The following is a 56753-nucleotide window of genomic DNA, read 5'->3' as shown; positions in this document are numbered from 1 at the left end:
CCTGTGCCACCTGCGACGGATTCTTCTACAAGAAACAGAAAGTCGCGGTGATCGGCGGTGGCAACACTGCGGTTGAAGAAGCCCTTTACCTCTCCAACATTGCTGACGAAGTCACGCTGGTGCATCGTCGCGACAGCCTGCGCGCCGAGAAAATTCTGCAGGACAAACTGTTCGAGAAAGCGGAAAACGGCAACGTCAACATTATCTGGGACCACACCCTCGACGAAGTGCTGGGCGATGGCACAGGCGTGACCGGCATGCGCATCAAAAGCCTGAAGGACAGTTCCACGCAGGATCTTGACCTGGCCGGCGTCTTCATTGCCATCGGCCACAAGCCGAACACCGATCTGTTCACCGGCCAGCTGGACATGGAGAACGGCTACATCAAAATCCGCTCCGGCCTCGAAGGCATGGCAACCCAAAGCAGCATCCCGGGTGTTTTCGCTGCCGGCGACGTGGCCGACCACGTATACCGCCAGGCCGTGACCTCCGCAGGATTCGGGTGCATGGCCGCGCTGGATGCGGAGAAATTTCTGGATCAACAGGACTGAATCCCACTGAGGACAACCACTCAAGAGTTCGACGAGGGCTTCGGGTGCAAGCTGCTGAAACTGTGCGGAGCCAAGCGTACACGGACGTATCCACAGCGTGTTTCAGCAGCTTGTGCCCGAAGGCCGATCCCCCGGAATCCGGTTTGCACGTAACTGAAAGCAGCGGACCCGAATGACTTCACTACCCTGGATAGACCCCGACCATCTCTGGTTCCCCCCCGCCGAGGAAGCCCTTGACGAACCCGATGGCCTGCTGGCCCTGGGCGGAGACCTGTCTACCGAACGCCTGATCCTCGCCTACCGCAACGGCATCTTTCCCTGGTACAGCGACGACCAGCCCATCCTGTGGTGGTCCCCCGACCCACGGTGCGTGTTATTCCCCGACGAAATCCACATCTCCCGCAGCCTGAGACGCACCCTGAACAGCGGCCGATTCCGGGTGACCGCCGACCAGGACTTTGCCAGCGTTATCCGCCTGTGTGCCGACACCCGCGATGAGGGCACCTGGATCACCGATGACATGACCCGTAGCTATACCCGGTTACACCATCAGGGAGTCGCCCACTCCATCGAAGTGTGGAACCCGGCCGGTGATCTGGTGGGCGGCATGTACGGACTGGCCATCGGCGAGTGCTTTTTCGGTGAATCCATGTTCTCACTGGAAACCAACGCCTCCAAGGTGCTGATGGTTCACCTCGCGTGCCAGCTGGCTCTCTGGGGATACCGGATCATGGATTGCCAGGTCGAAAGCAGTCACCTGCTGAAAATGGGGGCCAGAAGCATTCCCAGAAGCGAGTTTTTATCTATACTCAGAGCAGGTGTTGACCGCTCCCCGAGCCACGGTTCCTGGCAGATCCAGTGGCGTTGGCCCGGGGCCGGAGGAGTGCATGAGTAACCTCAGGACCCTGGTGTTCTTTGCGACACCACCACATGACTGCAGCTACCTGCCAGACCGGGAGGCCACGACCATGTTCGTGGACCCACGGGCCAACATTGACAAAAAGCTCTACAGCCAGCTCACGGCCCTCGGTTTCCGCCGCAGCGGGTCCCACTATTACCGCCCCCACTGCGAAGCCTGCAATGCCTGCATTCCCGTTCGCCTGCGGGTGGACGATTTCTGCCCCGATCGCAGCCAGCGCCGGGTGCTTGAGCGGAACTCCGACCTCACCTGCGAGCTGGTGCCCGCCTGCTTTACCGAGCGTTATTACCGGCTTTATGCACACTACATCGAACATCGGCACGCCGACGGTGACATGTACCCGCCCTCGCGGGAGCAGTTCAGGTCTTTTCTGGTTGAAGGCGCAACCGACTCGTGGTTTGTGGAGATCCGCCTCAATGACGAGCTGATCGGCCTGGCCGCAGTGGACATGCTGGATGACGGACTGTCCGCCATTTACACCGTCTTTGATCCTGCCTTTGAGCATCGCAGCATCGGTACCTTTGCTATTCTCTGGCAGATCGAGACGGCACGGGCGCGGGATTTACCACATTTGTACCTGGGGTACTGGATCCGCGAGTGCCGGAAAATGAACTACAAGACCCGCTTCAAGCCAATCGAGGCCCTGCGGGAAGGGCACTGGCAGGTACTGACACGCAACTGATTTTGCTAAATGGCGACAAATCAGGCAGAATTGCGCAATTTAAAATCCAGGTAAGTTAATTCCAAACGAGGTTTCTACTGAATGGCGAAATCAGATGTCATTGAAATGGAAGGCGTAATTGTTGATACGCTTCCGAATACCATGTTCCGTGTCGAGCTGAGCAACGGCCACGTTGTGACAGCTCACATCTCGGGCAAGATGCGCAAGAACTACATCCGCATCCTGACCGGAGACAAGGTGAAAGTTGAGCTGACTCCCTACGACCTCAGCAAGGGCCGCATCGTTTACCGCGCCCGTTAATCACCGACGTGACATCTGAAAGCCCCGGGGTTCCGGGGCTTTTTCATTTCTGTCGCGCCTATTCCCTGTCTTCAGCGCTGCACTCACCCGCACCCGGGTTGGTATAGCACCTGACTTTCCGCAATATGGTCATCATGTTGTCGTCATAGACGCCAGCGGCAAGCATTCCGCTGCTTTCCGCGGACTGTTGCATGTCGATACGCACGCTGCGCAGCATTTCCTGATAACCGGCAATGGCCTGTGGTGAAATATCCACCCAGCGATCCGCCGGTATCGAGTTCTCATATTGACGAATGACCCGGATGGCTTCCGGATAGAGTCTTGAAACGGTCTTGCGTGACTGGCGCACAAAGCGGTCATCGAACTCGCCGTTTCTGGCGACCAGTTGAATGGTCACCTGCCCCACCGGGTATTTGACGATACCGCCGCGGTCGCCCATGCCACGAAACATCTCCAGAATCTCATAAGCCGCAGCCGGCGCGTAGCTGATATCCGCCTCGCCGTTGTTGAACAGGCGTGCGAAGTTCGAGATCTTCGCGTCCACCGGGACCGCGCCCACGTACTCCACCATGTGACGGGCATCGTGGTGGCCCTCAAACACAGTGATGCGCTTGCCCTTGAGCGCGTCCACATGATCAATGTTGCGGTCATTCACAAACAGATAGGCGGCACCCATCGGAGCCACACCCACAATCTCATAACCGTCCTGGGCCAGGTGCTCGTCCACCCGCGGGCTGGACAGAATGTGCATCAGCACCCGCAAATCTTCGTAATAAGGCACCGCACCGATAGCACTGATGGAGCCGGTAAAATCGTTGAAGTGGCGAACCCCCATATCGGTCAGGGCAACAATGTCACAGAGCCCGGCGCGAAAATCGTCAACCGCCTGATCTTCATCGGTGTAGGGCTTCATCGACAGCTTGACGCCGGTCTTGATCATCTTTCGCTGATATTCCTGCAGCGTTTTATAAACAAAGCCGGCGGCACCGGCCACATCGAAGACGCAGAACTGTTTTTCCACAGCAGCTACAGAGGGGGTCCAGACAGACAGACTTATAACGCCTGCCAACAGTGCAGCACATACCTTCATTCGTCCTGATTCCTTGTCATTATTGTTTGTAAGGGGTCACACAGCCGAAATCGGCATCAGCCCCGATTGGGACACCCAAATTGACAGAAATCAGAATGGAATGGATTGACGGCACTGTCGGCCGGGCAGCTGAAAAGCGGCCAATTTGATGAAGTGTGCACATAAAAAAACCGCGCCCATCGGAGCGCGGTTTTCGAAAGTGGCAGAGCCGCGGGTATCAGACTGCCTCGGCTGGCTCGTCCTCGTAGTCGAACACCAGCTCATCGTCACGCAGGTGGATGTGCACGTCGCCTCCCTTCTCTGACAACCGGCCAAACAGAATCTGCTCGGCCAGCGGCCGCTTGATCTTGTCCTGAATCAGGCGGGACATGGGTCGTGCACCCATGGTGACGTCGTACCCTTTCTCTGCAAGCCACTGCTTTGCCGGTTCGTCCACGTGCAGAACCACGTGTTTCTCATCCAGCTGTGCCTGCAACTCGGTCAGGAACTTGTCCACCACGTGGGTGATGGTGTGCTTCTGAAGGTCGGCGAACTGAATGATGCCATCCAGGCGGTTACGGAACTCAGGCGTGAACGTTTTGCTGATGATTTCCATACCGTCCGAACTGTGATCCTGCTCATTGAAGCCTATTGACCGACGGGCCATGCTCTCGGCACCGGCGTTGGTGGTCATCACCAGGATTACGTGGCGGAAATCCGCCTTGCGACCATTGTTATCAGTCAGCGTGCCGTGGTCCATCACCTGCAACAGCAGGTTGAACACTTCCGGGTGCGCCTTCTCGATCTCGTCCAGCAACAGCACACAATGGGGGTGTTTGTTCACCGATTCGGTGAGCAAACCGCCCTGGTCATAGCCCACATAGCCCGGAGGAGCACCGATCAAACGGGAAACGGTATGACGCTCCATGTACTCGGACATATCAAAGCGCACCAGCTCGATGCCCAGCACCTTGGCCAGCTGTTTGGTCACTTCCGTCTTACCGACACCGGTCGGGCCGGCAAACAGGAATGCGCCTTCGGGCTTCTCGGGCGCCTTCAGACCGGCCCGCGCCAGTTTGATGGCTGTGGACAGCGACTCGATGGCCGGATCCTGTCCGAACACCACCATTTTGAGATCGCGCTCCAGATTACGGAGCAGATCCTTATCGCTGGTGGACACGTTCTTCGGCGGGATACGCGCAATGTTGGCGACCACGTCTTCAATGTCCGGCACATCCACCGTTTTCTTACGCTTGCCCTCAGGCATCAAACGCTGACGGGCACCGGCTTCATCGATCACATCGATTGCCTTGTCCGGCAGATGGCGATCGGTGATGTAGCGGTCCGCCAATTCGGCAGCCACGCGCAGCGCTTTGTCGGTGTATTTGAGGTCGTGGTGCTTCTCGAAGTTCGGCTTCAGGCCTTTGAGGATCTGGTAGGTATCCTCAACACTCGGCTCATTCACATCGATCTTCTGAAAGCGTCGCGCCAGGGCGCTGTCTTTCTCGAAGATGCCCCGGAATTCCTGGAATGTGGTGGAACCGATGCAGCGAATCTCACCAGAGCCCAGCATCGGCTTGAGCAGATTCGATGCATCCATGACACCGCCCGACGCTGAACCCGCTCCGATGATGGTGTGGATTTCGTCGATGAACAAAATGGCATGCTTCTCTTTCTTGAGCTCCGCCAGCAGGCCTTTCAGACGCTTCTCGAAATCACCCCGGTACTTCGTGCCGGCCAGCAACGCTCCAAGATCAAGGGAGTAGACCACGGCATCGGAGATAATATCCGGCACCTGTCCGTCCACAATGCGCTTGGCCAGACCCTCGGCAATGGCGGTCTTGCCGACACCAGCCTCACCCACCAGCAGCGGATTGTTCTTGCGGCGGCGCACCAGAATCTGCACCACTCGCTCCACTTCGTGTTCGCGGCCGATCAGCGGGTCAATGCGGCCCTGGCGCGCCTGCTCGTTCAGGTTGGTCGCGTAGCTTTCCAGAGGCCGGGATGAACCACCCTCCTCGGCCGCTTCCTCGTGGGAGGCCTGGTCATTGCCATCCTGATCCTCAGCTCCCTGGACACGGGAAATGCCGTGGGAGACAAAATTCACCACGTCGATACGGGCAATGCTCTGCTTCTTGAGCACGTACACAGCCTGACTTTCCTGCTCACTGAAGATGGCCACCAGCACATTGGCACCGGTCACCTCTTTTTTGCCGGACGACTGCACATGAAACACAGCGCGCTGCAACACTCTCTGGAAACCGAGGGTCGGCTGGGTCTCGCGCTCACTGTCGCTGCTTGGAATCAATGGCGTTGTGGAATCGACAAATTCGACGAGTTCATCCTGAAGCTGTTTCAGGTCTGCCCCGCAGGCTTTGAGAACGCCCACCGCCGATTCATTATCCAGCAGCGCCAGCAAAAGATGCTCCACTGTCATGAACTCATGGCGCTTGTCACGGGCATTTTTGAAGGCCGTATTCAGCGTAATTTCAAGATCTTTGCTCAGCATGGGCCACCCCTGGGTCTATCAGTCCGCACGTTCAATCTCGCAAAGGAGCGGATGCTCGCATTCCGAAGAATACTGGTTCACCTGTGCCGCCTTTGTCTCCGCGATGTCACGGGTATATACCCCACATACGGCTTTTCCTTGCGTATGGACGAGCAGCATCACCTGCGTCGCCTTTTCTTCGTTCATACCGAAGAACTTCATTAACACCTCAACCACAAAATCCATGGGGGTGTAATCGTCGTTCAGAAGCATCACCCGAAAGCGCGCAGGGCGTTTGAGAGCGGGCTTCTCGGGGGCAACGCTCAAATCATCCTGGTGTCCCGGATGGCCTGGCTGTTGTTCATCGTCCCCCTGATTCAATACTAGTAGAGAATTCTGGATAGTCCTCATGATTCTTTACCGGAAATCGGTGCCCTTGCTTGTAAGGTGGTTGTGAGTCGTCCGGTTTTCAAGCCAACAGGCTGAACGGACGTGCGCTGGTTATCAATACGCGCATGATAACGCTTCAGCCCCCTCTTCAACCATACATTCCCGCAATGACTGCTATTGACTACCGGTCAATATTGGTCAACAGTACAGGAGCTATGTAAAATAATGTAAACCGGCGTCATGTTATGTATCTGAAAAGGCATCCGTATCAGGTAACCCGGTGTCACCCGTGCAAGGCATAACGCACGGAAATAATGCTAATAACAGTGATTGACAGCGAAAGAACAGGGGAGTTCATCATGCCACAGGGCAAAGTAAAGTGGTTCAACAATGCCAAGGGTTATGGTTTCATTATCGAGGAAGGTTGTAGCGATGATCTGTTCGCTCATTTCTCCTCGGTTCAAATGGACGGCTACAAAACCCTCAAGGCCGGTCAAACAGTAACCTTTGACAAGAAGCCCAGTGACAAGGGCGTTCATGCTGTGAATATTGTGCCGGAAGAGCAGGCACAGAAAAGCGCGCAATCAGGCGCGGAGGAATCCCCGGAAAAGAAGTCCGAAGCGGCTGCTGAGAGCAACCGCGACGATAACGACTTCCGGAGTGAACCGCGGGTCGTTAACGCCTGAATCGCGAACGACGCACTAGATCGCTGGCCTGACCGGAGCAAAGGGTCACCATGGCCGGGCAACCGGCCACGGTGCTGCCCTGCGGTCACAACAGTCACAAGGACCTGATGGCGAGAGGCCCTCGCTGTCGAGCGTGCCGGCAACCCGATTTCTGCTTTTCCTCACCGACCGCTTCCGCTACGCTCTTGCCATGGCATCTCTCATACTTTTCAACAAGCCCTTCCAGGTGATGAGTCAGTTCACTGACAGCACCCCCGATGGGCAAGCCAGAGCCACGCTCGCGAACTGGATCAAGACTCCTGATGTCTACCCGGCCGGCCGCCTTGATTACGACTCAGAAGGCCTGCTCCTGCTCACCGATGATGGACAGGTTCAGAACCGTATCGCCTCACCCCGGCAGAAAATGCCAAAAACCTACTGGGTTCAGGTTGAAGGTCAGATTACCAACGAGGCTCTGGCACACTTGCGCACAGGCGTCGTGCTGAAGGATGGAAAAACAAAGCCGGCTCTGGCTGAAGACATGCCCGAACCAGTCATCTGGCCGCGGCAGCCCCCCATTCGCCACCGGCCATCTGTTCCCACCTCCTGGCTCGAACTCACGATTACGGAAGGCAAAAACCGGCAAGTGCGACGGATGACCGCCGCCGTGGGCTTTCCGACCCTGAGGCTGATACGTTATCGCATCGGCGATTGGAGCCTGGACAACCTGGCGCCCGGAGAATTCCGCACGCTGACGATTCACCCGCCCGCTGCACCGGCAGGTGTTCGTCGGCAGGGTAAAACGCGAAAGAACAGCACGAATAAGAGACGGAGGCACGCCAAATCATGACCTGGACACCCCACGCCACCGTTGCCGTCATCGTAGAAGACGATGATGGCCGATTTCTGCTGGTCGAGGAAATCAGCAGTGGGCTTGTGGTTTTCAACCAGCCGGCCGGGCACATCGAGGAAGACGAAGCGATTCTGGATGCGGTGCGCCGCGAGACCCTCGAAGAGACCGGCTGGCAGGTAGAGCCCACCCACTTTCTGGGCCTGTATACATACAAGGCACCGGCAAACGGCGTCACCTACTACCGCTTCTGCTATTCAGCCAGAGCCGTGAAAAAAGTCTCGGAGAGACTGGACGACGGCATCATTGCTGCCCACTGGCTTACGGTTGACGAGGTGGGCAGCCTCGGCGACAAGCTTCGCAGTCCACTGGTGCTGAAGTGCATAGAAGATTACCGAAACGGGCGCCGCTTCCCACTCGATGTCGTCGTGGACGCTGAGACGTAACCGGCCAACAATGGTAAACTGCGGCGCTCTTTACAGTGGGCAGCACGGTTAACTATGACACACGTTCCTGAAAATACCCGCGTGATCGTTGGCATGTCCGGCGGCGTCGACTCATCTGTAGCCGCCTGGCTCCTGAAAGACCAGGGCTATCAGGTGGAAGGCCTGTTCATGAAGAACTGGGACGAGGACGACGGCACCGAATACTGCACTGCGATGACCGACCTTGCCGACGCGCAGGCGGTAGCGGAAACCATCGGCATTCAGCTCCACACTGCCAGCTTTGCGGCCGAATACTGGGATCGGGTTTTCGAGCACTTCCTGTCGGAGTACCGTGCCGGACGCACCCCCAACCCGGACATCCTCTGTAACAAGGAGGTAAAGTTCCGGGCGTTTCTCGATTACGCTGTCACGCTGGGCGCCGATTTCATTGCCACCGGCCACTACACCCGCCAGCGCCCGCTCAACGATGGCTCCCACCAGGCCCTGCTGCTGAAAGGACTCGATCCCAACAAGGATCAGAGCTACTTCTTGCACGCCGTCTCCGGCGACCGCATCGCCCGCACCCTGTTCCCCGTGGGTGAGCTGGAGAAACCGGAAGTGCGGCGCATCGCCGAAGCACAGGGCTTCGTGACACACGACAAGAAAGATTCTACCGGCATCTGTTTCATCGGCGAACGTAAATTCAGCGATTTCCTGAAGCAGTATCTGCCTGCCCAACCCGGCAACATCGAAACACCGGACGGCCAGATCATCGGGCGTCATCAAGGGCTGATGTACCACACCATCGGACAACGCCAGGGCCTTGGCATTGGCGGCCTGAGCGACTTCGGTGACGAGCCCTGGTATGTGGCAGAAAAAGATCTGACCCGCAATGTGTTGATCGCGGTTCAGGGCAAGCAACATCCGCTACTGTATTCCCGCGGCCTGGTTAGCGGTCAGATCGACTGGGTAGCGGGAGCAGCCCCGGCCACCACGTTCCGCTGTAAAGCCAAAACCCGCTACCGCCAGCCCGATCAGGACTGCGTGGTCACCCTCAGCGACGGCGGTGTCACGGTGGTCTTCGATGACGCCCAGCGGGCGGTAACCCCTGGTCAGTCCGTGGTTTTTTATCAGGAAGACGTCTGCCTCGGCGGCGGTGTCATCGAGCACACCTGGCGTGACGGCGAAGCGCGCCCCGAACGGGCCGTAGCCGACGGAGAAACGGCATGAGTCGATCCCTCCACGACCAGACACTGGCGCTGGCCGGCGTGTTCCAGGCCGCGGCCCAGGTCCAGCAAGTGGCTCACACCGGCCGGTGCGCCGACTCCAGCTTTGAAACGTCCGTGCGATCGCTGTTTGCAACCAGCCCGGACACCACGCTGGATGTCTACGGTGGCGAACTCAAGGACCTGCGTGAGGGCCTCAACACGCTGGCGAACGTCATGAGCCAGCAAAGCAAACAACAGGACATCGAGGTGCTGCGCTACGCCCTCAACCTGATTCACCTCGAATCCAAGCTCAACCGCGACAAAGACATGATGGCGGTCATCGGAAGCCGCATTGATCAGGCGCGCCACACCGCCAGTCATTTTGGTTACCTCCACGGCAACCTGGTGGCCAACCTGGCGTCCGTGTACGCCGATACCATCAGCACCTTCCGTATGCGTATTCAGGTCACCGGTGACCCCGCCACGCTGCAGCGGGAGGAGAATGCCGCCAGGGTGCGGGCGCTGCTGCTGGCCGGCATCCGTTCCGCTGTGCTGTGGCGCCAGAGCGGTGGGCGTCGCTGGCAGCTGGTTTTTTCCCGGCGCAAGGTCATTGCCACCGCGAGGGAACTGGCCGAGAAAGCCAACCGGGCGGTTTACGACTGATTCGCACACAGCGCTGGTGTATCATAGGCGCCAATCCTTTTTTGACCCATTCCCAGATGATTTGAGAGGTTTTCGATGGAACTCACCGCCCTGACCGCCATTTCCCCGGTCGACGGACGCTATGGTAGTAAAGTCAGCGTTTTCCGTGACATTTTCAGTGAATATGGCCTTATCCGGAACCGGGTGACCGTCGAAATCCGCTGGCTGCAAAAGCTGGCCGCACACCCCGAAATCACCGAAGTACCCGCGTTTTCTCCGGAAGCGACCACGTTCCTGGATCGCATGGTCGGCGAATTCAGTCTTGAGGATGCAGAGCGCATCAAGGACATCGAGCGCACCACCAATCACGACGTCAAAGCGGTCGAGTATTTCATCAAGGAAAAAATCGCAGATGTGGCGGAACTGCATGCCGTGACGGAATTCGTCCACTTCGCCTGCACCTCCGAGGACATCAACAACCTGTCTCACGCACTGATGCTGCGGGAGGGTCTGGACCACGGCCTGCTGCCGGCCATGGACCGGGTTGTGGACAAACTGGCACAGCTGGCCCATGACCACGCCGAGCAGCCGATGCTGTCGCGCACCCACGGCCAGACCGCCTCACCGTCCACCGTGGGCAAAGAGCTCGCCAACGTTGTTCACCGCTTGCGGCGCCAACTCAAGCAGATTCGCGCGACCGAACTGCTGGGTAAAATCAACGGTGCGGTCGGCAACTACAACGCACACCTGTCGGCTTACCCGACCATTAACTGGGCGCAGAACGCCAAGGACTTCATCGAGAGCCTGGGGCTGGACTGGAACCCCTACACCACCCAGATCGAGCCCCACGATTACATCGCTGAGCTGTATGACGCCATCGCCCGCTTCAACACCATCCTGATCGACCTGGACCGGGACGTCTGGGGCTACATCTCCCTGGGTTACTTCAAGCAGAAAACGGTCGAGGGCGAAGTGGGTTCCTCCACCATGCCCCACAAAGTGAATCCGATCGATTTCGAGAATTCCGAGGGCAACCTGGGCATCGCCAATGCGCTGTTCAGCCACCTGTCTGCCAAACTTCCGATCTCCCGCTGGCAGCGTGACCTCACCGACTCCACCGTGCTGCGCAACCTGGGCGTGGGTTTTGCCCACAGTCTGATTGCCTACGAGGCTACCCTGAAAGGCCTTGGCAAGCTGGAAATCAATCCGGCACGACTGAACGACGATCTCGACCACGCCTGGGAGGTTCTGGCAGAACCGATCCAGACCGTTATGCGTCGGTACAACATCGAGAAGCCCTACGAAAAACTCAAGGCGTTGACCCGCGGCAAGGCAATGACACCGGAAGTGATCCAGAATTTCGTGGAGTCTCTGGACATTCCCGAGGCCGCCAAAGCCGAACTGATGGCACTGACCCCTGGCTCCTACATCGGCAACGCCGTCGATCAGGCGCAAAACATCTGATAGTGGAAAACGCGTTATGGACATGCTCGGCGGAATCTCAGCAGCGCAATTCCTGAACCAGTACTGGCAGAAAAAACCGCTGGTCATCCGCCAGGCGTTTCCGGACTTTCAATGCCCGGTGTCTGCCGATGAACTGGCGGGACTTGCCTGCGAAGAGGGCGTGGAATCACGCCTGGTGATCGAGAACGACGATGGCAAGCCCTGGCAGCTTCACAACGGTCCCTTCAGCCCGGACCGCTTCAGCAGCCTGCCGCAGCATGACTGGACGTTGCTGGTCCAGGGACTCGATCACTGGGTCCCTGACATCGCGGACCTGCTGGAGCACTTCCGTTTTGTACCCAACTGGCGCCTGGACGACATTATGGCCAGCTACGCGCCCAAAGGCGGCAGTGTAGGCCCTCATTTCGACCAGTATGACGTCTTTCTGTTGCAGGCCCAGGGACACCGTCGCTGGACCTTTGGTGGCCATTGTGACCACACCTCCCCTCGGGTAGACGGCACGCCCCTGCGCATTCTCAGTAGCTGGACCGGCGAGGAGACGGTGACCCTGGCCCCCGGTGACATGCTCTATCTGCCCCCCGGCATTGGCCATTACGGCGTGGCGGAAGACGATTGCATCACGCTCTCGGTCGGCTTTCGCGCCCCCACCGTCGACGATATTCTCACCGGCTTCACCGACTTCCTCTGCGCTCAGTCCGATGCGGCCGACCATCTGACCGATCCGGACCTTGAGGTGCAGCACAACCCCGGGACCATTGCGCCGGAGGTGATCGACCGAGTTGCTGACGTCATCCACCACAAGCTCAACGACCGGCGCCAACTCTCCCTGTGGTTCGGGCAATACACCACGGCGCCCAAGAGCATGGAGATAGTGGTGCCTCCGGACGAGCCCATCACGCCGGAGGTTCTGTGCGAGCAGGTTCAGGATGGTGCCCGACTGCGCTGGAACGAAGGCTCACGGTTTGCGTATCACGACCTTGGCGAGGAAATCGCCCTGTTTGTGGACGGCGAGCAATACCTGCTGAAAGGCGATGCCAGGCCGCTCGCGCCGCTGCTCTGCGCTGGCGCCCGCATCGACACGAGCAGACTGGCCACGCTGGTTGAGGATCCCGCCATCGGTGGCCTGCTCAGCCACCTCTGCAACCAGGGATCTGTGTATTTCGAATGACACCGATACGTATCCGCAAATACAGCTGGCAACTGGCGCCGGGGCACATTCGCGATATACGGCAGCGGGTCTTCGTTGACGAACAGCGGGTGCCGCCACACCTGGAATGGGACGCCACCGATGAAATCGCAGACCACTACCTGGCGGTGACGACAAACAATGAACCGGTCGCCGTAGCGCGTCTGTTTTCCACGCTGGACGAGACCGCGCACATCGGCCGCATGGCCGTGCTGCCGCCATGGCGGGGTCAAGGCGTCGGTGAAGCCCTGCTTCGCCAACTGATCCGGGACGCCGGGGAGCAGTTCAATGAACTGCGGCTCTCCGCCCAGCGACACGCGGTCGCCTTTTATCAGCGCGCTGGCTTTCATGTCTGTTCGGACCTGTATGACGACGCCGGCATCCCCCACGTGGATATGCGCTGCCTTGCACCGGGGCTGATCGCCTCCGAGTCCGGCGAACGTAGCTGCCCGCTGTTGTTGGGCGAGGACCGGCCTTCCTGGCTGTTTTCCGCGGAACACCACATGATTACCCTGCTGGACACCCTGGCCGGCCAGGCATGCCAGCGGCTCTGGCTGTATGATCGGCTGCTGGATCACGACATTTATGATCGCCACCAGTTCCGGGAGCTGCTGTCAGCTCTGGCCCGCCGCCATCGACTGAGTGAAATCCGCCTGCTGATCCATGACGACAAGCCGTTGATCAAGCGTCGCCACCAGATTGTAGAACTGATGAGACGACTACCGAGCCGGATCGAGCTGCGCCTGGTGAATCCCGACTATCCAGTGACCGACCAGCCTTTCATGCTTGTGGATCGCGAGGGCGTGCTGTACCGCCACGACTTTTACAAACCGGAGGGCTTTGCCAGTTTCGCCAACGGCGGCAGGGTCAAGCTGCTCGGGGAAACCTTCGTGCGCATGTGGGAGGCCGGACGCCGCTCGCTGGAACTCAGGGATCTACCGCTCTGACCGATGGGGCCCCGGAATGTCGGCAGACTCGAACTGCGCACCGAATGGTGCAAACTCCGCATCGACCTCCTCCGCCACTTCGGCAATCAGTTTTCGCAGCCATTGATGGTCGGCGTTGTGTTGCAGCAACGGGCTCCAGGCCATCTTGAGCTCAAACGGCGGGATATCGAAAGGCGGCACTTTCACCACCAGGTTGGCGTTGTCTTTCTGAAGCCACGCCGCCCGGGATGGCAGCGTGGCAATCAGGTCGTGCTGTTCGGCCAACAGCATCGCCACCTGGTAATGCCGGGTAAACACAGATATCTGGCGCTTCCGACCGATCAGTGACAAGGCTTCATCGACCCATCCCAACCGTTGCACATCTTTCGGATTAACCCCCACCCCAACACCAAAACCGGTTTTGCTCACCCAGATATGGCTGGCATCGAGGTAGGTGTCCAGCGTAAATGGCTCCCTGAGAATCGGATTACGCGCATTCATCAGGCAGGCGAAGTATTCGGTCCACAGGGTTTTCTGGTGAAACGACTGTGGGATCTTGTCGAACCGGTTGATCGCCATATCCAGACGCCCCTGCTCCACGTCCAGAAAGCTGACGTCACTGGGGGTCAGAACATCCAGGGTGACGTGGGGTGCCTCCTGACGGATCCGCCGAAGCACTCGCGGCATCAGGCAGGATTCGGCGTAGTCACTGGCCATGATGCGGAATACCCGCTGGCTTTCCATCGCCGAAAATGGCGTTTTCTCCTGCACCGCCTGCTCGATATCCGCCAGTATGCTCCGCACCAGCGGCTGCAACTCCCGCGCACGTTCGGTGGCCGACATACCCTCGCTGGTGCGCACCAGCAGCGGGTCGCCGAACAGATCCCTCAGTCGCCGCAGGCCATTACTCATGGCCGGCTGGGTGATACCCAGATGATTCGCGGCCTTGGTAACATTGCGCTCCCGGAGCAGCACGTCCAGGTACACCAGAAGATTGAGATCCACCCGGGAGATATCCATTACACCACTCCAGCACGCGCCATTTCGCCGGGGCCAAGCCTCAGCATTCACTGCAACAATGTACAGGATCGCGCCAATTCACGAAATCAATAAAACGCGTGAATCTTTCACATTAGAAAACGGATTCATTCCGGATTTTCTGCTAATCTTTCGGTTACTTGCGGAGAAACCGGAATTCGTGAAACCGGATGCGCCGTTACCCGAACTGATGCGGAGTCGTTAGCAATCTCATGGATACCACTACGATCGTCCTGATACTCGCCGCTCTTGTCACTGCTTCGATCATTATCATTGTGGCGATCCAGATGCGGGAACGGTCGAAAATTGAACGGGCCCGGCGAACCGCTTCTCAGGAAGACCAGTACAACCGCGCCAACCGCCTGCTCAACGAGATCCCTGGCCAGTACCTCACCCCGGACCTGAAACTGCTGCTGATCAAGCGTATGGAGGAAGCCTGTAACGAGTTGCTGGCACTGAAATCCGCGCGGCCGGTCAACGACTGGCTTGCCGCCGCCCAGCAACTCAGAACACAGGTACTGGAAAATAACGACAGTCGCTCACCGGTGAAAATCGACTCCCCGGAGAAGTCCAACTATGTTAAAGAGTTACTGCAAAATCTTTTCAAAATGATTGAAGGCCTGCACAAGGCCGGGAAAATCGACAACGCCACCGCCAAGAAAAACCTGAAGTACGTATTGTTTTTGGTGCATAAAACACACGCCGACCTCCACGTCTTTCAGGCTCGCGACCACGTGCGGCAAAATCAGATTCGCAAGGCGATTCATTCCTATCACCTGGCCAGCACCGAAATGGGCAAGTCTCAGGATAACCCGCTTGCGATGAAGGCGGTCAAAAGCTTCCGCACCCGGATAAAGGAATTGGAGGCTATAAGTACTGACGACCAGAAAGCCGCTGAAGGTAACGATGGCCCATCCAAACTTGACCAGGATTGGGATACCTTTCTCCATGATGACGAGTGGAAGAAAAAAGCCGATTACGATGATTGACCGGATTCTGACCGCTCGCGACTGAACCGCCTCCAGACAGGGATTGTGTAAACTGGTGACTAGGCTATTCCGTAAACGCCTTTCTTTTCGCCTCACCCGCGACACCGTGTTGCTAGCCATGGCGCTGGGCCTGATTCTGAACATTGTGCAGGTTACCCTGGACTTTTTCAGCGCCCGCGAATCCATGGAAGAAGAGATCCGCGCGCTGATCGAGATCAGTCACAGCCCGGCCTCCCAGATTGCCTACAACATCGATGTCCGCCTGGCGGAAGAGCTCCTTGATGGCTTGTTGCGTCATCCTGCAACCATTGATGCCCGCATCATTGATAACGACGGCCACACCATGGCAGCGGCCAGTCAGAGCAGCCCGGTGTCGCCCTACCGCTGGATCAGCGATGCCCTGTTCGGTGCAAACCGGACCTTCAGCGACGAGCTGCGGGTGCGCCAGCTTGCGGACCTGCCTCTGGGCACACTGACGGTAACCATCGATACCTTTCACTATGGCCTGATCTTTATGCAGCGGGCCGGTTACACCCTGCTCAGCGGTTTCTTCAAGAGCTTGATCCTGTCAGCCGCACTGCTGGCTATTTTCTATCTCGTACTTACTCGTCCGATGATGAACGTCATCAATGCGCTGAGCCGGGTGCAGGCGGAAACACCCGAGAAGGTCCGCCTGCCTATTCCGCTAAACCACCAGGAAGACGAAATCGGTGCAATGGTCGGGATCATCAACCAGCACCTGCAAACCATCGACTCCAGCCTTGCCCAACTGCGGCGTGCCGAGAGCGCCATGAAAAACTACTCGGCGCAACTGGAGCGGGAGGTGGATGACCGCACCCGCGAAATCTCGGAGAAGAACGCAGCCTTGCAGCGGGGCAATCGGGCGCTGGTGAAGGCCAAGGAGGATGCCGTGCGGCGGGCGCGCTCACGGGCCAATTTCCTGGCCAGTATGAGCCACGAAATCCGCACCCCGCTCAACGGGGTACTGGGTATGCTGGGGCTTGCGCTGGAAGGGGATCTTGATCCGGAACAGCGTAACCGGCTGGAGATCGCGCTGAACGCCGGGCAGAGCCTGTTGGGGCTGCTGAACGACATCCTCGATATATCGAAGGTCGAAGCGGGCAAGCTGAGCCTGGAAAACATTCCGTTCAGCGTCCGCAACCTGATCGAGGAATGTGCCGTTCTCCATACCCAGCAGGCCCGCAGAAAACACATCGAGTTGTTGGCAGACATCGACCGTGGCCTGCCCGAGATGTTTCTCGGTGACCCCACGCGCACCCGCCAGATCCTCAACAACCTGCTCAGCAATGCCATCAAGTTTACCGATGATGGCAGCGTGAAAGTTGGGGTTTCGCGGGTTGGCGGTAACGTCAAGATCGACGTGATCGACACCGGTATCGGCATGTCCAAAGAGGGACTGCACCGCATATTCTCGCCGTTCTCCCAGGCGGACACCGACACCACTCGCCTCTATGGCGGAACCGGCCTCGGTCTGACGCTCTGCCGACAACTGATCGAGCGCATGCACGGACAGATTCTGGTGGATTCAGAAGTGGGACGCGGCACCCATTTCACCGTGACGCTGCCACTGCCGGTCTACGAAACCGCGCTCACCGAGCCGGAGCCCGCGGCCACACGCGAAAACAATGCGGCGGCGGGCTCAGCCGCCCTTGCCATCCTGCTGGTGGAAGACAACCAGGTCAATCAGCTGGTGGCCAGCAGCCTGTTGCGCAAGCTCGGGCACACCGTTGATCTGGCGGAGAACGGCAAGCGGGCGCTTCAGGCGATGGAGAACAGGACGTACGACATGGTTCTGATGGATTGCCAGATGCCAGTCATGGACGGCTATGAAGCGACTCGGCAGATCCGGGAGAACCCTGCCTGGAAAACCTTGCCGGTGATCGCGGTGACCGCCAACGTCATGCAGGGGGACCGGGAGAATTGCCTGGCTTCCGGTATGAACGACTACATTACCAAGCCTTACAACCGCAACGATCTGAAAGCCGTTATCGAACGCTGGGCGCCTGACGCTCCAGCTCGGCAAGAACCGACCTGAGCTCGTCCCGCAGCGCCATCAATCGCTCCGGTGCCACCCCGGTAGCGCATAGCAGACGTTCCGGCACAGAACAGGCCTGCGCACGCAAGTCGTAGCCCGCTCGCGTCACAGCTACCGTCACCACCCGCTCATCGTCTTCGCCGCGAGCACGATTAACCAGCCCGCGCAACTCCAGGCGCTTCAGCAGTGGCGTCAGGGTGCCGGAATCCAGCCGCAGACGGTCACCCACCTCTGACACCTTCAAGCGGTGATCGCCCGCCGCAGCCTCCCACAGCACCAGCATCACCAGGTACTGCGGATAAGTCAGGCCCAGCTCGGCCAGCAACGGCCGGTAACGCGCAACCACCGCGCGGTTGGCGGTGTACAGAGCAAAGCAGACCTGGCTGTCCAGGGCCAGGCCATCCTCCGGTGCGGTCATAAACTACAGCAGCTTTTCGATGTCGGCACGGATCGCTTCCGGCTTACTGGTCGGCGGATAACGGCGAACCACCTGCCCGTCCCTGTTCACCAGAAACTTCGTGAAGTTCCACTTGACCTTCTCCGAGCCCATCAGACCTTTGGCTTGCTGTTTCAGAAAGCGGTACAGCGGGTGCGCCTCGGGGCCGTTGACCTCGATCTTGGCAAACATCGGAAAATCCACGCCATAGTTCAGGCTGCAGAACTGGCTGATGGCGCCATTGTCTGCGGGGTCCTGATTGAGAAACTGATTGCAGGGAAACCCCAGCACGTCGAGGCCGCGTTCGCCAAGATCCTTGTGCAGCGCCTGCAGACCCTCGAACTGGGGGGTGAACCCACACTTGCTGGCAGTGTTAACGATCAGCAGCACTTTGCCCCGATACTCCGCCATGTCGTGGTCGTTACCCTTGATATCCTGAACGCTAAAATCGTAAATACTTTCGCTCACACGCCCTCTCCTTTAATTGCCATCAATTGAATTGTGCACAATACATCATCCGAAGAACAAAGTCCTCTTTCGCCATAATTCATCACAATTGCCCTGTTGCCCGGCGGTCATGCTCCGCTAGAATACGAGATTGATGTTATTATAATTTTTTCTGATATCGGGTTAAGGGAACCACAGTCTTATGCAGAACTTCCACAAGTCCGCCAAGCTGGATAACGTGTGTTACGAAATACGTGGCGTGGTTCTGCGTGAGGCCCGTCGGCTCGAAGAAGAAGGGCATCGGGTGCTGAAGCTGAACATCGGCAATCCGGCCGCGTTCGAGCTGGATGTACCCGAGGAAATTCAGCAGGATGTGATCTACAACATGCCCCTGGCCCAGGGCTATGTGGAATCCAAGGGGCTGTTCTCTGCCCGCAAGGCGGTCATGCACTACTGCCAGCAGCGGGGCATCGACAAAGTCGATATCGACGACATTTTCCTTGGCAACGGCGTCAGTGAGCTCATCGTCATGTCCATGCAGGCCATGCTCAACACCGGCGACGAAGTGCTGATTCCGGCTCCGGATTACCCGTTGTGGACGGCGGCCGTGACGCTCTCCAGTGGCAAGCCGGTGCATTATCACTGTGATGAAGCCCAGGACTGGTTTCCCGACATTGACGATATTCGCAAGAAGATCACCAAGCGCACCCGCGCGATCGTGCTGATCAACCCCAACAACCCGACCGGGGCGGTTTACTCAACGGAGCTGCTGGAGCAGGTCATCGAGCTGGCCCGACAGCACAACCTGATCATTCTGTCTGACGAGATCTACGACAAGATTCTGTACGACGGCACCCGGCACGTGTCCACGGCTTCATTGGCCGACGACGTGCTGTTCTTCACCTACAACGGTCTGTCCAAGAATTACCGGGCCGCAGGCTACCGCTCCGGCTGGATGATCATCAGTGGCGCCAAGCACCGCGCGCGGGACCTCATCGAAGGTATCGAGATGCTGTCCAATATGCGGCTGTGCGCCAACGTGCCCGCCCAGTTGGCCATCCAGACCGCACTCGGCGGCTACCAGTCTATCGATGATCTGGTGGCCCCCGGTGGCCGATTGTTCGAGCAACGGGAAACCGCATGGCGACTGCTGAATGACATTCCCGGGGTGAGTTGTGTCAAGCCCAAGGGGGCGCTTTACCTGTTTCCGAAACTGGACCCCAAGAAGTTCCCGATCGTCAACGACGAGAAGCTTGTGCTGGATCTGCTGTTGCAGGAGCGCATTCTTCTGGTTCAGGGCTCGGCTTTCAATATCAATGACAAGCAACATCTGAGGGTGGTCTTCCTGCCCCGGGTTGATACCCTGGAGGACTCCATGACACGGCTTGCCCACTTTCTTTCGAATTACCAGCAGTGATTGGTGGGGTAAATGGCTGATATTCACGTTGAGGAATTCTACAAAGACGCCGCCATTGCACTGGTTCAGCTTTACAACGCGTTCCCCAGGCGCATCAACCTGTTTGTTGAAGACATCGCAGGGCCGGACGAGCCCGATGAGTTCGGCCTGCACAGCAAGCGCCATATGGCCTGTTTCGGCGCCCTGCTCTGGCTCGAAGAAGAAGGGCTGTTGCGCTATGTCGACACCATCCGTCAGGAAGCTCTGGATCAGGCCGTGCTGACCCGCGACGCCTTTGTGCGTCTGAGCATGCCGGCCTGCCCGGGATTACTGGCCCTACTGGAGTCCCTTGCGCCACAGGATCAGACCGTATTGCCCCCATCCGTCAGGCACGATCTGTCTACTCACGTGCACCTTATCCGCAGCGCCCTGCGCAGTGGCCGCTCCGCGACCATCACCCAAGTGATGCAGGGTACTTTTTTTGGCACCGAAACGGCCGCGAAGCCCCGCAACCGCGACGATCATTAAATCCGCGTAAACCGCTTGAACCGACCGCCACAAGCCGCATATAACGTCGGTGTAACATGTCGCTATTGTGGAACATGACTCACTTAAGGAACCGATAATGCGTATCTTGCTGTTTCTCGCCACCAACCTGGCGGTCATTATTGTAGCCAGCATTACCCTGCGCCTTCTCGGCGTGGACAGCTACCTTGCCCAGAATGGTATTCAGTACGGTTCACTGCTCGCGTTCGCAGCCGTGTTCGGCTTTGCCGGAGCTATCGTATCGCTGCTGATCTCCAAACCCATGGCCAAATGGAGCACCAAAGCACGGGTTATCGAGTCACCACGCACACCGGCTGAACGCTGGCTGGTGGATACCGTTGCCGACCTGGCCAAGAATGCCGGCATTGGCATGCCGGAAGTGGCGATCTTCCCCGCCTCCCAGTCCAACGCGTTTGCCACCGGCTGGAACAAGAACGATTCTCTCGTGGCTGTCAGCGAGGGCCTGTTGCATCGATTCAACAAGGACGAGATCCGCGCGGTGCTGGGCCATGAAATCGGCCATGTGGCCAACGGTGACATGATAACCCTGGCGCTGATTCAGGGCGTGGTGAACACCTTCGTGATCTTCGCATCCCGGGTGATCGGCTCGTTCGTGGATCGGGTCGTGTTCAAGAATGAGAGTGGCCACGGTATCGGCTTCTTCGTGGTCAGCATCGCAGCGGAAATCGTGCTGGGCATTCTCGCTAGCACCATCGTGTTCTGGTTCTCCCGCCGCCGGGAATTCCGCGCTGACATCGCCGGTGCCCAACTGGCCGGGCGCGGCGCCATGATCAACGCACTGGCGAGACTGAAACAGGAGAGCGAGGTACCGGATCAGATGCCGGACAGCCTGCAGGCGTTTGGCATCAACCGCGGTGCCCGGGCCGGCTTGAGTGCGCTGTTCATGACCCACCCACCGCTGGAAGCGCGCATCGAAGCCTTGAAGCAGGCCAGCCTCTGATCAGATTTTCAGCTTGAAGCCCAGGGCACGAAAAGTGTCCTGGAGCGATTTGCTGGTGCCTTTGAGCTGGATTTTGACGCTCGAGAACTCCCGCCGCACCGGATAGTTCTTGCGCAGACGGTCGAACGCCGTGCCCCGCTCCTCTACCGGCAGGTCCATGGTCAGGCGCAGACGGGCATCATCCCGGCGGGGGTCATAACAGGAGCGCATGGCAATATTTCCGGCCCCCATTTCCTCGGCCGCGCTGGTGAAGCAGAGTTTGCTGAGCGCAGGCTCTGGCAGATATTGCCCGGCCTTTTTACGGGCCGGCAGGCCCAGGAAACGGCAGAGAGACTGATACACCATCTCGGTGCCCTGCACCTTACCCTCGAGGCTGTAGCCTGCAATGTGCGGGGTTGCCAGCCAGACCCGGTCAACCAGCTGCGGATTCACCCGCGGCTCCTGCTCCCACACATCCAGCACCACCGTCGGTGCGTTCGGCGCTTGCAGCCGCTCCAGCAACGCGGCCGATTCGATGACCTCGCCACGGCTGGTGTTGATCAGCAGCTGACCGGCGGTCAGCCTGGCCAGTCTGTCTGCATCGATCATGTTAAATGTGGGGTGGGCGGATTCCCGGGTCAACGGTGTGTGAAGGGTAATAACATCGCATTCCAGTGCTTCGTCCAGACTGCAGAACATCTCATTATCATCACCTTCAACCGCCTGCCGCGGCGGATCGCACAGGCGCACGGTGAAGCCGAGCTTATCCAGCTTACGCGCCAGTTCACTGCCCACATTGCCGGCACCTACAATGCCGACACTGAGGGTCTCCCAGTCGTCCAGCCCCTGCTGTTCGGCATACAGCGACAGCACCGACAGCACATACTCGGCGACACTGTTGGCATTGCAGCCCGGCGCTGCGGAAAAGGCAATACCACGAGATTCGAGCCAAGGCAGATCGACGTGATCGGTGCCGATGGTGGAGGTTCCCACATATCGGACTCGGCTGTCTTTCAGCAACGCTTCATTGACCCGGGTCACGGACCTGACCAGCAGGATATCCGCATCGTTAACGTCCTCGGGAGACACGGTGCGGCCGGACACCCGGCGAATGGTGCCGATATCCCCGAAAAAGGACTCCAGCAGGGGAATGTTTTCGTCCGCTACGATCAACATGGTCTGAACTGTTCGCCTCTTTTAGTTCCTGCGCTGACGCGGCGGGCGGCCGCCCTGCCCTCGTCCACCCTGGCTGCGGTTGCCCTGTGGCCGGCGCCCGCCACGCTTTCTGGTGATCGGAGCATTCGGCATGGTCACCGACAGCTCCTCATCAGGCACCGCAGTTTTCAGCTTCTGACTGATGTAGGACTCAATCGCCGGCAGTGAGAAGGCATCGTCCTCGCTGGCGAAGCTGACCGACACGCCGGTCTTGCCCGCGCGCCCGGTCCGGCCAATGCGATGAACGTAGTCTTCTGCGTTCTCCGGGAGATTGTAGTTGAAAACATGGGTCACACCGTTGACGTGAATGCCGCGACCGGCCACGTCGGTAGCCACCAGCACCTGGATGTCGCCACGCTTGAACTGTTCAAGGGTTTTCAAGCGCTTGTTCTGGGCAATCTCGCCGGACATCAGGGCAACTTTCACGCCCTGGTTGCGGAGATCCTCATCCAGATCCCGGCATTGATCCCGACGGTTGGCAAACACAATGGCCTTCTCGACCTCCGGACGTTTGAGATAGTTCACCAGCACTGGCAGCTTCTCATCCTCTCCCACCAGGTAAACGGTCTGCTCGACGCGTTCGGCGGTCTTCTGCTCCGGTTCGATTTCCACAAACTCGGCGCTCTGGGTCCACATGGACGCCAGATTGAGCACATCCTGATTGAAGGTGGCGCTGAACAGCAGGGTCTGGCGTTCCTCTTTCGGCGTGCACTTGCGGATGATGCGTTTGACGTCGGGAATGAAGCCCATGTCGAGCATCCGATCCGCCTCGTCGAGAATGAGAATATCCAGCTGATCAAGAAAAACGTCCTGGGAGCCCAGGAAGTCAATCAGGCGGCCGGGGGTTGCTACCAGAATGTCGACAATTTCGTTCTGCAGCTGATCTCGCTGCTTGTCGTAGTTCATGCCACCGACCACCGTGACCACGTTGTGGCCGGTGTAACCGCACAACTGCTCGGCATCCTTGGCAATCTGCATGGCCAGTTCACGAGTCGGCGCCAGAGCAAGCACGCGCGGCTCGGAGGCAAAGCGGTCTTTTTCCGGCACCGGAGTTTCCAGCATGCTCTGGATCGCGGTAATCAGGAATGCCGCGGTTTTACCGGTGCCGGTCTGGGCCTGCCCGATCAGATCCTGGCACGCCAGGGTAAACGGCAGGGTTTCGGCCTGGATCGGGGTGCAGTATTCAAAACCGATATCTGTGATGGCATCCAGCAGGCGTTGGTCCAGATTAAGATCCTTGAACAACGGTTTGCTGGTGTCGTGGGATTCAGATGTCATAGGCAATCAGTCTTCCTTTATGTCTGTATCAGGAGCGTGAGAAAGTATGCGCCGGGACTCTTCTTGCCAGGCGTGTTCAAACGTTTCCCCGGTTCCGTAAAATGACCTGAGCGTGTCAAAGAATGCCCGCGCGCGAGCCGGCATCCCATGCTCGAGGTAATGATTGGCCCGCGCACGCACCTTGCGGCGAAAGCCGGATTCATCGGCGGCTCCGCCTCCGGAGAGGTTGTCCACGCTGATGTGAAAGCGGGACCCTGCAGCGACGGCAAACAGCCATTCAAGCGCCTGAGGCTTTACCTCCGCCTGTTCGAAAGCCTTCTGCTGACCGGCAGTACGGCCGTCAGGGCAGTACCAGTAACCATAGTCCGGCAGCGTTCGGCGGTGCGCGCCGGCAATACACCAATGACTGATCTCATGCAGGGCGCTGGCGAAATAACCGTGTGCAAAAATAATCTGTGCAGCGCCACCGGCTTCCGTAGCCGGCAGATATTCGGGTTCATCACTGCCTCTGACCAGGATCGTCCGGCTGGATTCCCGGAACAAGTCATTGAACAGCATGATAAGATCGTCTGGATTGTGCGTCATTGGGACGCTATTGTGCGACTTTAAATCCCGCAATACCAGAGGGAACTTTAGGGTGCCGGGGGTGTCCATTGCTTCCTGACAGAGGTTGTCCGGACGCGCTGCATCAGTCCCGTGAGCCAAGACAGAATCACTCAGGATCCGATAGTCATTATGACCGAGTTTGCCAAACCCGCTCGACGTATGTCCGAGACCTTTCTGGCCAGCCGCCACATTCTGGCGCTGTTGCTGGTTCTGTTATCCGCGTCGGCCTGGGGGTTGGGCAGTTCCGGGAACCCATTGTTTGGCAACAGTGGCGACTTTCTTGCCGTAGATGAAGCCCTGCCCTTTAACTACGCCACAGACGCCGGCAGCGTGGTCCTGTCCTGGAATATTGCACCGGATCACTATCTCTACAAATCCCGCGTATCGGTTACCCCCCTGACAAAAGGGGTCACTCTGGGTGAACCCGAGTTCTCGTTGCAAGGCACCACCACCGAGGACGAGTACTTCGGGATTATGACGGTGTTCTACGATCCGGTCGAAGCCCGGGTACCCGTGAGCCTGCCGGACGGCGTCCGGGAGGCGGAGCTGGAGGTGACCTATCAGGGTTGTGCGGAAGCGGGCCTGTGTTACCCGCCCCAGACTCGGACCGTGCTCTACTATCCGGGCAGCGGAGACGACCGTGAGACTGCGGCGGTGCAGACATCCCCAACGTCCGCGCCCGGCAACGCCAGCCCGTCGGACCTCAATCCCCAATCTGCCACCGGGCTGGCGGGCTTCCTGTCCGAACAGTCCACCCTGGCGATTGCGGCGGTTTTTCTGTTGCTCGGACTGGGCCTGACTTTCACCCCCTGCGTGCTGCCCATGGTGCCGATCATCTCCGCCCTGGTTTCGGGCCGCAATACCCGCTCCACGGGGCAGGCCCTGATGCTGTCCGGCAGCTATGTGCTGGGCATGGCACTGACCTACGCCGCCGCCGGAGTGATCACCGGATTGCTCGGCGCCAGCTTCAACCTTCAGGCCCAGCTGCAATCCCCGTGGGTGCTGGGGGTATTTGCCGCCCTGTTCGCGCTCTTCGCGCTGTCCATGTTCAACCTGTTCGACATCCAGCTTCCCCGTTTCATCCGTGAGCCGCTGAACGACGCCAGCCACCGACTGACCGGCACTCGTGTTGCGGGTATCTTCGGTATCGGCGCGTTGTCCGCACTGATTGTTTCGCCCTGTGTATCGGCACCTCTGGCCGGCAGCCTGCTGTACATCAGCACCACCCAGGACGCTGTGGTTGGCGGCATGGCTCTGTTCTCACTGGGCCTTGGCATGGGCATACCCTTGATTCTGGTTGCCATCGGCGGGCGCAAGCTGTTGCCGTCAACCGGGCCATGGATGAACGTGGTCAAGGCGTTCTACGGTGTCATGCTGCTGGCGGTTGCCATCTGGCTGATTGAACGCCTGGTACCCGCTTGGCTGGCACTGACATTGTGGGGCCTGCTGGTGGCGATCACCGGCGTTCAACTGGGCGCCTTCGATGCGGCAAAAGCCGGCTGGGAGCGCACCCGCAAAGGCGCCGGCCTGGTGATGTTTGCCTACGGCCTGGCGCTGCTGGCAGGAGCCATCGGAGGCGCGACTGACCCACTGCAGCCGTTGGCGCCTTACACCGCGAAGACCGTTGTCTCCGGTAGCAACGCCGCGGAGCATGCGAGCTTCCAGAGGGTGGGATCGCCGGACCAGATCCGGGATCTGATGACGCAGGCCCGCCGCAACCGCCAGCCGGTGATGCTGGATTTCTACGCCGACTGGTGCATCTCCTGCAAGGTGATGGAACGCAACGTATTCAGTGCCGCTGACGTGATCGATGCCCTGGCACCCTATACGCTGCTGCAGATCGACATGACGGACAATACGACCGCTCAGCAGGCCTTGCTGGACGAGCTCGGGCTATTTGGCCCACCAGCCATCCTGTTCTTTGGTCGGGACGGTGAGGAGCTGCCGGGAGCCCGCGTTCTGGGAGAGATGGACCGCGACGAATTTCTACGGCACCTCAGCTCCCTCGACGTATGAAGTAGAGGAATTCCTTGCCGGATTCCTCGGTATGCAGGAGGGCGTGATTGAGGAACTGACAGAATCGTGGAATGTCCCGGGTTGTGGATGGGTCCGTGGCGATTACTTTGAGCACGCCGCCCACCGGCACATCGTTGATGCGGTTGTGGAGCATCATCACCGGTTCCGGGCAGTACAGCCCGCGTGCGTCGAGTTCTCCGTCAAATTTTATCGTGTCCAATACCGAATCTCCGTCAGGGGAATCACTGCGTTTCTGGAAATACATGCTAAATTATTGTTTATAGCTGTCAAAATGTTACGAGGTAAACAATGATCCGGGTACTGATTGAACGTCACATTGCTGAATCGCTGGAAACGGCCTACGAAGAACGGTCACGCAGGGTGCTGCAACAGGCCGTCAGCGCGCCAGGATTCATCTCCGGGGAGACCCTGGTGGACGCCCACGACCCGAACCATCGGCTTACCCTGGCAAACTGGCGCTCCGAAGCCGACTGGGACCAGTGGTATCACTCCGAGGAGCGGAAAGGCCTGCTCACAGAACTTCAGCCAATGATGGACCGGGACGAAGCCATTACCGTGCTCACACAGAGCTGACCGCTCGGGTTTCCGCCTCACCCCAACCGCTCCACAAAGCAGGTAATCTCTTCCCGGTCGTGATAAAGGTGCCGAGCCCGGAGGCGGAACCTCTGATCGCTCTCCGCCAGCGCGCTCTCGATGATCTCGCGGCAAATCAGCCACTCCTCGTAGCGTTTCTTCATGGGCAGCTTGAGGTTGAAGATGGCAAACCGACAGAGGCCACTTTTGAGCCAGTCAACCGCCATGTGGGAGGTCCGGCGCGGGTGGTCAACAATGTCACACACCATCCAGTCCACCGGGCTTTTCGGTTTCCAGAAATAGCCGTCCGCTTCCATATGCTCGACCTGCCCCGACGCCATCAATTCGGCATTCATCGGGCCGTTGTCGACGGCGGTGACCATCATCCCCTGATTCACCAATTGCCACGTCCAGCCACCTGGCGCCGCACCCAGATCCACCGCACGCTTGCCACCGCCCAGATAGTCCAGTACCCGGTCTGGCGGCAAAAACACTTTCCAGGCTTCTTCCAGTTTCAACGTTGAGCGGCTTGGAGCCGAGGCCGGAAACCGCAACCGGGCGATACCGCCAGCGTAACGCGCACGGTTATCTGACAGGCTGATGCCTACCAGAGCCCGCTGAAAACCGGTCAGAAGAATATCGAGCCGGGCCGGGGCAGACGCGTTGGCATCGGGTTTCAGCAGACCGGCACCCCGCAACCCCTTCGATAGCGGCGCCACCCACTTGCGGGCAAAGTTCCCCAGATCCCGATCGGCGTTATTCTCCGGCAAGCGCACGTCCACCCGGGCGCAGTTGGGAAAACCGGATGCTACTGACCTCAAGGCCTCTGAGATGGCTCCAACACGATCCTCCGACGGCAATTCAACATCGGCCAGACCGATGAACCAGTCCCTGACAAACACCAGTTCATCGAGGCTAAGACGCTGCATCAGCGTGGTCGCGCCCTCGGGGCCGGTCAGGAAAAACGTCAGGTAGCCATGGCTGCCGGAGGGCTGAAAGTAACCGAAAACGCCTTTTTCTGCTGCGGCATCGGTCATTTCGCGGCCAGCCTCGGTTTCAAACCCCGGCCGACAGAACAAGATCACGTACTCCATGAATCACCTTTTTTACGACATCCGTCACGGAAACCGTCGAGAATTTGAAACTGTTTAACAATGCGCCGCGCCGTCGGGCGTTACACTGACAGACTTCTTTTTTTGCAGGAATTCGTTCATGTTGCTGTACCTGCGCACCTTCACCGTGTTGGCGCTTGCTGCGCTGTCGGGCATGCCCTTGGCACTGGAAGCGCACCCTGGCAGCCCCTGCCCTGTTCTGGACGCCAGCGATGCCGCGCAGCGGGAACGATTGATGAATCACGTCTGTTTCCATGCCGCAGCGCCCAACGATCCCGCGCATCGGGCGGCCAGCCCGGACGAGCTGCCCGCATCCATGGAGTGGCAGGAGGCCCGCGGCCATGACCTGGTGTTTACTCATACCGATTCGGTGTACTGGGTGCACCTGCACCTGACCAATTCCGGCGCATCACAGGGCTTCTGGTATCTGAAGCTGAACTATCCGCTGCTTGATGAAGTCACCTTCTGGCAGACCGGCGCCGAACGGACCACCACGCTAACCACCGGTGACCAATACCCGTTCCTGTCGCGGGGCATAGATTACCGGTATTTCCTGCTGCCCGTCACGCTGAATACCGGTGAGTCCCAGGGTATCACCCTGAGGATTCAGAGCAGCGGCGCCCTCAACGTTCCACTGTCTCTGGAAACTCCCGACACCATGGTGGCCGACAGCAACCATCTGACTCTGACCCACGGGCTTTTCTACGGAGCCCTGTTGGTATTCGCTGTCTTTAACCTGCTGCTGTTTTTCAGCTCGGGAACGGTGTATTACTTTCACAACGCCTTCTACATGGCCACCATGGGGCTGTTCCTGTTTGCCATGGGCGGCTTTGCAAATCAGTACTTCTGGCCAGACAGCACCGGCTTCGCCAATACTTCCATCCCATTGCTGATCGCGGTGTGCGCCCTGGCCATGACTCTGTTCGGCCGCTCCTTCCTGGAAATCGCTCCGGACACACTGGCCGCCACCACTTTGCGAGCCCAGGCCTGGGCGTCTGCGGGGCTGCTAGTCGTCACCTTCATGTTGCCCTACAACCGCTCTATTTTGCTCAATACCACCCTCGCCCTCACGGTGATCGGCAGCCTGTTTGTGATTGGCGTTCTGCGCTGGCGGCAGGGCTACCTGCCAGCACTTTGGTACGTGCTTGCCTGGTCGGTAATGCTGGTCGGCGCGCTGATCTATGCACTCGCGGCATTCGGATACCTGGCCGATTTCCTGGCCCGCGAGTTCTTCATGCTGACCGCCATCGGCGCTCAGGTGATTTTGCTGAACTACGCTATGGTGCAGCGTTGGCGGCTGTTGAACCAGAAACTGCTGGATGTGGAGCACAACGCCCGCAGCGAACTGGAAATCAAGGTGCATGAACGCACGGCTCAGTTGCGTAACACGATGCGGGAACTGGAAAGGGCCAACCGCAAACTCGCCACCCTGAGCCTCAATGATGCCCTCACCGGCCTGTACAATCGGCGCCACTTGGACAATATCCTCCCGGAACTGTGCGCTGAAGCGCGCCGCACCAGCCAGCCCCTGACGTTGGCGCTGATTGACGCGGATCATTTCAAGCGCATCAACGACACCTATGGTCACAGCTTCGGTGACCTGTGCCTGCAGCGCATTGCCGACATTCTGAGCCAACACGTCAAACGGCCTCGGGACGTGGTGATCCGGTTCGGCGGCGAGGAGTTCGCTCTGCTGTTACCGGGCACCGACAGCGAGGGTGCTTGCCGCGTGTGCCAGGACATCCTCGATGACATGCGCCACACCCCCATCAACGCGGAGGACGGTTCCGAGGTCATCATTACCTTGAGCGCCGGCGTGGCACGACTGGATCCAGCTGAGCTCGATCAGGAGCTGTTCCGACGGGCAGACGAAGCCCTGTATCAGGCCAAGGCCTCCGGAAGAGATCGCGTCGCGCTAACCGATGCGGAAGCGGTACCGTGACCCGGTAACGTTCAATGCTCTGCCCCGGGTTTCCCGTGCATGAAGGCGGATGCCGACTGCGCGGCCCTCTGCAGCAGCTGCGAGTGGCTCTCGACCTGCCGCGCCAGTGGCTTGAAATCATGATCGCCACCCTCCAGCCAGGCTATGTCAACCAATGCGCACGGGGGTATCCGTGCGCTGACCTCCTCGCGTTTGCCAAAAGGATCGCGGGTACCCTGAACCACCAGCTGCGGGCACCAGAGGTCACCGAAATGCCCGGTACGCCAGCGGTCCGGCTTCCCGGGCGGGTGGAAGGGGTAGCCGAAACACACCACTCCCCGAAAGCGGCCGGTCAACGTGGGCTCAGCGCCTAACAGGCTGGCCATGCGCCCGCCCATTGATTTACCGCCGATAAACAGTGGTCGGTGTGCCAGCGATCCCGCCGACAGATGGTCGATCATCTGCCCAAAGCTCAGCAACAATGCCGGCTGCCGATCGGGGGGGCGTTTTTTGCCGTCTTCCCGGCGTTTTTGCATGTAGGGAAACTCGAATCGCACCGTGGTCACACCGCTCTGAGCCAGGAATCCGGTCAGTCCGTTCATAAACGGCGAGTCTGCCGGTGCCCCGGCGCCATGTGCCAACAACAGCACCGGCCCATCGGGTTTATTACCATTTTCAGTAAATAACGCCATGCATTTCACCTGTGGGCTATGTACTTCTACTATTGGGGGGCAGGATCGCCAAAGCGGCACAGTATAATCACCCATACAAAAGCGGCAAAAACCGGTCGTCCATTTACGCTCCATGTTGCTGATTTGGGCGCCTTTGACGCACCTCAGGAGTTGACCTGAGTCATTGCAAAGCGTTTATGGTTTCTCCATACTTGCGCCCGCATATTTCCCCACTCTAAACCCATTGGTAAGGCTATGAGCACAGTAAATGCAAACCTGACATACAACTACAAGGTGGTGCGACAGTTCGCCATCATGACGTTGGTCTGGGGCATTGTTGGCATGGGCATGGGTGTGCTAATCGCATCCCAACTTGTTTGGCCGTCAATGAACCTTGACTTCTCCTGGACTCACTTCGGTCGGCTGAGACCGCTGCACACCAACCTGGTCATCTTCGGGTTCGGTGGCTCTGCCCTCTTTGCCACCTCTTATTACGTTGTACAGCGCACCTGTCAGGCCCGCCTGATTTCGGACAGCCTGGCGGCGTTTACGTTCTGGGGCTGGCAGGCCGTTATGGTAGCCGCCATCATTACCCTGCCAATGGGTCTTACTTCAACAAAAGAATATGCCGAGCTCGAGTGGCCAATCGATATTGCCATTGCCGTCGTGTGGGTTACGTACGCTCTGGTATTCTTCGGAACCGTCACCAAACGCAGCACGCCGCACATCTACGTTGCAAACTGGTTTTACGGCGCGTTCATTCTGACCGTCGCGGTGTTGCACATCGGTAACAACCTTGCGCTGCCAGCCACCGCGTTCAAGTCCTACTCCGCCTACGCCGGTGTCACTGACGCCATGATGCAATGGTGGTATGGCCACAACGCCGTAGGCTTCTTCCTCACCGCCGGCTTCCTGGGCATGATGTACTACTTCGTTCCCAAGCAGGCCAACCGTCCGGTTTACTCCTACCGCCTGTCGATCGTCCACTTCTGGGCGCTGATCGCCACGTACGTATGGGCCGGTGGTCACCACCTGCACTATAGCGCCCTGCCTGATTGGGCTCAGACGGCCGGCATGGTGATGTCGCTGATTCTGCTGGCACCGTCCTGGGGCGGCATGATCAACGGCATGATGACGCTGTCCGGCGCATGGCACAAACTGCGCACCGATCCAATTCTGCGTTTCCTGGTGGTGTCCCTGTCGTTCTACGGCATGTCCACCTTCGAGGGTCCGATGATGGCGATCAAGACCGTCAACGCGCTGTCGCACAACACCGACTGGACCATTGGCCACGTGCACTCAGGTGCGCTGGGCTGGGTAGCCATGATCAGTATTGGCGCCATCTACCACCTGGTGCCGAAGCTGTGGGGCGTACCCGCCATGTACAGCACCAGCCTGATCAACGTCCACTTCTGGCTGGCCACCGTTGGCACCGTACTGTATATCGTTGCGATGTGGGTCAACGGCATCATGCAGGGCCTTATGTGGCGCGCAGTCAACCAGGACGGCACGCTGACCTACAGTTTTGTTGAGGCACTGGAAGCTTCCTGGCCCGGTTACTTTGTTCGCTTCATCGGCGGTGCGATTTTCCTCACCGGCATGCTGGTCATGGCTTACAACACCTACATGACCGTTCGCCAGAAAGATGCTGTGGCAGTTGACAGCGCAGCGGCACAGCCGGCGTAACGGGAGAGAATCAAGATGAAACACGAAATTGTCGAGAAAAACCTGGGCCTGATGATCGTGCTGATCATCCTCACCATCAGTGGCGGGTTTCTGGCCGAAGTTGTGCCGCTGTTCTTCAGCAAGGATACCAACGAGCCGGTTGCGGGCCTTGAGCCGCTGTCGGCGCTGGAGCTGGAAGGTCGCGATATTTATATCCGCGAAGGTTGCCACGTGTGCCACACCCAGCAGATCCGTCCGTTCCGGGCGGAAACCGAGCGCTACGGCCACTACTCTGTTGCGGGTGAGTTCGTTTATGAGCGCCCGTTCCTGTGGGGCTCCAAGCGTACCGGTCCGGATCTCGCCCGTGTAGGCGGTCGTTATTCCGACGCCTGGCAGCGCCAGCACCTGTACGATCCGCGCAGCGTTGTGCCCGAGTCCAACATGCCGGCTTTCCCCTGGCTGTTCGAGGACCGGGTGGACCACACGGACACAGAAGCAAAAATGAAGACACTGCAAACACTGGGCGTGCCCTACACCGACGAGCAGATTGCCGAGGCAGCTGCGGAAGTTGAGGGCAAATTCGAAATCGAAGCGCTGGTGGCCTACCTGCAACAGCTGGGCACAGTGATTTCTGAGAAACGGTGATCCCGATGGATTTGAACGAGTTACGCGGCATTCACACCCTTGTCATCATGGCGATGTTTCTCGGCATCGTCTGGTGGGCGTACAGCGCCCACCGCAAGAAAGCGAACGACGAGGCGGCCCACTTGCCCTTCGACGACGACGAAGTGGAAAAGCGTACTCTTGAACAGGAAAAAACGGAGAAAAAGCAATGAGTACCTTCTGGAGCATCTGGATCAGCGTGATCGTGCTCGGTACTATTTTCGGGTGCTGGTGGCTGCTAATGGCAACACGCAAGGGCCAGACCACCGACACCGAAACAGACCGGACCACGGGCCATTCCTTCGATGGTATTGAAGAGCTTGATAACCCACTTCCCAAGTGGTGGTTCTATCTTTTCATCGCCACGTGCATTTTTGCCCTCGGCTACCTGGCACTTTACCCCGGCCTGGGTAACTTCCAGGGTCTGCTTGGCTGGAGCTCTACCAACCAGTGGGAAGCGGAAGTTCAGAAAGCGGATGCCCGTTACAGCGAGCTCTACGCCCGCTACGGCGACACCCCGGTACCGGAACTGGCCGAAAACGAAGATGCCATGAAAATGGGTCAGCGGCTGTTTGCCAACAACTGCGCGGTATGTCACGGCTCTGCCGGGCGTGGGTCACTCGGTTTCCCGAACCTGACCGACAACGACTGGCTTTACGGGGGCGCGCCTGACAACATTCTGACGACACTGCACCAGGGTCGTAACGGCGCCATGCCGGCCAAGGGCACCATGCCGAACATGACCAACGAGCAGGTCGATCAGGTGGTCAACTTCGTACTGGCCTACAGCGGTCGCGAGAAAGACGCGGAGGCTGCAAAAGCCGGCGAAGCCGTGTTCGCTCAGGGCTGTGTAGCCTGCCACGGTGCGGACGGCAAGGGTAACCAAGCGCTGGGCGCACCCAACCTGACGGACAATATCTGGCTGTATGGCTCAACTTACGACTGGATTCGTGACACGGTGGTCAACGGTCGGCAAAACCAGATGCCGGCCCAGAGCGATCGTCTCTCCGACGACCAGATCCAGATTCTGGCGGCCTACGTTTACAGTCTGTCCAACTGAGTGTCCGGCCGGAACCCCGGTTCCGGCCTGGTCTGCTCAACCCTGTGTCTGCGTGCGGGCACAGGCTTGAGAAGATCTGAAGCCCCCGGATCACGCCGTGGGCTAATTTTCATCGGGAGGAAACGATGAGCAGCGAGATTCCGGTCAAACAGGTTGACCCATCCTCTGACCCCTCCGACAAAAACAACAAATCCGGAACCGTCGAGCTTTACGCCAGCCGCAAGAAAATCTATGTGAAAGAAGTCGAAGGCTTCTTTCAGCGTATCCGTAACGTCAGCCTGTTGTTGCTGATGGGCATGTACTTCCTGTTCGTCTGGCTCACCCTGGACGGTCAGCCCCTCATCCACTTCGACCTCCCGGCCCGGGAGTTTCATCTGTATGGCACCACCTTCTACCCGAAGGATTTCTTTCTGCTCTCGGGGATGCTGATCATCAGCGCCTTTGGCCTGTTCTTTATTACCACCCTGTTTGGCCGGGTCTGGTGCGGCTACACCTGCCCGCAAACCGTGTGGACGTTCATTTTCATGTGGGTGGAAGAACGTATCGAGGGCAGCCGCAACCAGCGCATGAAGCTGGACAAGGCCCCGCGCTCGTCGCAGAAAGTGATCAAGAAATCCCTCAAGCACACCGCGTGGCTTCTGATCGCCCTCGCGACGGGCCTGACGTTCGTCGGTTATTTTTATCCGATTCGCGAGCTGCTGGCTGACCTTTTCACCCTTCAGGCCAATGGCTGGGCCTTCTTCTGGGTAGGCTTTTTCACCGTTGCCACCTACCTGAACGCGGGCTGGATGCGCGAGCAGGTCTGTCTGTACATGTGCCCCTATGCCCGCTTCCAGTCGGTGATGTTTGATCCCGATACCCGGGTGGTTTCCTACGACCCCAATCGTGGCGAACCCCGGGGTGGCCGCCGAAAGGATGCGAACCCGGCAGACCTGGGCCTCGGCGACTGCATTGACTGCGGCCAGTGTGTTCAGGTGTGCCCTACCGGTATCGATATCCGCGATGGTCTACAGTACGAGTGCATCGGGTGTGCACTGTGCATTGATGCCTGCGATGAGATCATGGACAAGATGGAGTACCCCAGGGGGCTGATCCGTTACACCACCGAAAATGAGCTTGAGGGCAAACCCTCAAAACTGCTGCGCCCCCGTACCTTCGGATACGGCGCTGTGCTGGCGATCATGATCGGTGCCATCGTCTTCGTGCTCGCCACCCGCGTGCCGGCCCAGCTGGATGTCCTGCGAGATCGCGGCGCGCTGTTCAACTTCAATGGCGATGGTCGCATAGAAAACACCTACACCCTGAAAATCGCCAACATGGCGGAGGTGCCGCACACCTTCAGCATTGCCGTTTCGGGTATGGAAGGCATGAGAGTGCTGACCGACACCACCGTAACCGTCGCCAGCGGTGAGAATCGCTCCTTGCCGACAGTGGTGGACGTGGATCCGGAGATCATCAACCAGAGCAACAACACGATCCGTTTCCAGATCAGTTCCGAAAGCGATGAATCCCTGATTCTTGAAACCGAAAGCCGTTTTGTCGGTCCTAACCGCTAGCCTGACCGCCACCATGCGGAAACGACCCTGTCTGAGAGATTGCTGTTATGAATGATGAAGCCGTTAAACCCTGGTACCGCCAGCCCTGGCTCTGGTTCCTGCTGGCCTTTCCGCTGGCCTCCATCACCTGGTGCACCATTGCCATCACAGTGGCGATGAACACAGACAACGACATGGTCACCGATGACTACTCCAAGCAGGGGCGCGGCATCAACATGCAGATCGCCCGGGACCAGAAAGCCAAGGATCTGGGCCTGCACGGTGAGTTTGCGTTTTCTGACCGCGACGTCCGCCTGTCGCTGACCAGCGACGCCGGGCAGGTGAATTACCCCTACCTGATCCTCAACCTGTTCCACCCCACCATCGCGGACAAAGATCAGACGGTTCAGTTCAAGCGCACCGGAGAGAATACCTACCGCGCGACGCTCAATCAGGACGTCAGTGGTCGCTGGTATTTCGACCTGCGCAGCCCGGAGAATGACTGGCGCCTGAAAGGTGAGACGTCGTTACCCTCCGACGATGCGATCCAGGTTGGCAAGGCAAGCCGCTGAATCGAGTGAGCGCCCTGCCCTGTTTTCACTGTGGTGAACCGGCCGACGGCGAGCCACCGATTACCCTGGAGCTTGACGGCGAAGCCCGGCGTTTTTGCTGCCAGGGCTGTAAAGCGGTGTGCGAAACCATTCGCGCCGAAGGTTTGACCGGTTTCTACCAGTACCGCACTGAGCCCGCGGCCACACCGAAACAACTGACTGACATCGAACGCGACCGGATTCGTGAGCTCGATCACCCGCTGGTGCAGTCCACGTTTGTTGCCGCGGTCAAGGGAGGCCAGGAGGCCCTGCTTCTGATTGAAGGCATTACCTGCGCGGCCTGCATCTGGCTGCTGGAAAACCACATGGCAAGACAGCCAGGGGTGCAGTCCTTCTCCGTCAACCACAGCACCCAGAGGGCCCGCTTGCTCTGGTCTGCAGAGCACGCCGCACTGAGCGATCTGCTGATCGCCATCCATGAACTGGGGTATCGCGTCCGCCCTTATCAGGCGGACGACGCCGAACAGGCACTCAAGGCCGAACACCGCACCACCCTGATTCGGCTCGCCGTAGCCGGGATCGGCACCGTGCAGAGCATGATGCTGGCCTTTCCCTTGTATTTCGAGCTGATCAGCGAACTGTCTGCGGACTTTATCACTTTCTTCCGCTGGTTCAGCCTGCTGGTCGCCACCCCCGTGGTGCTGTTCAGTGCCCGACCATTCTTTCGCAACGCCCTCCGCGATTTTCGCAGCCGGCACCTGACCATGGACGTGCCCGTTGCCATTGCCATCGGACTGGCCTACAGCGCGAGCGCCTGGGTCACGGTGGTCGGCGGCGATGAAGTCTATTTCGAGTCGGTGTGCATGTTCACCTTTTTCCTGTTACTGGGGCGGTACATAGAAATGCAGGCCCGATACCGGGCCGGCCTGACCGGCAACGCCCTCGCCGGATTTCAGCCCGGCGTTGCGACCCGCATCGTGGCAGGACACTCAGATATAGTGGCCACACACGAGCTGAAACCGGGCGACATTGTGCGTGTTCGACCAGGAGAAACCCTGCCGGTGGACGGCCTCATTACCAGCGGGCACTCTACCCTCAACGAAGCCGCGCTAACCGGAGAATACCTGCCCGAAACCCGCCACCCGGGCGATGCCGTGCACGCCGGCAGCGTGAACGGCGAGAACCCCCTGGACATCCGGGTGCACCAGGCGGGGGCCCAGACGCGGCTGTCCGGTATCCTGCGGATACTCGACCGGGTTCAGGCCGAGAAGCCCCCTGTCGCCCGCATGGCAGACCGCATCGCCGGCACCTTCGTCAGTCGCGTGCTGATTCTCACCCCGCTGGTGTGGATCGGCTGGTGGCTGGCCGGCGCCGACAACGCCTTCGACATCACCCTGTCGGTTCTGGTCGTTACCTGTCCCTGTGCATTATCACTGGCAACGCCTACTGCGATCACGTCGGCCACCGTCCGGCTCCGCCGTCTGGGTTTCCTACCCACCCGGGGCCATACCCTGGAGTCCCTGAACGACGTCGATACGGTGGTCTTTGACAAGACCGGCACCCTGACCCGCGGCGAGCTGAGCCTGATCGAAACCGATGTGACCGGCAGCCTGAGCGGATCTGACAGCCGCCGCCTGGCCGCCGGGCTGGAAAAACACTCGGAGCACCCGATTGCAAAAGTATTCCATGATGTACCAGGCCACACCGTGACGGAGGTTACCAACCATCTGGGTGGTGGGCTCTCCGGGTACTGGAAGGGTAAACCCGTGTTCATCGGCCACAGTGCCTTTGTTGGCGAGCACACCTCAGCCGCTATGCCCGCCGGGACCAACGGTCCGGGCATGGAAATCTGGCTGGCCACGAGCGAGGAATGGCTGGCACGCTTTTCCCTGGACGACGAGCCCCGGGCCGATGCTCGGGAAACCGTAAACCGGCTGAGAGAAGCCGGAATCAGGACGCTTCTGCTCAGCGGCGATCGCTCCGGGCATGTGGAACAGATCGCCCGCCGCCTTGGCGTAGACGAGGCTATCGGACAGGCATCGCCTGAAGACAAGCTGGCGGTGCTAGAGCGGCTCACTGCCGAGGGCCGCAAGGTGATGATGGTGGGGGATGGCCTGAACGACCTGCCCTCCATGGCAGGCGCTGGCATATCCGTTGCGATGGGCACCGCAGCCGACCTGACCCAGTTGAAAGCCGACGCGGTTCTGCTCAATGGCCAGCTGCTTCATCTGGTCAACGCCATGGAAACCAGTCGCCAGACACGGCGAATCATTCGCCAGAACATGGGGTGGGCACTGGGTTACAATGTGCTGGCCCTGCCCCTGGCGGCGGCGGGTATGGTGCCACCCTGGCTGGCCGCCATCGGCATGTCGCTGAGCTCACTGGTCGTGGTGTTGAATGCACTCAGGCTGGGTCGCGCCGGGCCGACTCACAAACAAGGTACTCAGGCGGTTGGCGCACCGACCCCCTCCTGATACCGTAACCGGAACATACTCCGATCCCCGAGGTTCACCATGGAAATTGTAATGATCCTGGTTCCCGTCATGCTGATTCTCGTGGCATTGGGCATGGTGCTGTTTTCCTGGGCCGTGAAGAATGGCCAGTACGACGATCTCGAAGGTCCCGCTCACCGGATCCTTTTCGACGACGACAAAGACATGATCCCGGACGACGCCAAGCCCAGGGCCGAGCGCAAACCCAACGACGAAGCGCCGGAAACTGATGAAACTCCACACCACTGATGAGTGAAGGCCTCTACCTCAGCTATTCCAGTGCCTTTGTGATTGGTCTGCTGGGCAGCACGCACTGCCTGGGTATGTGTGGGGGAATCAGCGCGTCCTTGTCGATGGCGTTACCTGTGGGCAAAGGTTTCCGAATCCGCCAGACCCTGATGTTGCTCGGTTTCAATGCCGGCCGTATCGGCAGCTATGCACTGATCGCGGCGCTGGTGGCGCTGCTCAGCACCTCCGCTGCGGCCCAGTGGAGTCAGTTGGCGCCGGTATTACGAACCGTGGCCGGACTGCTGTTGATACTGATGGGGCTGTCCATGGCCCAGTGGTGGCAGGGCATCCGCTATATCGAACGGATCGGCGCCCCGGTCTGGGCCCGGCTGTCGCCCCTGACCCGCCGCCTGCTGCCGATACAGCATGGATGGCAGGCAGTCGCTCTCGGGGGATTATGGGGCTGGCTGCCCTGCGGGCTGGTGTACAGCACTCTCGGCTGGGCCGCACTGCAACCGTCATTGGGCAGCGCGGCCGCCACCATGGCTTTTTTCGGGCTCGGTACGCTGCCCTCAATGCTGGCCACCGGATACGCGGCAACCTGGGTGCGCAAACTTCAGGGTAAAAAGCCTTTACGTCAGCTCACCGGAACATTGTTGATCGCGTTCGGCATCTGGACGCTGCCCCTGGCTACACTGTTCCATAATGGCCATGGCGGTTAGTCTCACCGGCTCTTGACCGTGTGCCCTTCAGATATTCAGAACGTCGAGCCGGCCAAAGTCCGCAGCCTCCGGCTCCGCCATGCTGACAGAGGATCCCTGCGCGCCACCCGGGCGCTTGCCCTCGCGAAAATCGTAAAGAGTATTGTCTGCAAGATGAGACGGCTCGACATTACACAGCGCACGAAACATGGTTTCGAGCCGGCCCGGATGCTGTTTGTCCCAGGTCTGAAACATCTCCTTGATTACCTGGCGCTGCAGATTTTCCTGAGACCCGCACAGATTGCAGGGAATGATCGGGAATTCCCGCAAGGCAGCGTAGCGGGCGATGTCCTTTTCGCGACTGAACGCGAGCGGCCGGATAACCGTGTTGCGGCCGTCATCGCTGTGCAGCACCGGTGGCATCGACTTCAGCTTGCCACCATAGAACATGTTCAGAAACAGAGTTTCCAGCAAATCGTCCCGGTGGTGGCCGAGAGCAATCTTGGTGACACCCTGCTCTTCTGCAAAATTATAGAGAATTCCGCGACGTAGACGGGAACAAAGACCGCAGGTGGTCTTCCCTTCCGGCACTTTTTCCTTAACAATACTGTACGTGTCCTTTTCGATGATGTGGTATTCGATACCCATGGCTTGCAGATATCGGGGTAACACGTCCTCGGGAAATCCAGGCTGTTTCTGATCCAGGTTTACAGCAATCAGCTCAAAGGATACCGGCGCGCTCTTCTGGAGGTGCAGCAGGATGTCCAGCATGGCGTAGGAATCTTTGCCGCCGCTGAGGCAGCACATGACCTTGTCACCGGCTTCAATCATCGAAAATTCTGCTATGGCCTGACCGACTTCACGGCGCAGACGTTTCTGCAGCTTGTTGAATTCCAGTTTTTCAGGGCGCTCTGCATCGGACATAAAAACACTACGTTCACAGGATTGGTGGGCAACGGATTATACGCGTGAGAAACACGCAGGGACAGGATAGCGACATGGATACGTTACGAAGCAAGGACGACACCCTCGGTAAACGGCAATCCAACCGGATTCGCAACCGAAATGCCATTCTTCTGGCCGCCCGCGAGTGTTTTCGTGAGCGGGGCTACGACAACTCCACGATACGCGACATCGTTCGGAAAACCGGTCTGGCTGCAGGCACCTTCTACAATTATTTCTCCAGCAAACAGGACATCTTCGCCGCCCTGCTGACGGACTTCCTGAATCAGTTGAATCTGAATCTAACCCGATCCCGCAAGGCCGCAGGCAGCGGCGAAGACTTCATCCGATCTGCCTACCTCGCTCTTTTCCGTGCCACGGCGAACGATCCGCTGGTGTATGAGCTGGCTCATCGAAACGATCATGCTATCCGTGAACTGTTCGGTTCGGACATCCTCGGTCTGGCCATGCTGTCACTGGAAGAGGACGTGCGAGACGCCATCGACCGGGGCCTGTTGCCGGACGTCGATCAGGATTACCTCTGTGCGTCGTTCTTCGGAGTAGCCTATGAAATGAGCCTGCGTGTCGCAAAACGCTCCCATGCCGTCCCCGGAAACGCTGAACAGGAAGCGCAGGACGCGGCACACTTCGCCGCCACGCTGTTCCTCGGCGGCCTCAGCCGACTGGACACCCTTTCCTAACGGCGGGCACTGCCCTACCATGGCGACATGAGCAACCCCATTCAAAGCCAGCCGGTCTTCCCGGAACACCCCGCGTCGCCGGACAGTCCGTTGAATCCGGCACTGAGGCTCCACATTGAGCACCTGCTGGTTGCGGTGGAACACGAGTTACGCGGCTGCCCGCAGGGCATAAGCGAGCTGGGCCTGATCAAGCGCCTGCAGAATCGACCCTGGGAGTTGATTGGCAAAGTTCAGTTCAGCGAACCCGAGAAACTCTATCCCGTGCATTTTCTGCTCTTCCATGCATTGTATCGGCTGCGGGATCAGCTTCTTGCCCGGGGTGAAACACTGACCATTTCACCGTTGAACTTGCGGCTCCACGACTGTGCGGTGGTCGCGGGGTCCGGAACCGCGGGTCACGTTGACGCCCTACGGGCTTTTTACCTCGATCTGTCCCAATACCAGCTCCCCGACGATCACATTCTACAGATGATGGATAATTTCTGGCGTGGCCGGCCTCAGCAGCGGCCGGGACGGCAGGCACTTATTGACGCCGCCTCGGTGTTGGGATTCCAACAGCTGCCCGACGGCTTCCCCGAGGTAAAACAGCGATTTCGGCGCGCGGTCATGCAGGCGCATCCCGATCGAGGCGGTGACACCGACAGCATACAGAAGCTGAATCAGGCATTCGCCGTTCTCAAGGCGCATTTTCAATAAACCGGACGAGGACCGATTGATGGCAAGGCACACTCTATCTCTGGCATTCGGACTGCTGCTGACCCTGGTCAGCCTGAACGTCAGGGCCGACCTGGTCGTACTTCAGTACCACCACATCAGTGACAGCACGCCACCGTCGACGAGCACTTCGGTGTCCCTGTTCGAGGGCCAGCTCGATATGATCGCCAACCAGAAGATTGAGGTAGTGGCCCTTCAGAACGCCACCGAAGCGGCTCTCAGGGGCGACTTGAGGGATCGTAAACAGGTCGCTATCACGTTTGACGATGCCTACGATTCGGTTTACGAGGCAGCCGCGCCCCTGCTGGAGCAACGGGATTACCCCTACACCATCTTCGTCAACACCGATGCGGTGGGCAGCCACGGCTACATGACCTGGGAGCAACTGCGGGAGCTGAATGAACAAGAACGGGTCACCATTGCCAACCACAGCCATGATCACGGCCACCTGGCGCGGCGTCCGAACGAGCAACAGGACGACTGGGATGCGCGGGTGGACAACAGCCTCGATCGGGCTCAGGCCATTCTGCAGGAAAAACTGGAGATCGATGTGCCGATGTTCGCCTATCCCTACGGCGAATTCGACGAAGACCTCGAGGCAAAGCTGTCCGACCGCGGCTGGATAGCCTTCGGCCAGCAATCCGGCGCCATCGGTGAAACATCCGGCATCACCCGCCTGCCACGCTTTCCCATGGCCAATACCTACGGCCAGCTTGGTAACCTGAAAGATAAATTACTGAGCCGGGCGCTTCCCGTCGATGCCAATGAGCTGCCAGCCGGGGTATTGGCCAATAACCCACCGACGCTGAAACTCCGGTTGCCCGACAACCTGAGCGTCAGTCGGCTGAGTTGTTTTGCGTCGGGACAGGGGCGAATCGAGATTGAGGAGATGGGAGACGGCAGCGTTCACATCACTGCACCGAAGACTTTTGACAGCCGCCGGTTCCGATACAACTGCACGCACCCGGCCACAGATGGAAGCTACTTCTGGCTGTCGCAGCAGTGGCTGGACCTTGAGCAGCCGGAAGACTGAATCTAGCGTTCGCGCAGCTCGGTCAAGCTGAGCTCGCCGCGGATGACATGGGGAATAGCACGGGGGCCCCGCGTGCCCTCAACCACGGTCTGCCCCTGCGTGTCTTCATCCCGCGTGTAAATCACCATCCATCGCTCCCCATGCTCCGGAAACACCGGGACGTGGGCCTCCAGATAACCACGGCGATGCCAGCTCTCCGGCACATAGTCCGCCACCATATCGGTCACCACCCTCACGGGCTTGAGGTTACCATCGAGGAACGCCGCCGAGGGGACAAACAAGCCGTCTTTAGCGAAGGAGCGTATCCTCATGATAAAGCCCCGTTTTGCTTTACCTGTTGGCAGGCGAACCAACAGGTACTGACTTTGGCCGGTGATGAAACCGTGAACCGGCGAGGCGTCATCAATGTTCAGGCCAAACTCGCGGCCACTTTGCCAGTCTTCCGCGGCCCCGGTGTCCAGTGAGTCGCAACAGTGGCGCTGCCAGCGCACCAGGTAGCTCTCGGTGGGCTGTTCAACCCCCAGTATGGCAAACGCATCCGGGTCGCCGCCCTCGCGGGGCGCAGCCTGCGCTTCGCCATTACCTTGCTGGTAGATGCTGGCGGGGGTGAGTTCGACCGGTGGCTTGATCCGGCCTTTTTCCATGGTAGAACGGGTATCCGGCTGGTAGTAATTGACCCGGATGTTGCCCTCGGCGTCGCGCCAGGTGAAATAGGGTTGGGGTTCCCCGGGGCGAATGTAACCGTCCCGCTCAAGCTGATTGCCGTCCGGGTAGTTCTCCAGGTTGAACTCCGGGTCCGCCGGCGCGACGGTTCTACCGGGTTCCGAGGGCTCCGAGGATTCTCCCGAGTGGTCGGCAACGTCGGCCGCTGGCTTTTCGGCAGGTTCACGGATGATTGGCGATTGCTGCACCCGCCCCTGATCATCCACCCAGGTAAAATAATCCTGCTCGGAGGATGAAGTCGGCCCGGTGCCCTGGCATCCGGCCAGCAACACCCCTGCCAGTATCAACAGACACCCCCTCACCCGCAGACCCTTTCTCGACATACGCCCTCACCGCCAAAGGAGAAGCGCGATCCTGTCGCGCCACGGCATCAGAATTTGGTCCGGAAACTGAGTCCCGCCATCACCACCCGCAGGGAGGTTTTGACGTCCAGACCTGCATAAGGGTTGTAGATAATGTTGGTTATATTGTCACAGTTCAGGTTGCAACTGGTATTGGCCGGGATGGTTTCAATCGACTGCAGGTAGCTGAGATTCATGTCGATCTCGGTGTCCTTGTCCCACTTGTACCCCATGCCCACGCTGTAGAGGTTGGCGCCGCCGAACGGCGCCATGATGGAGCGTTGATCATCCGGGATCACCGAATCACGGATCTCCACGCCGGCTCGCAGATCAAGCCGTGACGAGGCATGAAACTCCAGCCCGAACGCCCAGTTCCACTGATCGGTAAAGCCCAGCGGCAAACGCAGCGTGTTGGGCGTGGCGTTGTCCGGTGACAGGATCCGCGCGGCGTTGAGGAACTCCAGGTTGCGATCGAATCTGAACACGAAGGCATCCCACTGTTTGTAATCGGTCCAGCCCACATCCACATTGACTGTCAGCAATTCGTGCACGTCCACACTGATCCCGGTCTGGAAATGCTGCGGGTAGACCAGATCCATGCTGACGTTGCCGGCTTCCCGCGGTGCACCGGAGGGTAAGCTCAGAATCGCGGACGTGATGGCACCGAGCACCGACCCGTTTACGCTCTGCCAGAATCCGGACCAGTCCTCGGTATACTCAATCTCGAAGGTGCCTTTGAGATTCATGTCGGCTTCGGACGTATAACTGGCGCCCCAGGTGAACCAGTCCGTGGGTTCCCACATGACACCGAGGGTATAGGTGGGAGAAAGAGTCTCCTGAACGTTGATGCTCAGGGCGCCGATGTCATCCCAAGGGCCGACGTTACCACCGCACAGTGCCAGCCAAGGCTGCAACGGCTCGTCCCCACTCTCACAATTGAACGCATCCTGCAGCACTTCTGCCACGCCCAACAGCATGTTGGGGGCGCGCATATACTGATCGGCTGCGATACCCATGTGGGAAAGATGAATGCCGGCACCGACTGACCACTCGTCATTGATTTCATAACCCACAGTCGGTGACAGATAAGTGGTTCTTTGCAAGGCCGTTGCCTGTGGCATGTAGCGCCCGGGGTCGTCCTTGTCGCGATAGAAACCGGCTGCCAGTGGCAGGTAAAACGCATTACCGAAGGTCAGTTTGGAGCCGGGCGGATTGATGCTGACACCGGCCGAAGGCGCAATCGCGGGGCCCGGAGGTGCCCGCAAAATGCCGTAGCCCGGAACGTACAGCGCCACGTTGTTGGTATGGCTGTGCGTGTTGGCAACCGGATCCCGTTGCTTACCGGTCAGAGGATCGGTTTCAAGCCCCTTGATGCCGAAAATTTCGTAGTCTTCGTCGGCGTAGAAATTGGCATCAATATCGAGATAGACGCTCATCAGGTTTACTTCAAGCTGGCGCCCATCCAGCTTGGTCAGCCCCGCCGGATTGTAGTGAATCGCCATGATCCCCGGGGGATCAGCTGTGACGGCATTGCCCAGCGCCAGAGCTTTGGGGTGTATGGTCAGATTCTGCGCGAGCTGCGCCTCGGCACCACACGAGAGGGTCGCGGCGATCACGGCCCCGAGAATCTTCTTCTTGTGGCTGGTCATTCCCATGGAGTCCTTCCTTCCCGTAAAACGTCAGCGGCTTTGGTCACTCTTTCAGGCCGGAGAAATTAATGGGCAGGGATACTCCCAGGGAGAAGTCCGGGGCGTCCTCGGTCAGACCGATACCAAGACTGGTGTTCACAATGGTGGTGTCACTCACCCGGGTACCCAGTGAAAGACTGAGAAAACCGGTCATCTGATCCTGCGCCACAGCCTGGTCGCCGTTGGAGAAGGTCAGAACGGTCTCATCGCTGTAGCTGAGCTGAGCCGACACGCTCAGGGAAATATCGTAGGACAGGGAATAAGCAAAACCCGCAGAGCCTGACAGGCCGAACCCCGGCTCCACTTTTTCCAGCAGGCGGGCGCCCCGAACCTGCTCAAGTCCGGATTCAGTCAGATTGTAGGTTGCACTGACTGAACCGAACACCACCACCGGATCCAGAACCTTGGACAGGCTCGCGCCACCACCGATCGAGTAATAACCGCTGCCGGTGGATAGCTGCTCGTTGATATCAATCTCATAGGGACTGACGCCGGTTTTCGACGTCAGGGTGCCGAAGAAGGTGGTGGATATTTTTCCGGGCACATAGGCAAAGGGCTGCCAGCGGGCGGTTGCCGAAATGTCTCCGAAGTCGTAAACGTTGAGTTCATCCTGGGTGTCGTACTTCACCACCAGTGGCACACGGGTGCCCACGGTCAGGTTATTCAGCAGACCGTAATCGTAGGTGAACGCGTTGGTGAAGCTGTGGGTGGCCGAGGGCACAACGTCCAGATTCCGCACCGATCCATTGGTGATTGCAAGATCCAGCCGCTGGTCGGCGGTATACGTGTAGTCAAAGGCGTAGTTAAGAGCGTGGGAGCCCTTTTTCTGCAGGGAATAGTTCTTTTCTGACGCCTGAAAGACTTCCTCCAGCTGACGGGTAGAATCTTCATCCCCTTCCTGCTTTGCCAGCGCCTCCCTCGCCTGATCGACATTGCCGTCCTGGGCCGCAGCCATCCCGGGCATCAGACCGGCCATCGAACAAAGGATAAAACCTCGCGTGAACCAACGATTCATCCTGACTCCCTTAATTCTGATTGTTTTAATCCTGATCCCCGGTGCGTAAACCCGGGCCTTTAATTTCGGCGGTAATGAAGCTGCTTGCGGGTGTTCTCCACACTGCCATCCGGGTTGTTTTTCTGGCGCTCAAGCAGATTCTGGATACGTCTGGCTGTCGCTTCATGAAAAAGGGGTGCCTGCTGGAGCGCCAGCAGCGTCAAGGTCTGGTCATCAACAAAGCGGAGGTCCTCTTCCTTGAGCTCCAGGTAATCCAGTGGCTTGTCGCTGCCCGGAAAGACAATGAACAACACATTGTCATTCCATTTTTCTTCGAACTGCGCGAGCGTGAAGGAGATGTTGCCTACTGCAGGATCGGCCAGGTAAACACGGCCATCGCGAATGGTCCGCAGCACCACAAAGTGTTTGAAGCCGGCGTGCTCGATGGGAACGATGGCAGGGTGGTCAAGGTCGATGAGGTCTTCAATCGACGCCCGGAAGCCACCGGATGGATAGCCAAGCGCCGTAACCAGGCGTTTCATGTCCAGCATGGAAAACGCCCGGCGCTGTACGATCCTTTCGCTTTCACCGTAGTGCAGCAGGCCTTCCATAACCTGACGCTCGTTCAGTGTCCGGCCCAGGTAATGGTTCAATACCGTTGTCAGCGCGGCACTGCCACAACTGTAGTCATAGGCCTGACGAACAATGTTGCGGAACTTCTGCTCGACCAGAGGCTCGAGGCGGACATCGGTGCGAAGTTTCACCGGTCCGCTGTCGATATCCTGTTCAATGACCACCGTCTCCCGGTCAAACGGTTCCACCACGGTCGCTTCCTGCACCATGGTGAATGTAAGGATGGATCCGGCAAGTACCAGCAGCATGTCTGAAGAAGTCCCTGTTATTATTAGTCGTTGCCTTACGCACGCATTCTTGTGTTACACGTTGTTACGGTAAGATACCGAAAAGCCCTGACCCTTAAAGATAACTGTGCCTCAAATCTGTCGCTGCAAAAGAGGCCGGATGCCAGGGTTTTGAGAACTGGTTCAAGGCATTGGGACAGGCCCTGCCGTAAGTCGACGTCGGGCACTCGGGATTTCACTGGAAGAGGCCATCATTCAGAACATCAGCCACCGCTCGGAAGCGATGGACCGGGCCGAGGATCTCCTCGGCAAGATTCGGGGTGAGTATTCGGGCTAGAGCGTGAACACCAGTCCAAGTAAAAGGTAACTGGCGATGGTCACCACGATGATACCCAAGACGTTGAGAGCAAATCCGGCACGGATCATGTCCTGGATTTTCATGTGGCCACTGGCAAACACGATGGCATTCGGCGGGGTCGCCACGGGCATCATGAAGGCGCAGCTGGCAGCAATCGCCGCTGGAACCGTCAGCAGCAGGGGCGACAACTCCTGAGAGATCGCCAGAGCGCCCAGCAGCGGCAGAAAGGCGGCGGCGGTGGCGGTATTGCTGGTCACCTCCGTCAGAAAAATAATGACACCGGCCACCAGAACGATCATCACGATGGCAGGCAGATGCCCGGCCACACTCAGGCTTTCGGCAATCCACTCCGCCAACCCGGAGCTGCTTATCACGCCTGCCATGGCAAGACCGCCGCCAAACAACAGCAGCACGCCCCAGGGAATGCTTTGGGCAGTCTCCCAATCCAGCACGAACACCCGTTCTTTTACATTCACCGGAATCAGAAACATCGCCACCGCGGCCGCGATGGCAATCCCCGTGTCGCTCAGCCAGGGCATCCGTTCGTCCGCCAGCAAAGGTCGAAAAATCCACGCTGTGGCAGTCAGCACAAACACCACCGCAACCAGCATCTCCCCGCGCTGCAGCGGGCCAAGGGCCCTGAGCTCGTCCTGAATCAGGGCCCCGCTGCTGCCCTCGGCGGCAAGACCGAAATCGGTGCGGGTCAGCCACCACCAGGTCAGCGTCAGCATAACCACGCTGACCGGAACACCGATCATCATCCACTGGGCAAAACCGATCGACACGCCCTGATTCTCGCTGAGATAGGCCGCGAGGAGCGCGTTGGGTGGTGTACCGATCAGGGTGGCGATACCCCCGATACTGGCGGAGTAGGCAATTGCCAGCAGCAATGCCGTTGCGTACCGGCGCTGGCCTTCTGACTCGCCACTGCTCATCATCGCGATGACCGACAGTCCGATGGGCAGCATCATGATGGAGGTGGCAGTGTTGCTGACCCACATACTCAGGAACGCGGTGGCCATCATGAATCCGGCAATCTGCCGCCGGGGCTTTGCTCCCACCGATCTGAGCGTGTGCAACGCAATACGCCGGTGAAGATTCCAGTGCTGCATGGCAAGGCCAAGCGTAAAACCGCCCAGAAACAGAAAGATAATGGGATTGGCATAGGGCGCCGTGGCTTCCTTGACCGAGCCAAGGCCCAGCGCGGGCACCAGCAAGATCGGTAAGAGCGCGGTCGCGGGAATCGGGATGGCTTCTGTCGACCACCAGGTTGCCATCAACAGCATGAGTCCGGCGGCGGCCCAGGCCGCTTCACTCATGCCGTTCGGCGCGGGCAGCACCAGAGTGAGCACCAGGAATAACGGACCGAGGACCAACCCGATTATCTGGCTTCTGGGCAGTCCCGGTCGGGAATCATCATCAGGCATCGGCGCACGTCACGCATACCGTGGTGTAGGGCAGGACCTGGAGCCGGCGAGGATCGATCTCTTCGCCACACCGCTCACACTCATCACCCACGCCCTGCTGGATGCGCTCAATGGCGTGCTCGATCTGTTCCAGCTCAGAGCGGGTTTCCGCCTCCAGCGAATCAACCACTTCGTCATTCTGGGTCTGAACCGCCTGCTCCTCGAAGTCTTTCTCCAGTGCACCGCCCTCGCGGTGCTGATGGGCTTCGTAGCGAGTGAGCCGGGCCCTGAGACCTGCCCGCAGTGTCTCCAATTCGGATTGTCTGTTGTCCATAGTGCAACCTCCGGAAATAGCGCCTGATGATTGATCAGCGCATAAACACCAGCCTAAACCATAAGCTGGACCCTGGATTGACGCTTGTCAAAATCGCAGTGAACCTGCAACCGATCACCGAATCTCGCCGCACAGGCGCGAATATGGCACTATTTCGCCCTTCTCACCCGGCGGAGCAAATAATCATGTTCTACACCACTGCGGCCGCGCTGGCCGTTGCCCTGATTCTGTTTACCTGGCTTGGCGTTCGGGCACGGCTGGCTGACGGGGGACTGGACGACTTTGTCACCGCCCGGAACACTCAGGGGGCGAGGGCCCTGGGGCTCAGTTTTCTGGCCTCGGGCATGGGCGGATGGATCCTGTTCGCGCCACCGGAGGTCGGTGCGCTGGTGGGGCCTCTGGCGCTGGCCGGTTACGCTCTGGGCGCTGCCCTGCCCTTCATCGTGTTTGCCTTTTGCGGGCCGGCCATTCGCCGCTTTCTGCCTCAGGGCCGTAGCATCGGAGAATTTGCACAGGCCTGCTATGGCAACGGCGTCCGCCACTATGTGTCGCTGATCTCGGTGCTGTACATGCTGTGTTTCCTGACTGCCGAGCTCACTGCCATCGGTGCCATCACCTCCATGCTCTCCAGCGTCAACGGCAACCTGGCGGTGATCGGTGTGGCCGTTGCGACCCTCATCTACACCGCCTGGGGAGGATTGCGGGCCAGTCTGGTCACGGATCAGTGGCAGGCCTTTCTCCTGATTGCCCTGCTGATCATTGTCGGCGTGGTTGCGACCGACCGGCTACCGGAGATCAGTCTGGATGACAGTCCCGGCGTGCCGGTTGGTAGCGCTCTGGGTGTTGCACTCACCCTGGTGATTGCAGTCACGGTCGCCAACCTGTTTCATCAGGGTTACTGGCAGCGGCTTTGGTCTGCCAGGGATACCTCTGCGCTTCAACGGGGCGCCTTCTTCGGCGGTATTATCACCATCGCCGTTGTGGCCATTGTGGGCTCACTGGGCATCGCCGCTGCCATGAGTGGAGCCGATCTGGGCAACCCACCGATTCCGTTCTTTGCCCTGCTCGCTGACGCGCCGGCATGGCTCACCCTTCCCGCGCTGATATTGGCTCTGACACTGGTGGCATCATCGGTCGACACCCTTCAGAACGCCCTCGCCTCTCTGGCGGTAACTGAGAAAACCGGTATGTCTCTGACCTCCGCCCGTTGGCTTACAGTGCTGCTGATGATTCCGGTGGTGCTGGTGGCACTGCAGGGCATCTCCGTGCTGCGTCTGTTTCTGATTGCCGACCTCCTGTGCGCCACCGCGGTTATTCCGGTGCTGATGGGGCTGTGGAGACGGATGTCCACCCTGGCCGCGGTCGGCGGCGGTCTGGCTGGATTAATCGGTGCCATCCTGCCCGGATGGTTCACCGGTGGCAGCCTCGCCGCCGGCCTGCACGCCGCCAGTTTCCCCGGCGCCATTCCCACATTGGCGCCGTTCCTTGGCGCGCTGGTGTGTTCAACCGTGGTCAGCGTTCTGCTGGCGATGTTGGCGGGTCGCCGCTGAATCACCCGGGGCAGAGGCTGCCTCGGGTGATTCAGCGGACTGCCGCAATGTGAGAGCAGTCACTTTAGCGTGAGTTGAGGTCGTTCTTACCTGACAACAGCGGTATACTCAGTAACCATGTCGAGGGTGTACCAGGGAACGACCAGATCATGAAACCAGAGCACACGGAATATGACGTCATCGTCGTCGGTGGCGGCGTAAACGGCACCGGCATTGCCATGGATGCGGCAGGTCGCGGTCTGCGTGTGCTTCTGTGCGAGATGAACGATCTCGCGTCCGCCACGTCGTCTAACAGCAGCAAGTTGATTCACGGCGGATTACGCTATCTGGAGCACTACGAATTCCGCCTGGTGCGTGAGGCCCTTGCGGAGCGTGAATCGCTTCTGAAGAATTCGCCGCACATCATGTGGCCCATGCGCTTCCGCCTGCCCTACCGGGCCCATTTGCGCCCAGCGTGGATGATCCGTACCGGTCTTTTTCTTTACGACCACCTCGCCAAACGAGAAGTGCTGCCCGGCTCCCGCTCCATCCGTTTTGACGGCACCAGCCCGCTGAAACCGGAAATTACCCGTGGATTCGAATACTCGGACGGCTGGGTGGACGACGCCCGCCTGGTGGTACTGACCGCATTGAAAGCCCAGGCCTGCGGCGCAACGGTTCTCACTCGTACCAAATGCACCAGGGCAGTCCGGGGGAAACAGGCCTGGACGGTCACCCTCGAAAACACACAAAACCAGTCCACCACGACCGTAACCGCCAGAGCCATTGTCAATGCCTCTGGCCCCTGGGTCAGCCGCCTGTTCAGCGAAACTCTGGCCATGCAGGCTCCAAAAGCCATCCGCATGGTTAAAGGCAGCCATATTGTCGTTCCCCGACTGAACAAGGATACCGAAGCCTACATCCTGCAGAACGAGGACGGCCGCATCGTTTTCGTTATCCCCTACGAAGACCGTTTCTCACTGATTGGCACCACCGACGTCGAGTACCAGGGGGACCCGAAAAAGGCGACCATCTCGGCCGAGGAAACCCGCTACCTGCTGGACATTGTCAACGATCACTTTCGTCACCAACTGTCACCGCAGGACGTGGTCTGGTCCTACTCCGGAGTCCGGCCGCTGATGGACGACGAACAGCAACCCGCACAGAAGGCCAGCCGGGACTACGCATTCGAAGTCGATGCCGAGGCAGATCAGGCTCCGGTGATTTCCGTGTTCGGTGGCAAAATCACGACCTATCGAAAGCTTTCCGAAGCTGCCACAGAAAAGCTCTGCCAGTTTTTCCCCGGCGCCGGTCGCCAGTGGACCCGCAACGCCGTTCTTCCGGGAGGCGACTTCCGTGATCAGAGCACGCTGGCAGAGCACTTCCAGAGCCAGTGGCCCTGGCTCCCCGAGGACATGATCAGTCGATTCGTACGCACCTATGGTACGCGCACTCGCAATGTCCTTGGTGCTGCCGGTGCCATCGACGCACTGGGCCGTCGCTTCACTGGCAATCTCTATCAGTGTGAGGTGGATTATCTGATCGCTGAGGAATGGGCCATGACGGCCGAGGATATCCTCTGGCGCCGCACCAAGCAGGGGCTTTACGCGTCCGATGAGCAGGTACGGGCGCTGGAGAATTACATCGGTCTCACGATCGGAGCAGGGTCCGAATCCGCGACTGCAGTGTCGGAATAACTTCCTCTTCGAACCAGGGATTGCGGCGCAGCCAGAGATTGTTGCGTGGGCTGGGGTGCGGCATAGGCACCAGATTCGGCCAGTAGTGGCGCCAATGTCGAACGTTTTCGGTGACCGAGCGGGCGGCACTGGGCAGATGCCACGCATGAGCGTATTGCCCGATCACCAGCGTCAGTGCCAGATTGGGCAAGCGCTCCAGCAACGCCTGTCTCCAGGCCGGCGCACATTCCGGTCGTGGTGGCAGATCCCCCGATTTACCGGTGCCAGGGTAGCAAAATCCCATCGGCAGAATGGCGAATTTGTGCTCGTCATAGAACTCCTCCCGTGACACGTCCAGCCACTGACGCAGACGATCGCCACTCGGATCGTTGAACGGCAAGCCGGTCTCGTGCACCCGTCGGCCGGGGGCCTGTCCGACCACCAGCAACCGGGCCGATTCTGACAGCTGGATCACCGGTCGCGGGCCGCAGGGCAGCGAATCTGCACACAGAGTGCAAGCACGCACCCGGCTCACCAGTTCCCGGAATGGCAGTTCAGACAGGGGTTCGGTCATGGGCTTTCGTCATCCAGGCAATTGCATAAATCGGACTTTCCCGTAACGATAGAGCCACACAACCCACTTCACAAGCACGCAAGGACACCTCATGAACGCGAAAGCTGGCCCTCGTACCCCGCCGGAGATCGATGTTGAAGAGTTCCGCAAAGTAGTGCGCAGCCGCCGTTCGATCCGCCGTTTCACCGACGAGCCCATCCCGGCGGACGTGTTGGACGACTGCCTGGAACTGGCCACGCTGGCGCCAAACTCCAGCAACCTGCAACCCTGGGAATTCTTTGTGGTGCAATCGCCGGATCTGCGGAAAAAACTGGCAACCGCCTGCCTGAACCAAAATGCGGCCAGAACGGCGCCGGTGTTGATCGGTATTGTGGCCCGTACCGATACATGGCGCGAACATGCCCGCGAGGCACTGGCGCAATGGCCGGAAGAAACCTTGCCGGGCATTGTCGAGAAATACTACACCCGCATTGCCCCCATCCATTACAACCAGGGGCCACTTGGGATACTCGGCTTGGCAAAGAAAACGGCGGGCCTGTTTGTCGGCCTCACCCGTCCAGTGCCGCGCGGGCCCTATTCCGCCACGGAAATGAAAATCTGGGCGACCAAATCCACCGCATTGGCTGCAGAGAACCTGATGCTGGCGCTGCGAGCCTACGGGTATGATTCCTGCCCGATGGAGGGCTTCGACGACTGGCGCGTGCGCAAGCTTTTAAACGTGCCTCGCCAGGGCCTGGTGGTGATGGTACTGGCCGCGGGCAAGCGCGCCGAGAACGGCGTTTACAACCGCCAGTATCGCCTCGACAAGCAGACGTTGGTGCACTACCTCTGAGGGTGGCTTTTGCGGGCTTTCTTGATCGCGTACATGGCGTCATCGGCCCGGGCCAGCAAGGCGTCGGGGTCGGTTTCCCCAGCATGGCTCACCACCCCGCCCACGCTTGGGCCCGCATAGTCCAGTGACATCTCCGGCAGGTCGAAACGGCCGCAGGTCACTTTGCGCAGCCGACCGAGGAATGCCTCAAGCCCGGCTTCGCCCTCCTCCGGTTTTGCTGACGACAGCACCACAAATTCATCGCCGCCGTAGCGGCTGACCAGATCACCGGCCCTTGACGCGCCGCGCAGGCAGACCGCAAGGCTCTGCAGAAACTGGTCGCCCACATCGTGACCGTGTTCGTCATTGATCTGTTTGAAACCATCAAGGTCCATAAACGCCACGTAGATCTTTCCACCGTTGCGCTGAGCCGCCGCCAGCATGCGCGCCAACTCCTCAATGAGGTAACGGCGGTTGGCTAGCCCGGTCAACGGATCGTGAAGCGCATAAACGGACAATTCCTGATTCGCGCGCTCCAGTTGTTCCAGGTACTCCGCCCGCTCGGCAAGAAGCGACAGGTAATTCGAGCAACTGATGATCAGGCGCTGTTCATTGTCATAATCGTCAACCGCGTCGGGTTCGGTGGCCGCCAACAAGATGCCCGCCACCCGACCGGCCGCGGTTTCCACGCCGACCAGCGCAACCACGGCCCGGGCGCTCAACCCCACACGCTTTAACGCAGGTGTCAGCCTGGACACGTCAGTATGGGCAGCAAGAAAGGGATCCGGATGCACGCTATCGAACAACGCGTCGGTCAGCGGTATCAGCTCATCGGTTTGCTTGGCCAGAGCCATCCAGGGCTCGTCAGCCGCAGACAACGCGCGACAGCGCTGCCCCTGCAGCTCGAACGGCACAGCCCGGTGCCATACGCCGTCTTTTTCCAGCAGTGCCGCCGACTCGGTGAGGCCGGCATGGAAGTCATCGGAACGGAAACAGAGCTCACCAATGGCGGAAATCAGCGCCACTGCCTCCAGCCTTTCCTCAGCCCGGTTAGCACGGAGAATCGAAGCCTTGGCTGCGGCATCCCGGGCGATCTGGTAAGCAATCAGCTCGGAGCAGAGCTTGAGCACGTCAAAGGTGTCCTGATCCACACGCCTGGACTCACTGCTGGCGCCACACAGGGTTCCATACGTTCCGCCGTCCAGGTTGTTTACAGGCACGGTCAAGTAGGTTTTCAGGCCCAGCTTCTGGGCCGCTTCGGAATCCCCCCACAACTCAGGCACATTCGCGGTATAGAAGGTTCCCTCGTCCATGGCGCGTTTGCACAATGTATCGAACCACTGCACCGTCAGCCCTTCCGGGATGTTCATGTCGCCGGTATTTTCCGAAAACAGGATGGTCTGGGTCTGCTTCACCTCATCAATTACGGTGAGATAGGTGGATTCCAGGCCGGTGATGCGTTGCAAAAGCAATAGAATGGGACGGGTGAGCTGTTCGAGGTTCTCAGCGCCGGAGAGAGACCGTGCAAAATGAGTAAGTAACAAATCCATGCCGCGAATATGACTGCCGGTGACGGTGGGTGTCGGGCAAACCGTATGATTCGCTTTGCCTTATTATATGCAGATTAGACCTTTCGTACCCTGACAGCCAGTCACATCGGGCCTATACCTCCGGATTGCGAAGGGCTTCCGCGGCACCCAGCAGGCCGGTGTAGGCCTCGGTCACCACGTACACCGGGGTAGACTCCACCAACGGGCGCATCCGGCCCTTGTCCTCAAAACCAGTGCGGAACGGGCTCTCGAGAAAAAACTCAAGGATACGGGGCAAGATGCCACCGCACAGGTACACGCCCCCCATGCTACCCAGCGTCAGTGCCGCGTTGCCCGCCACCCGCCCCAGAATCTCGCAGAAGTGCCGCAGGCTTTGCTGCGCCAGCAGGTCGGCGTGGCCGACCGCGGCGACGGTGATCTTTTCCGGCCCATCCAGGGGCGCCGGCAGCCCCTGAATCTCGGCGTGCGCCTGATACAGGTTCAGCAGGCCCTGCCCACACAAAATTCTCTCCACCGACACGCGCCCGAACCGGGCCTTGAGTATGCGCAGAATCGCCATTTCCAGGTCATCCACTGGGGCAAAATCCACGTGGCCGCC

Annotated in this window: 57 protein-coding genes (2 of these 57 only partly in view); 35 read left to right on the top strand and 22 right to left on the bottom strand. The window is 59.1% G+C overall.

All coding sequences use genetic code 11. From position 1 onward, the window contains the following. From trxB to infA, 4 genes are all read left to right on the top strand, one after another. A protein-coding gene (gene trxB, locus R0125_RS06090; RefSeq protein ID WP_317237507.1) for a thioredoxin-disulfide reductase crosses the window boundary here: on the top strand, positions 1 to 551 show its 3' portion. Its footprint begins 403 nt before the window's first position; only the last 551 of its 954 coding nucleotides appear in the window; the start codon falls outside the window, past its left edge; the stop codon is at positions 549 to 551. Between the two features lie 172 nt (positions 552 to 723). Continuing rightward, a complete protein-coding gene (aat, locus tag R0125_RS06085; RefSeq protein ID WP_248180986.1) occupies positions 724 to 1446 on the top strand; it encodes a leucyl/phenylalanyl-tRNA--protein transferase in 723 nt (240 codons plus the stop codon). Then, complete coding sequence (locus tag R0125_RS06080; RefSeq protein ID WP_248180985.1) at positions 1439 to 2152, top strand: arginyltransferase; 714 nt, start codon at positions 1439 to 1441, stop codon at positions 2150 to 2152. The genes aat and R0125_RS06080 overlap by 8 nt, the downstream gene beginning before the upstream one ends. An 81-nt stretch (positions 2153 to 2233) precedes the next feature. Continuing rightward, positions 2234 to 2452: a translation initiation factor IF-1 gene (gene infA / locus R0125_RS06075; RefSeq protein WP_008938619.1), complete on the top strand. Its 219-nt coding sequence runs from the start codon at positions 2234 to 2236 to the stop codon at positions 2450 to 2452. Positions 2453 to 2510: 58 nt separating this feature from the next. Here the strand turns inward: infA and R0125_RS06070 are convergent, their stop codons facing one another. From R0125_RS06070 to clpS, 3 genes are all read right to left on the bottom strand, one after another. Further along, positions 2511 to 3473 carry a putative solute-binding protein gene (locus tag R0125_RS06070; RefSeq protein WP_410797562.1) on the bottom strand — a complete coding sequence of 321 codons (963 nt, stop codon included), beginning with the start codon at positions 3471 to 3473 and terminating at the stop codon, positions 2511 to 2513. A 286-nt stretch (positions 3474 to 3759) separates the two neighbouring features. Beyond that, entirely contained in the window at positions 3760 to 6030 is a 2271-nt protein-coding gene (clpA, locus tag R0125_RS06065) for an ATP-dependent Clp protease ATP-binding subunit ClpA (protein ID WP_248180983.1), read from the bottom strand. Between the two features lie 18 nt (positions 6031 to 6048). Next, the gene (gene clpS / locus R0125_RS06060) at positions 6049 to 6420 is read right to left on the bottom strand and encodes an ATP-dependent Clp protease adapter ClpS (RefSeq protein WP_248180982.1); all 372 of its coding nucleotides are present in this window, start codon (positions 6418 to 6420) and stop codon (positions 6049 to 6051) included. Between the two features lie 338 nt (positions 6421 to 6758). On the opposite strand from clpS, the gene R0125_RS06055 reads away from it, so the two are divergent. The 8 genes from R0125_RS06055 to R0125_RS06020 all read left to right on the top strand — a co-directional run bounded on the left by R0125_RS06055 (position 6759) and on the right by R0125_RS06020 (position 13786). Beyond that, a complete protein-coding gene (locus tag R0125_RS06055; RefSeq protein ID WP_317237504.1) occupies positions 6759 to 7085 on the top strand; it encodes a cold shock domain-containing protein in 327 nt (108 codons plus the stop codon). A 190-nt stretch (positions 7086 to 7275) separates the two neighbouring features. After that, the gene (locus tag R0125_RS06050; protein ID WP_248181029.1) at positions 7276 to 7914 is read left to right on the top strand and encodes a pseudouridine synthase; all 639 of its coding nucleotides are present in this window, start codon (positions 7276 to 7278) and stop codon (positions 7912 to 7914) included. Beyond that, positions 7911 to 8360, top strand: a complete 450-nt coding sequence (locus R0125_RS06045) for an NUDIX hydrolase (RefSeq protein WP_248180981.1) — start codon at positions 7911 to 7913, stop codon at positions 8358 to 8360. The genes R0125_RS06050 and R0125_RS06045 overlap by 4 nt, the downstream gene beginning before the upstream one ends. 54 nt (positions 8361 to 8414) lie before the next feature. Beyond that, positions 8415 to 9569: a tRNA 2-thiouridine(34) synthase MnmA gene (gene mnmA, locus R0125_RS06040; RefSeq protein ID WP_317237502.1), complete on the top strand. Its 1155-nt coding sequence runs from the start codon at positions 8415 to 8417 to the stop codon at positions 9567 to 9569. Then, positions 9566 to 10210, top strand: a complete 645-nt coding sequence (gene hflD, locus R0125_RS06035) for a high frequency lysogenization protein HflD (RefSeq protein ID WP_317237501.1) — start codon at positions 9566 to 9568, stop codon at positions 10208 to 10210. The genes mnmA and hflD overlap by 4 nt, the downstream gene beginning before the upstream one ends. 75 nt (positions 10211 to 10285) lie before the next feature. Continuing rightward, entirely contained in the window at positions 10286 to 11653 is a 1368-nt protein-coding gene (gene purB, locus R0125_RS06030; RefSeq protein WP_248180978.1) for an adenylosuccinate lyase, read from the top strand. A gap of 16 nt (positions 11654 to 11669) precedes the next feature. After that, entirely contained in the window at positions 11670 to 12821 is a 1152-nt protein-coding gene (locus R0125_RS06025; protein WP_317237500.1) for a cupin domain-containing protein, read from the top strand. Further along, complete coding sequence (locus R0125_RS06020; protein WP_317237499.1) at positions 12818 to 13786, top strand: GNAT family N-acetyltransferase; 969 nt, start codon at positions 12818 to 12820, stop codon at positions 13784 to 13786. Before R0125_RS06025 ends, R0125_RS06020 begins: the two co-directional genes overlap by 4 nt. Here R0125_RS06020 and R0125_RS06015 read toward each other — a convergent pair. After that, entirely contained in the window at positions 13775 to 14785 is a 1011-nt protein-coding gene (locus R0125_RS06015; protein WP_248180975.1) for a LysR family transcriptional regulator, read from the bottom strand. The two genes, R0125_RS06020 and R0125_RS06015, sit on opposite strands and share 12 nt — an antisense overlap. Before the next feature lie 230 nt (positions 14786 to 15015). Between R0125_RS06015 and R0125_RS06010 the strand changes: the two genes are divergently transcribed. Together R0125_RS06010 and R0125_RS06005 are read left to right on the top strand one after the other, a co-directional pair. Further along, a complete protein-coding gene (locus tag R0125_RS06010; RefSeq protein WP_248180974.1) occupies positions 15016 to 15792 on the top strand; it encodes a hypothetical protein in 777 nt (258 codons plus the stop codon). A 55-nt stretch (positions 15793 to 15847) separates the two neighbouring features. Further along, a complete protein-coding gene (locus tag R0125_RS06005; RefSeq protein ID WP_317237498.1) occupies positions 15848 to 17848 on the top strand; it encodes an ATP-binding protein in 2001 nt (666 codons plus the stop codon). On the opposite strand, the gene R0125_RS06000 is transcribed toward R0125_RS06005, so the two are convergent. Further along, positions 17799 to 18266, bottom strand: a complete 468-nt coding sequence (locus R0125_RS06000; protein WP_248180972.1) for a MarR family winged helix-turn-helix transcriptional regulator — start codon at positions 18264 to 18266, stop codon at positions 17799 to 17801. The two genes, R0125_RS06005 and R0125_RS06000, sit on opposite strands and share 50 nt — an antisense overlap. Before the next feature lie 3 nt (positions 18267 to 18269). After that, positions 18270 to 18752, bottom strand: a complete 483-nt coding sequence (locus R0125_RS05995; protein WP_317237497.1) for a glutathione peroxidase — start codon at positions 18750 to 18752, stop codon at positions 18270 to 18272. Between the two features lie 181 nt (positions 18753 to 18933). Here R0125_RS05995 and R0125_RS05990 point away from each other — a divergent pair, with 181 nt between their 5' ends. From R0125_RS05990 to htpX, 3 genes are all read left to right on the top strand, one after another. Next, the gene (locus R0125_RS05990) at positions 18934 to 20148 is read left to right on the top strand and encodes a pyridoxal phosphate-dependent aminotransferase (RefSeq protein WP_248180971.1); all 1215 of its coding nucleotides are present in this window, start codon (positions 18934 to 18936) and stop codon (positions 20146 to 20148) included. Positions 20149 to 20160: 12 nt separating this feature from the next. Further along, entirely contained in the window at positions 20161 to 20655 is a 495-nt protein-coding gene (locus R0125_RS05985; RefSeq protein ID WP_317237496.1) for a hypothetical protein, read from the top strand. 94 nt (positions 20656 to 20749) lie between these two features. Continuing rightward, positions 20750 to 21634, top strand: coding sequence for a protease HtpX (gene htpX / locus R0125_RS05980; RefSeq protein ID WP_248181027.1), 885 nt, complete (start codon positions 20750 to 20752; stop codon positions 21632 to 21634). Here the strand turns inward: htpX and pdxB are convergent, their stop codons facing one another. The 3 genes from pdxB to R0125_RS05965 are packed head-to-tail and all read right to left on the bottom strand — an operon-like array spanning position 21635 to position 24691. Then, entirely contained in the window at positions 21635 to 22789 is a 1155-nt protein-coding gene (gene pdxB, locus R0125_RS05975) for a 4-phosphoerythronate dehydrogenase PdxB (protein ID WP_248180969.1), read from the bottom strand. Between the two features lie 21 nt (positions 22790 to 22810). Then, positions 22811 to 24106 carry a DEAD/DEAH box helicase gene (locus R0125_RS05970; RefSeq protein WP_248180968.1) on the bottom strand — a complete coding sequence of 432 codons (1296 nt, stop codon included), beginning with the start codon at positions 24104 to 24106 and terminating at the stop codon, positions 22811 to 22813. Positions 24107 to 24112: 6 nt separating this feature from the next. Continuing rightward, entirely contained in the window at positions 24113 to 24691 is a 579-nt protein-coding gene (locus tag R0125_RS05965) for an elongation factor P hydroxylase (RefSeq protein WP_317237966.1), read from the bottom strand. A 180-nt stretch (positions 24692 to 24871) separates the two neighbouring features. Here R0125_RS05965 and dsbD point away from each other — a divergent pair, with 180 nt between their 5' ends. Continuing rightward, a complete protein-coding gene (dsbD, locus tag R0125_RS05960; protein WP_410797593.1) occupies positions 24872 to 26728 on the top strand; it encodes a protein-disulfide reductase DsbD in 1857 nt (618 codons plus the stop codon). On the opposite strand, the gene tusA is transcribed toward dsbD, so the two are convergent. Continuing rightward, entirely contained in the window at positions 26709 to 26948 is a 240-nt protein-coding gene (tusA, locus tag R0125_RS05955) for a sulfurtransferase TusA (protein ID WP_317237495.1), read from the bottom strand. The genes dsbD and tusA overlap by 20 nt on opposite strands. Before the next feature lie 89 nt (positions 26949 to 27037). Here tusA and R0125_RS05950 point away from each other — a divergent pair, with 89 nt between their 5' ends. Continuing rightward, positions 27038 to 27322 (top strand): antibiotic biosynthesis monooxygenase family protein, encoded by a 285-nt coding sequence (locus R0125_RS05950; RefSeq protein WP_317237494.1) that lies wholly within the window; start codon positions 27038 to 27040, stop codon positions 27320 to 27322. A gap of 17 nt (positions 27323 to 27339) precedes the next feature. Here the strand turns inward: R0125_RS05950 and rlmM are convergent, their stop codons facing one another. After that, the gene (gene rlmM, locus R0125_RS05945) at positions 27340 to 28416 is read right to left on the bottom strand and encodes a 23S rRNA (cytidine(2498)-2'-O)-methyltransferase RlmM (protein WP_317237493.1); all 1077 of its coding nucleotides are present in this window, start codon (positions 28414 to 28416) and stop codon (positions 27340 to 27342) included. Between the two features lie 118 nt (positions 28417 to 28534). Between rlmM and R0125_RS05940 the strand changes: the two genes are divergently transcribed. Beyond that, positions 28535 to 30376: a diguanylate cyclase gene (locus R0125_RS05940; protein ID WP_317237491.1), complete on the top strand. Its 1842-nt coding sequence runs from the start codon at positions 28535 to 28537 to the stop codon at positions 30374 to 30376. Between the two features lie 11 nt (positions 30377 to 30387). On the opposite strand, the gene R0125_RS05935 is transcribed toward R0125_RS05940, so the two are convergent. Further along, entirely contained in the window at positions 30388 to 31047 is a 660-nt protein-coding gene (locus tag R0125_RS05935; protein WP_248180961.1) for an alpha/beta family hydrolase, read from the bottom strand. Positions 31048 to 31281: 234 nt separating this feature from the next. Between R0125_RS05935 and ccoN the strand changes: the two genes are divergently transcribed. From ccoN to R0125_RS05890, 9 genes are all read left to right on the top strand, one after another. Continuing rightward, positions 31282 to 32712, top strand: coding sequence for a cytochrome-c oxidase, cbb3-type subunit I (gene ccoN, locus R0125_RS05930; RefSeq protein WP_248180960.1), 1431 nt, complete (start codon positions 31282 to 31284; stop codon positions 32710 to 32712). A 15-nt stretch (positions 32713 to 32727) separates the two neighbouring features. Next, entirely contained in the window at positions 32728 to 33336 is a 609-nt protein-coding gene (gene ccoO / locus R0125_RS05925) for a cytochrome-c oxidase, cbb3-type subunit II (protein WP_248180959.1), read from the top strand. A gap of 5 nt (positions 33337 to 33341) precedes the next feature. Beyond that, positions 33342 to 33527 (top strand): cbb3-type cytochrome oxidase subunit 3, encoded by a 186-nt coding sequence (locus R0125_RS05920; RefSeq protein ID WP_248180958.1) that lies wholly within the window; start codon positions 33342 to 33344, stop codon positions 33525 to 33527. Next, complete coding sequence (ccoP, locus tag R0125_RS05915; RefSeq protein WP_248180957.1) at positions 33524 to 34414, top strand: cytochrome-c oxidase, cbb3-type subunit III; 891 nt, start codon at positions 33524 to 33526, stop codon at positions 34412 to 34414. The genes R0125_RS05920 and ccoP overlap by 4 nt, the downstream gene beginning before the upstream one ends. Before the next feature lie 125 nt (positions 34415 to 34539). Further along, a complete protein-coding gene (gene ccoG / locus R0125_RS05910) occupies positions 34540 to 35970 on the top strand; it encodes a cytochrome c oxidase accessory protein CcoG (RefSeq protein ID WP_317237490.1) in 1431 nt (476 codons plus the stop codon). A gap of 47 nt (positions 35971 to 36017) precedes the next feature. Beyond that, positions 36018 to 36521: a FixH family protein gene (locus R0125_RS05905; protein WP_248180955.1), complete on the top strand. Its 504-nt coding sequence runs from the start codon at positions 36018 to 36020 to the stop codon at positions 36519 to 36521. Between the two features lie 5 nt (positions 36522 to 36526). Continuing rightward, the gene (locus tag R0125_RS05900; protein ID WP_317237489.1) at positions 36527 to 38974 is read left to right on the top strand and encodes a heavy metal translocating P-type ATPase; all 2448 of its coding nucleotides are present in this window, start codon (positions 36527 to 36529) and stop codon (positions 38972 to 38974) included. A 51-nt stretch (positions 38975 to 39025) separates the two neighbouring features. Next, positions 39026 to 39241, top strand: a complete 216-nt coding sequence (ccoS, locus tag R0125_RS05895) for a cbb3-type cytochrome oxidase assembly protein CcoS (protein ID WP_248180953.1) — start codon at positions 39026 to 39028, stop codon at positions 39239 to 39241. Continuing rightward, positions 39241 to 39942 (top strand): sulfite exporter TauE/SafE family protein, encoded by a 702-nt coding sequence (locus R0125_RS05890; protein WP_317237488.1) that lies wholly within the window; start codon positions 39241 to 39243, stop codon positions 39940 to 39942. The genes ccoS and R0125_RS05890 overlap by 1 nt, the downstream gene beginning before the upstream one ends. A 27-nt stretch (positions 39943 to 39969) precedes the next feature. Here R0125_RS05890 and ttcA read toward each other — a convergent pair whose 3' ends face one another. Further along, positions 39970 to 40845, bottom strand: a complete 876-nt coding sequence (gene ttcA / locus R0125_RS05885) for a tRNA 2-thiocytidine(32) synthetase TtcA (RefSeq protein ID WP_248180951.1) — start codon at positions 40843 to 40845, stop codon at positions 39970 to 39972. 74 nt (positions 40846 to 40919) lie between these two features. Between ttcA and R0125_RS05880 the strand changes: the two genes are divergently transcribed. Genes R0125_RS05880 through R0125_RS05870 form a run of 3 tightly spaced genes read left to right on the top strand, consistent with a single transcriptional unit; the run spans position 40920 to position 43311 of the window. After that, a complete protein-coding gene (locus tag R0125_RS05880; protein ID WP_317237487.1) occupies positions 40920 to 41564 on the top strand; it encodes a TetR/AcrR family transcriptional regulator in 645 nt (214 codons plus the stop codon). A 27-nt stretch (positions 41565 to 41591) separates the two neighbouring features. Continuing rightward, complete coding sequence (locus tag R0125_RS05875; RefSeq protein WP_248180949.1) at positions 41592 to 42260, top strand: DNA-J related domain-containing protein; 669 nt, start codon at positions 41592 to 41594, stop codon at positions 42258 to 42260. Between the two features lie 19 nt (positions 42261 to 42279). After that, on the top strand, positions 42280 to 43311 hold the full coding sequence (locus R0125_RS05870) for a polysaccharide deacetylase family protein (protein ID WP_317237486.1): 1032 nt from the start codon (positions 42280 to 42282) through the stop codon (positions 43309 to 43311). A 2-nt stretch (positions 43312 to 43313) separates the two neighbouring features. Here R0125_RS05870 and R0125_RS05865 read toward each other — a convergent pair whose 3' ends face one another. The 6 genes from R0125_RS05865 to R0125_RS05840 form a co-directional block, all read right to left on the bottom strand. Beyond that, positions 43314 to 44357, bottom strand: a complete 1044-nt coding sequence (locus tag R0125_RS05865; RefSeq protein WP_317237485.1) for a MalM family protein — start codon at positions 44355 to 44357, stop codon at positions 43314 to 43316. Between the two features lie 47 nt (positions 44358 to 44404). After that, positions 44405 to 46030 carry an OmpP1/FadL family transporter gene (locus R0125_RS05860; protein ID WP_248180946.1) on the bottom strand — a complete coding sequence of 542 codons (1626 nt, stop codon included), beginning with the start codon at positions 46028 to 46030 and terminating at the stop codon, positions 44405 to 44407. Between the two features lie 37 nt (positions 46031 to 46067). After that, positions 46068 to 47078 carry a transporter gene (locus R0125_RS05855; protein ID WP_248180945.1) on the bottom strand — a complete coding sequence of 337 codons (1011 nt, stop codon included), beginning with the start codon at positions 47076 to 47078 and terminating at the stop codon, positions 46068 to 46070. A gap of 59 nt (positions 47079 to 47137) precedes the next feature. Next, positions 47138 to 47938 (bottom strand): C39 family peptidase, encoded by an 801-nt coding sequence (locus tag R0125_RS05850; protein WP_248180944.1) that lies wholly within the window; start codon positions 47936 to 47938, stop codon positions 47138 to 47140. Positions 47939 to 48250: 312 nt separating this feature from the next. Continuing rightward, positions 48251 to 49702 carry an SLC13 family permease gene (locus tag R0125_RS05845; protein WP_248180943.1) on the bottom strand — a complete coding sequence of 484 codons (1452 nt, stop codon included), beginning with the start codon at positions 49700 to 49702 and terminating at the stop codon, positions 48251 to 48253. Then, positions 49695 to 50015: a TraR/DksA family transcriptional regulator gene (locus R0125_RS05840; RefSeq protein WP_317237484.1), complete on the bottom strand. Its 321-nt coding sequence runs from the start codon at positions 50013 to 50015 to the stop codon at positions 49695 to 49697. The genes R0125_RS05845 and R0125_RS05840 overlap by 8 nt, the downstream gene beginning before the upstream one ends. A gap of 185 nt (positions 50016 to 50200) precedes the next feature. Between R0125_RS05840 and R0125_RS05835 the strand changes: the two genes are divergently transcribed. Both R0125_RS05835 and glpD read left to right on the top strand, forming a co-directional pair. Beyond that, entirely contained in the window at positions 50201 to 51565 is a 1365-nt protein-coding gene (locus R0125_RS05835) for a sodium:solute symporter family transporter (RefSeq protein WP_317237483.1), read from the top strand. 149 nt (positions 51566 to 51714) lie between these two features. Beyond that, positions 51715 to 53241, top strand: a complete 1527-nt coding sequence (gene glpD / locus R0125_RS05830; protein ID WP_317237482.1) for a glycerol-3-phosphate dehydrogenase — start codon at positions 51715 to 51717, stop codon at positions 53239 to 53241. On the opposite strand, the gene R0125_RS05825 is transcribed toward glpD, so the two are convergent. Beyond that, complete coding sequence (locus tag R0125_RS05825; protein WP_317237481.1) at positions 53195 to 53794, bottom strand: uracil-DNA glycosylase family protein; 600 nt, start codon at positions 53792 to 53794, stop codon at positions 53195 to 53197. The genes glpD and R0125_RS05825 overlap by 47 nt on opposite strands. 91 nt (positions 53795 to 53885) lie before the next feature. Here R0125_RS05825 and R0125_RS05820 point away from each other — a divergent pair, with 91 nt between their 5' ends. Then, entirely contained in the window at positions 53886 to 54626 is a 741-nt protein-coding gene (locus R0125_RS05820; protein WP_248180938.1) for a nitroreductase family protein, read from the top strand. On the opposite strand, the gene R0125_RS05815 is transcribed toward R0125_RS05820, so the two are convergent. Both R0125_RS05815 and glk read right to left on the bottom strand, forming a co-directional pair. Next, the gene (locus tag R0125_RS05815; protein ID WP_317237480.1) at positions 54617 to 56155 is read right to left on the bottom strand and encodes a sensor domain-containing diguanylate cyclase; all 1539 of its coding nucleotides are present in this window, start codon (positions 56153 to 56155) and stop codon (positions 54617 to 54619) included. The two genes, R0125_RS05820 and R0125_RS05815, sit on opposite strands and share 10 nt — an antisense overlap. 112 nt (positions 56156 to 56267) lie before the next feature. Further along, positions 56268 to 56753, bottom strand: partial view of a glucokinase gene (gene glk, locus R0125_RS05810; RefSeq protein WP_248180936.1) — the 3' portion only. It continues 480 nt past the right edge of the window; the window shows 486 of its 966 coding nt (coding positions 481-966); the start codon falls outside the window, past its right edge; it ends in the stop codon at positions 56268 to 56270.

The organism is Marinobacter sp. M-5 (assembly GCF_032911545.1).
GTDB lineage: Bacteria > Pseudomonadota > Gammaproteobacteria > Pseudomonadales > Oleiphilaceae > Marinobacter > Marinobacter goseongensis.
This window is presented reverse-complemented; position numbering and strand designations above follow the sequence as displayed.

What these genes read in the sequence shown, in the direction of transcription:
- R0125_RS05835 (WP_317237483.1), top strand. Translation starts at nt 50,201, where the DNA reads ATGTTCTACACCACTGCGGCCGCGCTGGCCGTTGCCCTGATTCTGTTT.
- R0125_RS05935 (WP_248180961.1), bottom strand. Translation starts at nt 31,047, where the DNA reads ATGGCGTTATTTACTGAAAATGGTAATAAACCCGATGGGCCGGTGCTG.
- ttcA (WP_248180951.1), bottom strand. Translation starts at nt 40,845, where the DNA reads ATGTCCGATGCAGAGCGCCCTGAAAAACTGGAATTCAACAAGCTGCAG.
- R0125_RS06080 (WP_248180985.1), top strand. Translation starts at nt 1,439, where the DNA reads ATGAGTAACCTCAGGACCCTGGTGTTCTTTGCGACACCACCACATGAC.
- R0125_RS05940 (WP_317237491.1), top strand. Translation starts at nt 28,535, where the DNA reads ATGTTGCTGTACCTGCGCACCTTCACCGTGTTGGCGCTTGCTGCGCTG.
- R0125_RS06020 (WP_317237499.1), top strand. Translation starts at nt 12,818, where the DNA reads ATGACACCGATACGTATCCGCAAATACAGCTGGCAACTGGCGCCGGGG.
- ccoO (WP_248180959.1), top strand. Translation starts at nt 32,728, where the DNA reads ATGAAACACGAAATTGTCGAGAAAAACCTGGGCCTGATGATCGTGCTG.
- R0125_RS05860 (WP_248180946.1), bottom strand. Translation starts at nt 46,030, where the DNA reads ATGGGAATGACCAGCCACAAGAAGAAGATTCTCGGGGCCGTGATCGCC.
- R0125_RS05920 (WP_248180958.1), top strand. Translation starts at nt 33,342, where the DNA reads ATGGATTTGAACGAGTTACGCGGCATTCACACCCTTGTCATCATGGCG.
- R0125_RS05905 (WP_248180955.1), top strand. Translation starts at nt 36,018, where the DNA reads ATGAATGATGAAGCCGTTAAACCCTGGTACCGCCAGCCCTGGCTCTGG.
- clpS (WP_248180982.1), bottom strand. Translation starts at nt 6,420, where the DNA reads ATGAGGACTATCCAGAATTCTCTACTAGTATTGAATCAGGGGGACGAT.
- R0125_RS05970 (WP_248180968.1), bottom strand. Translation starts at nt 24,106, where the DNA reads ATGACATCTGAATCCCACGACACCAGCAAACCGTTGTTCAAGGATCTT.
- R0125_RS05880 (WP_317237487.1), top strand. Translation starts at nt 40,920, where the DNA reads ATGGATACGTTACGAAGCAAGGACGACACCCTCGGTAAACGGCAATCC.
- R0125_RS05845 (WP_248180943.1), bottom strand. Translation starts at nt 49,702, where the DNA reads ATGCCTGATGATGATTCCCGACCGGGACTGCCCAGAAGCCAGATAATC.
- glpD (WP_317237482.1), top strand. Translation starts at nt 51,715, where the DNA reads ATGAAACCAGAGCACACGGAATATGACGTCATCGTCGTCGGTGGCGGC.
- infA (WP_008938619.1), top strand. Translation starts at nt 2,234, where the DNA reads ATGGCGAAATCAGATGTCATTGAAATGGAAGGCGTAATTGTTGATACG.
- ccoP (WP_248180957.1), top strand. Translation starts at nt 33,524, where the DNA reads ATGAGTACCTTCTGGAGCATCTGGATCAGCGTGATCGTGCTCGGTACT.
- hflD (WP_317237501.1), top strand. Translation starts at nt 9,566, where the DNA reads ATGAGTCGATCCCTCCACGACCAGACACTGGCGCTGGCCGGCGTGTTC.
- R0125_RS06025 (WP_317237500.1), top strand. Translation starts at nt 11,670, where the DNA reads ATGGACATGCTCGGCGGAATCTCAGCAGCGCAATTCCTGAACCAGTAC.
- R0125_RS05990 (WP_248180971.1), top strand. Translation starts at nt 18,934, where the DNA reads ATGCAGAACTTCCACAAGTCCGCCAAGCTGGATAACGTGTGTTACGAA.
- R0125_RS06000 (WP_248180972.1), bottom strand. Translation starts at nt 18,266, where the DNA reads ATGACCGCACCGGAGGATGGCCTGGCCCTGGACAGCCAGGTCTGCTTT.
- R0125_RS06055 (WP_317237504.1), top strand. Translation starts at nt 6,759, where the DNA reads ATGCCACAGGGCAAAGTAAAGTGGTTCAACAATGCCAAGGGTTATGGT.
- R0125_RS05950 (WP_317237494.1), top strand. Translation starts at nt 27,038, where the DNA reads ATGATCCGGGTACTGATTGAACGTCACATTGCTGAATCGCTGGAAACG.
- R0125_RS05865 (WP_317237485.1), bottom strand. Translation starts at nt 44,357, where the DNA reads ATGTCGAGAAAGGGTCTGCGGGTGAGGGGGTGTCTGTTGATACTGGCA.
- pdxB (WP_248180969.1), bottom strand. Translation starts at nt 22,789, where the DNA reads ATGTTGATCGTAGCGGACGAAAACATTCCCCTGCTGGAGTCCTTTTTC.
- R0125_RS05815 (WP_317237480.1), bottom strand. Translation starts at nt 56,155, where the DNA reads ATGGATTTGTTACTTACTCATTTTGCACGGTCTCTCTCCGGCGCTGAG.
- rlmM (WP_317237493.1), bottom strand. Translation starts at nt 28,416, where the DNA reads ATGGAGTACGTGATCTTGTTCTGTCGGCCGGGGTTTGAAACCGAGGCT.
- R0125_RS05850 (WP_248180944.1), bottom strand. Translation starts at nt 47,938, where the DNA reads ATGCTGCTGGTACTTGCCGGATCCATCCTTACATTCACCATGGTGCAG.
- R0125_RS05875 (WP_248180949.1), top strand. Translation starts at nt 41,592, where the DNA reads ATGAGCAACCCCATTCAAAGCCAGCCGGTCTTCCCGGAACACCCCGCG.
- R0125_RS05840 (WP_317237484.1), bottom strand. Translation starts at nt 50,015, where the DNA reads ATGGACAACAGACAATCCGAATTGGAGACACTGCGGGCAGGTCTCAGG.
- ccoG (WP_317237490.1), top strand. Translation starts at nt 34,540, where the DNA reads ATGAGCAGCGAGATTCCGGTCAAACAGGTTGACCCATCCTCTGACCCC.
- R0125_RS05820 (WP_248180938.1), top strand. Translation starts at nt 53,886, where the DNA reads ATGAACGCGAAAGCTGGCCCTCGTACCCCGCCGGAGATCGATGTTGAA.
- R0125_RS06010 (WP_248180974.1), top strand. Translation starts at nt 15,016, where the DNA reads ATGGATACCACTACGATCGTCCTGATACTCGCCGCTCTTGTCACTGCT.
- mnmA (WP_317237502.1), top strand. Translation starts at nt 8,415, where the DNA reads ATGACACACGTTCCTGAAAATACCCGCGTGATCGTTGGCATGTCCGGC.
- R0125_RS05870 (WP_317237486.1), top strand. Translation starts at nt 42,280, where the DNA reads ATGGCAAGGCACACTCTATCTCTGGCATTCGGACTGCTGCTGACCCTG.
- dsbD (WP_410797593.1), top strand. Translation starts at nt 24,872, where the DNA reads ATGTCCGAGACCTTTCTGGCCAGCCGCCACATTCTGGCGCTGTTGCTG.
- aat (WP_248180986.1), top strand. Translation starts at nt 724, where the DNA reads ATGACTTCACTACCCTGGATAGACCCCGACCATCTCTGGTTCCCCCCC.
- clpA (WP_248180983.1), bottom strand. Translation starts at nt 6,030, where the DNA reads ATGCTGAGCAAAGATCTTGAAATTACGCTGAATACGGCCTTCAAAAAT.
- R0125_RS05965 (WP_317237966.1), bottom strand. Translation starts at nt 24,691, where the DNA reads ATGACGCACAATCCAGACGATCTTATCATGCTGTTCAATGACTTGTTC.
- R0125_RS06050 (WP_248181029.1), top strand. Translation starts at nt 7,276, where the DNA reads ATGGCATCTCTCATACTTTTCAACAAGCCCTTCCAGGTGATGAGTCAG.
- ccoN (WP_248180960.1), top strand. Translation starts at nt 31,282, where the DNA reads ATGAGCACAGTAAATGCAAACCTGACATACAACTACAAGGTGGTGCGA.
- R0125_RS05985 (WP_317237496.1), top strand. Translation starts at nt 20,161, where the DNA reads ATGGCTGATATTCACGTTGAGGAATTCTACAAAGACGCCGCCATTGCA.
- ccoS (WP_248180953.1), top strand. Translation starts at nt 39,026, where the DNA reads ATGATCCTGGTTCCCGTCATGCTGATTCTCGTGGCATTGGGCATGGTG.
- R0125_RS06045 (WP_248180981.1), top strand. Translation starts at nt 7,911, where the DNA reads ATGACCTGGACACCCCACGCCACCGTTGCCGTCATCGTAGAAGACGAT.
- R0125_RS05855 (WP_248180945.1), bottom strand. Translation starts at nt 47,078, where the DNA reads ATGAATCGTTGGTTCACGCGAGGTTTTATCCTTTGTTCGATGGCCGGT.
- purB (WP_248180978.1), top strand. Translation starts at nt 10,286, where the DNA reads ATGGAACTCACCGCCCTGACCGCCATTTCCCCGGTCGACGGACGCTAT.
- R0125_RS06015 (WP_248180975.1), bottom strand. Translation starts at nt 14,785, where the DNA reads ATGGATATCTCCCGGGTGGATCTCAATCTTCTGGTGTACCTGGACGTG.
- R0125_RS05890 (WP_317237488.1), top strand. Translation starts at nt 39,241, where the DNA reads ATGAGTGAAGGCCTCTACCTCAGCTATTCCAGTGCCTTTGTGATTGGT.
- R0125_RS05825 (WP_317237481.1), bottom strand. Translation starts at nt 53,794, where the DNA reads ATGACCGAACCCCTGTCTGAACTGCCATTCCGGGAACTGGTGAGCCGG.